Here is a 57,671-nt window from a genome sequence, read left to right as displayed (position 1 = left end):
GGTATTCTCGACGGCCACTTCATCCTCAACCGCGCCCTCGGCGAGCGAAACCAGTGGCCCGCCATGGACGTGCTGGCCAGCCTCAGCCGTGTGATGAGCGGCATCGTCAGCAAGGAGCACAAGAAGGCCGCCGGCCAGCTCCGCGAGCTGCTCTCCACGTACGAGAAGCAGCGCGACCTCATCCTCCTGGGCGCCTACCAGTACGGCACGGACCCGCGCACGGACCGGGCCATCGACAAGTACGACGCCATCATCGACTTCCTCAAGCAGGACACCCACTCCAACTCCAGCTTCGAGGACACGGTGTCGCAGCTCATCGCCCTGTTCGAGGACTGAGGCCCCCGCCCCAGGCCGGGGGTGCGCGGAGGGAAATCCGCCGGTAGGATGGGGGCACCATGCCCCCGTACCGGTTGCAAGCCCTGCAGGACATGCGCGCCCGCGCCAAGGAGGAGGCGGAGCAGGCGTTCTCCGCCGCCGTCAAGGCCGTGGAGAAGGAGAAGGCGGAGCTCCAGCGGCTCGTGAACGAGCTGGAGCGGCGCAAGCGTGAGCGCAAGGAGAAGGTGGCCGCCTACCTCAAGGAGGTCATGGCCAAGGGCGCCGGCATCAACGGCATGAACATGATGAACCGCTTCGAGGAGCGCCTGAAGGACGAGGAGGCGCAGGTGGCGCTGGACGTGGAGCGCCAGAAGGAAGCGGTGAAGGTGGCCGAGCGCCTCGTGGAGCAGCGCCGCCGGGAGATGGCGGAGGCGGCCAAGGAGCTGAAGGCCATCGAGAAGCACAAGGAGAACTGGCTGAAGCAGGTGAAGTACGAGCGCCAGCAGCGCGAGGAGCTGAACCAGGAGGAGATTGGCAACGCCTTGTTCCTGGCTCGGCAGCGCAAGTAACCTGCCGCCACCCCATCCCTCGGGAAAGACGTCATGAGCCGAGTCGACGACGACCGCGAAGCAGCGCGCCTGGCCGAGCGCATCATGCAGGAGAAGAAGCTCGCCGAGGGCCAGGCCAAGAAGCGCCAGGAGGGAGCGAGCGCCTTCCAGAAGCTGATGCAGCAGGCGCAGCCCCAGTCGACGCCCCCGGGCGCGCCACAGACACCGGCCCCTCCGCAGGGCGGGCTGGCCCGCGCGGTGCTGGCCAAGGCGACCCAGCAGGGGAAGACCTTCGGCGAGCGCCTCCAGGAGCCGTCCACCGGTGGCCAGCAGGCCGCCGCCCAGACGAGCCGGCGCGCGGACGCGGGTGCGACCGAGGCCCGGGCCCAGTCCCGCGTGACGGATTCGAAGGAGGACCGCCGCACGTCGGAGACCCGTGACAAGGACCTGAGCAAGGCGGAGTCCTCGCTCGGGCAGGTCAACGCGGACCGGGGCGCCGCCATCCGGGCGGATGCCGACGCGGGCGGCGGCAAGGGCAGCGGCGGTGGGGGAGGGAAGGACAAGAAGGAGGGCGGGGCGGAGATGGCCCCGGGTTTCCGCTTCAACCCCGCGCTGATGGCGCCGGTGCCGGTGGCCAAGCCCAAGGACACCGCGGGCTCCGAGCGGCTGCGCGCCCTGGCCAGCGAGATTGCGCAGAAGATTGTCGACCGCATCCGGGTGGGCACCAACGCCGCCGGCAACGCGGAGTTCCAGATTGATTTGCGCGGCGACGTGCTCAGCGGCCTGTCCATCAAGGTCAGCGCGAGGAACGGGAAGATTTCCGCCACCTTCAGCGGCTCCAACCGCGAGGTGTTGAAGCAGCTCGAGGAGCACAGTGAGGGCCTGCGTACCGCGCTGGGTGGCCGTGGCCTGAGGCTCGAGGACCTGAAGTTCGAGGCCAAGACATGAGCGTCGAGCCCGACGACGAGGGCCCGGCCCCACACGAGCGGACGATGCTCGTGGACCTCCGCGAGCTGCGCATCCGGCCGGAGCGCCCCGAGCGCCAGGAACGGCCGGAGCGTCCCGAGCGCCAGGAGCGTCCCGAGCGCCAGGAGCGTCCCGAGCGCCAGGAGCGTCCCGAGCGCCAGGAGCGTCAGGCGTGGCCCGCGCGGCCGGAGCGCCCCTGGCGTCCCTTCACGTTCAGGAACCTGGAGAAGGTGTCCCGGGCACAGGGGCTGCTGGCGCAGCGCCTGCGCTGGCTGACGCCGGCGGACGGCACGTTGGCGGCGGTGGCCACGCGCCTCAAGGAGCTGTTCGACGCGCCGGTGCACCTGTCGCTGGAGTCGGTGCAGGTGCGGCCCATGGCGGAGTTGCGGCGCTTCCTGGGGGACCCCACGTTCCTGGCGGTGCTGGCCCCGGGCGCGCTCCAGGGCCGGGCGGTGCTGGAGGTGGAGCTGGCGCTGGCGCACGCGGCGGTGGACCTGCTGCTGGGCGGCGCGGGGGAGATGGTGGGCCTGCGGCCGCTGACGGACATCGAGGAGGGCGTGATGGGCTACGTCGTCCTCGAGGCCCTCAAGGTCCTGGTGCCGGGCCTGCAGGACGCGGTGCCCCGCCCGAGGCTGGACGGCGTGGCCCGGGGCGTGGACGAGGTGTCCGCGCGCCTGGGAGACGACGGGCCCATGCTGGCCGTGCACCTCCACGCGACGCTGGGGCCGCATGGCGGCATGGTGCGGCTGGTGGTGCCCTCGGCGGTGCTGGAGGCGGCGGAGCCGGCGGTGGAGAGCGCCCAGCGGCGCGCCCGCCTGAAGGCGGACATGGAGGCGAACGCCGGGCGGCTGTCCACGGTGCGCAGCTGGTTGCGGGCGGAGATTGGCACGGCCGAGATTTCCGCCCAGGACCTGGCCAGCCTCCGGGTGAAGGACGTGCTGCTGTTGGACGCGCTGTCGGCGAGGCCGGACCGGGGCGAGCCCGGGACGGCGCAGCTCCGGGTGGGCTCGGGGCGGGCGGGCCGCGCGGAGGCGGAGGTATTCATCGAGGATGGGCGCTACCGGGCGCGCATCACCGACATCGTCCTGGGGGAGCCGGGCAATCCGCGCTCGGCCTCCGAGGAAGGCTCGGGCCAGGACGAGGAAGAGGACTTCACCAACCCGGAGCTGGATGTGCCTCCGGAACTGGAAGGGGCGGCCTTGGACGACGTGAACAAGGACGGGAGCGACCTGCTCGGCGACGTGCCGTTGCAGATCGCCGTGGAGCTGGCGCGCGTGCCCGTCACCGCGCAGCAGGTGGTGGGGATGCGGGCCGGCCAGGTCCTCGAGCTGAACCGGGGCCCGGGCGAGCCGGTGGAGCTGTCGGTCAACGGCAAGGTGGTGGCCCGCGGCGAACTGGTGGAGGTGGAGGGCCAGCTCGGCGTTCGCATCATCAATCTGGCGGGCTGAGGCCCGTGGCGGGGCTGGAGCAGGCGGCCGAGCGGGGCCCGTGGCGGTCCTCCGTCCAATGAACTAGCCTCGCCCCCCAGCCATGGCAGTCCTCCGCTCCCCCTTCATGCGCCTGTTGCTCGGTGCCGCGCTGGTGCTCACGCCGCCCGCCGCCCTGGCGCAGGCTCCGTCCGCGCCCGGCTCTCCGGGTGGAGCGCCGGCGCAGGCGTCCTCCGCGACGGGAACCCCCGCGGAGGCCGCGCCCACGCCTCCTCGCGCTTCTTCCACCTCCGCCGCTCCGTCCGCGGAGGCCGAATCCGCCGCCACGTCCCCCGCGGTGGCCACCGCGCCCGCGCAGGGCGAGGTCCCGTCCGCGAAGGTGGACGCAACCTCCGCTCCCGGCGTGAAGGACGAGCCGTCCCTCGGGGCCGACAGCAAGTGGGACGACCCCACGCTCGAGGCGGCTCCGGGGGCAGGGGAGGAGCAGGAGAGCCTGGGCTGGACGCTCCTGCGCACGCTGCTGGTGCTGGGCGCGGTGGTGGCGTCCATCTACCTTACGCTGAACGTGGGGCTGCGCCGGCTGATGGGCCTGCAGGCGGTGGCCTCGGGCCGCCAGCCGCTGGTGTCCGTGGTGGAGCGGCTGCCGTTGGATCAGCGCCGCAGCCTCTTCGTGGTGAAGGCCGCGGACGAGTACCTCCTGGTGGGGGGCGGCGAGGCCGGCCTGCAACTGCTGTCGAAGCTGGATTCAGCGGCGGTGGAGCGCATCCGCGCCCAGCGCCCCGAGACGAACGTGGTCCCCCTGAGCCCCTTCCTCCAGAAGCTCCTCTCCCGCCGCTCCGGCGGCTCGCCCTCCCAGCCTCCCGGCGCCTGACGACCTTCCCGTGAACACCCCGCTCTCCGCCCGCCCCTCCCTTCCGCGCATCCCGCCCTGGCTGTTCGCGGCCGCGGTCTCGCTCCACCCGTTCATCGCGCTCGCCCAGAAGAAGAAGGGCGGTGCACCGCCCATTCCGGACGCGGTGGTCAACGAGGCGGTGAGCAGCGACTCGTTCACCTCGCGCCCGCTCATCCTCATCCTCGCGCTCGCCGCCATGGGCCTGGTGCCCTTCGCGCTGATGATGGTGACGAGCTTCGTGAAGATTTCGGTGGTGCTCTCCATCGTCCGCTCGGCGCTGGGCACCCAGCAGATTCCGCCCACCCAGGTCATCACCGGCCTGGCCGTCATCCTCACCGTCTACATCATGGCCCCCGTGGGGCAGGAGATGTACCGGGCGGCGGGCGTGGACATCTGGGCCAAGGGGCCGGGCGTCTTCTCCTCGGAGACGGTGGGCTCGCTGCTCGGCGCGGCCAACAAGTCCAAGGAGCCGCTGCGCGAATGGCTGATGAAGAAGGTCACGAACAAGGACCGTGCCCTCTTCTACAACCTCGCCAAGAAGATGCGGAAGGGCGAGGACCGTGACGCGGTGGAGAACACCGACTTCATGGTCATCATCCCCGCCTTCGTGGTGTCCGAATTGAAGGAGGCCTTCCAGATAGGCTTCCTCCTCTTCGTGCCCTTCATCGTCATCGACATGGTGGTGGCCAACATCCTGCTGGCGCTGGGCATGCACATGCTGTCGCCCACCACCATCTCCATGCCCTTCAAGCTGCTGCTGTTCGTGCTCGTGGACGGCTGGTACCTCATCGCCAAGGGCCTGGTCGTCGGCTACCTGTAGGAAGGCGCCCCATGAATCAGCTCACGTTCATCACCCAGGAGGCGCTGTTCCTGGTGCTCGTGGTGTCGGCGCCGCCGGTCCTCACGAGCCTGCTGGTGGGTTTCCTCATCTCCCTGTTCCAGGCCACCACGCAAATCCAGGAGCAGACGCTCACCTTCGCGCCCAAGGTCGTCATCGTCTTCGGCGTGCTGGCGCTGACAGGCCCGTGGATTGGCAGCCAGCTCGTGCGCTTCACCTTCCACGTCTTCGACAGGTTCCCCGCCCTCATTCGATGAACGTCGCGGACCTCGTCAACGAGCTGGCCTCGAGGGCCAACGTCTCGGCCGTCATCTTCACGGTGGCGCTGCTGATGTGCCGGGTCATGCCGGTGCTCATCTTCAGCCCGTTCCTGGGCGGCGAGGTCGTCCCCACCGAGCTGAAGATGGGCGTGGGGCTGACGCTCTCCATCGTCCTCTTCCCGGTCGTCCAGGACGCCGTGAAGACGATTCCGCTGAGCGCGCTGCCCTACATCGCGCTGATGGCGAAGGAGGTCTTCATCGGCTTCTCGCTGGCCTTCGTGGTCAACGTCGTCTTCGAGGCGGCGCGCGTGGCCGGCACCCTGGTGGACACCATGGCCGGCAGCAACAACGCTCAGCTCTACGTGCCCCAGCTGGGCCAGCAGGTGTCGCTCTTCTCCAACCTGAAGGTCCAGCTCGCGGTGGTGCTGTTCCTCACCCTGGACGGACACCACCTGGTCATCGAGGCGCTGGGTGACAGCCTCGTCGCCATTCCCCTGGACGGCTTTCCCCGCTTCGCCAGCGGCGCGTGGCCCTTCTTCGACCTGGTCATCCGCGTGTTCGCGGACCTGCTGCGGGTGAGCCTGGCGCTGGCCGCGCCCGCCATGCTGGCCACCTTCCTCACGGACGTGGCCCTGGGCGCCATCAACCGCGTGGCGCCGCAGATTCAGGTGTTCTTCATCTCCATGTCCATCAAGCCGCTGGTGAGCGTGCTCATCGCCTTCCTCGTCATCAGCGCGCTGGTGCAGCGCATGCAGGACGAGCTGAAGGGGATGCTGGGCATGCTCCACGCGGCCCTGCGGCTGCTGACCTGACCTGCTTCCCCCCGGACACGCGCGATGTCGGACGAGAGCGGAGAAAAAACAGAAGAGCCGTCGCAGAAGAAGCTCGACGACGCGCGCAGGAAGGGCCAGGTCTGGAAGAGCAAGGACCTGAGTGGCATGGGCGTGCTGCTCGTGGGCCTGGCCGCCGTCAAGGGGACGTGGGACTCGCTGGAGCACGAAATCTCCAGCCTCTTCCAGTTCACCTTCGACCACGTGGCGCATCCGGAGAACCTGGACGTCGTCACCGGGCAGGCGCTCTATCTCGCGGTGCGCACGCTGCTGCTGGTGTCGCTGCCGGTGCTGGCGGGCGGAGCGCTGATGGGCGGGCTGCTGGAATACGTCCAGGTGGGCACGCTCTTCACCATGGACCCGCTGATGCCGAAGCTGGAGAAGCTCAACCCCCTCTCGGGGTTGAAGAACATGTTCTCCAAGAAGGCGTTGGTGGACCTGCTGAAGAACCTCATCAAGATTTCCGTCACCGCCTACGTCGTCTACGGCGTGGTGCGCGACGCGATGCCCCTGGTGGTGGAGACCATCCGCCAGGACACGCGCGGCATCATGACCATCATGGGGGAGCTGGTGACGCGCGTGGCCAGCCGGGTGGCGCTCCTCTTCGTCGTCTTCGCCATCTTCGACGTGTGGTGGCAGCGCAAGTCCTTCATGAAGGACATGATGATGACGAAGGAGGAGGTGAAGAAGGAGTACAAGGAGAGCGAGGGTGACCCGCACCACAAGGCCAAGCGCAAGGAACTCCACCAGGAAATCATGGAGGGCGCGCAGATGGAGGCCGTGCGCGAGGCGGACGTCATCGTCACCAACCCGGACCACGTCGCGGTGGCGCTGAAGTACGACCGCGAGAAGGACGGCGCGCCCCGGGTGCTGGCCCGCGGAATCGACCACAAGGCGGAGCGCATCAAGGCCATTGCCCGCGAGACGGACGTGCCCACGCTGCGCAACGTGCCCCTGGCCCACGCCTTGCTGCGGGTGGAGGTGGGGCACGAGATTCCGGAGGAGCTGTACGACGCCGTCGCCGAGGTCCTCAACTTCGTCTACGGGCTGAAGCAGGCCCCGGCCGCCCCGGGCGGCGCCCGCGCCTGAAGGGCAGGGGAGCGGCTATCATGCGTGCACAGCGGAGCAGCCCATGAGTGACGACGAGGCCGAGATCGCCATCGCGCTGAAGTACGACAAGGACAAGGACGGCGCCCCGCGCGTGGTCGCCAAGGGGATGCGGCTCAAGGCGGAGAAGATTCGCGCCATCGCCCGGGAGCACAACATCCCCTTCATGCGCAACGTCAACCTGGCCAACGCGCTGTACCGCGTGGAGGTGGGGCAGGAGGTGCCGGAGGAGCTGTACGACGCCGTCGCCGAGGTCCTCAATTTCGTCTACGAGCTGCAGCGCGAGCAGGCGGCCGCCAACGGGAAGCGCTAGGGGGGCTGGACGGCCCCCACCCATCTGGAGTGAGGTTCGGAATCACGATGTCCAGAATCAACAATCAGCCCCCCAAGGCGCCGGCCTGGCCGTGGGGGGGACCCCGAAGCGTCCGCGAGCGGCTCGTCGACCCGTCCCAGGTCGACCGCAAGAAGCTCCGCAAGGCGGGCAATCCCAAGAACCCGGCCCTCGCCTCGGCCGCGTTGCTGGACTTCATCGGCCCGGCGCACTCCTCGGAGGAGCTGCGCCTGCCGCTGCCCCCGCACCCCGGCGGGCACGACGCGGACCTGGAGGGCTTCAGCGACCGCCCCCACCTGGCCAGCGTCGCCGGCCGCGGGGAGGAGGACCAGCGCCGCATGCTGGAGCGGGGCCTGTCCCGGGTGAACGCGCCGCCGGAGCGCCTGGAGCGCCTCAAGGCGCTGCTCCAGCGCGAGTCCGCCATGCTCACCCTGGTGGATCAGGTCAACGAGGAGACGAAGGAGATCATCCGCCGCATGTGGGCGGAGCAGAAGGACGAGGGCTACTAGCGCCATGTCCGTGCTGGATCCGGAGGACCCGCAGGACGAGGCGAAGCTCACCGCCCTCCTGCAGCGCTGGGCGGAAGGCAAGGCCACCCTGCGCGACGTGCGCGGCTACTCGGACGAGGAGCTGTACGCCATCGCCAAGACGGCCTACTTCTTCTTCTACCAGGGCCGCGTCAGCGAGGCGCGCACGCTCTTCCAGGGGCTGTACGCGGTGAACCCCACGGACTCGTACTTCGCCAAGGCGCTGGGCGTGGTGGAGATGGCCGCCGGCAATGGGCAGGGCGCGCTCGCCGCCTTCGACGTGGCCGCCAAGCTGTCCCCCCAGGACCCGTCCGTCTACGTCGGCCGCGCCGAGGTGAAGCTCGCGCTCGGCCAGAAGCCCCAGGCCATCGAAGACCTGCGCCGGGCCGCCGCCATGACGCCCGGGGACGACGCCGTGGTCCGCAAGGCCGGCGCCATGCTGAAGGCCCTGGGCTACCGCTGAGGGCGCCGGGCCCCCTCTCCGGGGGCCATGGAGTGGGGGGCGCCCCGGGGGCCGTTGCCGGCCGTACACCCGTGGCCTTCCTGTCACGGCCCACGCACTGTGTGAGTCAAGAACTGTCTGCTAAGCTCGAACCGTTCACCCCAATTCAATGGAGAGGTGGAGAGATATGAGCACCCAGAACCCCAAGAAGGAGCGCCGCCCGCTTCCTCCCGAGCCCCCCGAAGTCATCGCCAAGCGCGACAAGCTGCTGGCGGAGCTCGAGGTCCAGTCCAAGACGGCCACCGGCACCTTCCAGCAGGTGGTGCGGACCATGAAGACGCTGGTGACGTCCACCCAGCCGGGCTCGCCCTTCGACGAGGCCCTCTACGGTGACGTCTCCGGCGCCCTCAACCGCTTCATGAAGGACCCCATCCTCCCGGTGCCCCCCGTGCTGGGCATGGTGGTGGACTACCTGCAGACCCGCCTGAGCACCTACGGCGTGACGGTGCAGAACGCGGTGAAGGAGATGAACCCGGAGCTGCACGCGAAGATGGCGTACACGCCGCCCGCGGCCTCCTCCGCGGCCGCCGCTCCCGCCGCCGCCCCCGCCTCCGCGGGCGCCCCCAAGGTCAAGGACGGCTTCGAGGGTGCCTCCAAGGCGCGCCTGGCCCTCAACCCCGAGGCGAGCGTGCCGGCCCCGGCCGATCCGAAGCAGGAGCAGCAGAACCTCGAGTCCTTCAAGGCGTGGATGAAGAACCCCTCCCTGGGCAAGCTCAAGGGCTAGGTCTCCCTCGGGGGGGCCCTCCGGGGGCCCCGCGAAATGCCGGGAAAATGATCTCGGATAATTCGCAGGAAACTCCGGAGCCCTCCCCCCGATAATCCTTTTGTAGCCGCCGCTGCACACCACTTCGCAGCAACAACCCATCCAAATCACAGGAGAACGCCATGTCGATCTCGAACGTCTTCAACAGCGCCGTCAACAACATCATGAAGGGCTCTTCCTCCTCCGAGGCGATGATCGCCGCGGCCCCCGAGGACCAGAAGGACTTCCTGAAGGCGCAGCAGCAGATGCAGCGTGAAGCTCAGGTGGTCCAGCTGATCACCAACATGATGAAGAAGCTGGACGACATGGCGCAGTCCGTCCTCCAGAACATGAAGTAAGAAGGAGCCGGCCGCTGTTTCCCGCGGCCCTGCTTCTCCCCGGCCTCGCACCTGTCCTTCCCGGACGGATGCGGGGCCGGTTCATTTTCCGGCCTCGCATCCGCCCCCGTCCGGGCGGTGGCGAGGCCGTTTCATTTCCCGCCGCCGGTTGGCAAGCGTCTGGCATCTGTCGGAAACTTTCGCCATTGCCGTGCGAGAATCCGTCTGAACCCACTTTTCGGAGAACACTCATGGCTTCTACCTCTGGTGTTGGCGGCCCGCGCGCGCCGGCTCCCGCCCCGAAGCAGACCGCCGCCGCCGAGACGGCCGTCGACCCCCAGGTGAAGGCGGCGCAGGACCTCATCGCGGAGATCGCCAAGAAGCCCCAGGACAAGGACCTGTCGGCCCAGCAGACGCAGGACTACGCCCAGGCCATCGCCCTGGACCACATCGCCAAGAACAAGACGTTCCTGGGCTTCCTGGGCAACAGCACGGTCCAGAAGCTGGGCAAGAAGCTGGAGGCGGACATCGAGGCGTTCATCGCGAAGAACCCCACCGCGACGCCCAAGGAGATCAAGGAGCACATGGACGCGCGCTTCAAGGCGCAGCTGTCCTCCGCCGTGGTGAGCAAGGGCGTGGTGGACATGGCCCTGAAGCAGATGCAGGAGCGCCTCGAGCAGCTTCGCGAGGGCACCGACTCCTTCGACAAGTAGTTCCGCGGTCACCCGGTCCACCGGCTGGCGGGGCGCCTCCTTCACGGAAGGGTGGCCCCCGGCTGGTGGGCCCGCTGGAGCCGGGCTAGACTCCACGCCGCTTTCGCTCTCGCCCCGGGGATGTGTCCACGATGACGACCCAAGCCAAGGCGCCGGTCTCCAACGACGAAGGGAAGCCGCTGTCAGGCCCGGAGATGCTCGAGCGGGCCACGGACGGCTTCAACCTCTTCCAGAACGGCCAGTTCCAGGAGTCGCTGGCCATCTTCCAGAAGCTGGCGGCCATGGACCCGGCCGAGGCCTACTTCCAGACGGCGCTCGGCGCCTGCCACCTGGCGCTGGAGGACCTGGACCAGGCCGAGGCGTACTTCAACCGCGCCATCGAGCTGGACCCGTCCGACCTCACCCCCTTCGTCAACCGGGGCGAGGTCCACCTGCGCCAGGGCAAGGTGCTGGAGGCCGCCCGGGACTTCAATCATGCCGTGAGCCTGGACCCGGAGGGGAAGGACCCGCTGAGCGCCCGGGCCCGGATGCTGGCCGCCGCGGCGCTGGAGAGCGCCGAGGAGGCGCACGGCGTCTCCGAGCCCGAGTCCGGCGGGCGCTGAGGGCTTTTCCCCACAATCCGCTGGCCGGAGGCGGCCCCCTTGGGCTTGGGGCCGGGCACGGACTAGGATGGCTCCCCGCTGATGTCCGCCTCCAATCCGAACAGCTTCCTGAACAAGTATTCCGACATCGTCCTGGCCATCGTCGTCGTGGCCATCGTCGGAATGATGATCGTCCCGCTGCCGACGCTGCTGCTGGACATCCTGCTGACGCTGAACATCAGTATCTCGGTGGTGCTGCTGCTGGTGTCGCTCTACGTGCCAGCGGCGCTGCATCTGTCGGTGTTCCCGACGTTGCTGCTCATCACCACGATGTTCCGGCTGGCGCTGACCATCTCCACCACGCGCCTCATCCTCCTCACCGGCGACCCGGGCGAGGTGGTGGTGGCGTTCGGCAACTTCGTGGTGCAGGGCAACTTCGTCGTCGGCGCCATCCTCTTCATCATCCTCGTCATCGTGAACTTCATCGTCATCTCCAAGGGCTCGGAGCGTGTCGCGGAAGTGGCCGCGCGCTTCACCCTGGACGCGATGCCGGGCAAGCAGATGTCCATCGACGCGGACCTGCGCGCGGGCTCCATCGACCAGGACCAGGGCAAGAAGAAGCGCCGGGATTTGGAGCGCGAGAGCCAGCTCTTCGGCGCCATGGACGGCGCCATGAAGTTCGTGAAGGGCGACGCCATCGCCAGCATCATCATCACCGTCGTCAACATCGTCGGTGGCCTCATCATCGGCGTGACGCAGAAGGGCATGTCGGCGGGCGACGCGGCGCAGAAGTACACGCTGCTGACCATCGGTGACGGCCTGGTGGGCATGATTCCCGCCATCCTCGTGTCCACCTGCGCGGGCATCATCGTGACGCGCGTGGGCGGCGAGGAGGAGGGCGCCCACCTGGGCATGGACATGGGCAGCCAGCTCACCGCCTACCCGAAGGCCATCGCCATCGCCTCGGGCATGCTCGTGGTGCTCGGCCTCATCCCCGGTCTGCCCAAGATTCCCTTCTTCCTGCTGGGCGCGGGCGCGGGCTTCGCCGCCTGGACGATGCTCAAGAAGCAGAAGCAGGCGGAGCTGGTGGAGGAGGCGGGCCCGGCCCTGGAGACGGACAACGGCACGCCGGTGGCGACCGAGCCTCCGCCCAAGGAGCCGATGAACCCGGACTCCGAGCTGTTCATCCCCGTCGTGACGCCCATCGTCCTGGAGGTGTCCGACGCGCTGGTGCCCTACGTGGACTCGCGCCAGGACAACGGGAAGTTCCTCTTCGAGCTCATCCCCTTCATGCGCGACGGCCTCTTCGTGGAGCTGGGCGTGCGCTTCCCCGGCGTGCGCGCGCGTGGCAACGGCTCCCTGCCGCCGGGCGCATATCAGATTCAAATCAACGAGGTGCCCGTCGTCACCGGCCAGGCCACGCTGGGGCACATCCTCGTCAACGACACGGTGGACCGCCTCAAGCTGATGAACATCCAGGGCTTCGAGGCCGTCAACCCCGCCACCCGCCAGCCGGCCGCGTGGGTGCCCGAGCAGCACCGCGATACGCTCGAGGCCGCGGGCCTGACGACGTGGGACGTGCCCGGCTACATCATCCTGCACATGGCCGCCGTGCTGCGGCGCAACGCCCGTGAGTTCGTCGGCGTGCAGGAGACGCAGACGATGCTGGAGCAGCTCGAGAAGGCCTTCCCCGCCATCGTCAAGGAGGTGGTGCCGAAGGTCGTCAACGTGCTCAAGCTGACGGACATCCTGCAGCGCCTGGTGGAGGAGGAGATCTCCATCCGGGATTTGCGCGGCATCCTCCAGGCCCTGGCCGAGTACGGGCAGGTGGAGGCGGACAACGTCATGCTCACCGAGCACGTGCGCGCCGCGCAGCGCCGCTACATCTCCCACAAGTACGCGCGCGGCACCGGCACCCTGGTGGTGTACCTGCTGGACCCCAACATCGAGGAGGCCATCCGCGGCTCCATCAAGCGCACCTCGGCGGGCGCGCACCTGGCGCTCGAGCCGGAGCTGGCCCAGGAAATCGTCCAGGCCGTGCGCTCCGAGTGTGGCCACCTGCCGCCCAGCGCCCAGCGCCCCGTCATCCTCACCGCCATGGACATCCGCCGCTACGTCCGGAAGCTGCTGGAGTACGAGTTCACCCCCTCGTTCTCCATTCTCAGCTACCAGGAGCTGTCCCCCGAGCTGAACATCCAGCCCGTGGCCCGCATCTCCACCCGGTAGGTTCAGCCCCTACCCGGGGCGATTCTGACTGTGTGCGGAAACCTTCCATGAGACGCAACTCGCGGGTGGGGGCCCCGATAATCCTGATGAAGCAGCAAGCGCTTTCGACGCGCACCTAACGAATTCAGGGAGGCACCATGTCGTCCGGGATCAGCCAGCTGAACATCAACGCCCGCATCAGCATCACCACCGCGCCGGGGTTGAGCGAGACGGAGCTTGCGAAGAACAAGAAGCTCATCGACTCCACGGTGGACCACTGCCTGGCGGAGATCAATTCGGCGGTGGCGAAGCTGAAGTCCCTGGAGCAGTCCAGCGGCACCAGCAGCAGCTCCTTCTGCGGCACCCCGTCGCAGGCGAGCGGCTCGCAGAGCAGCGCCTCCTCCTCCGGCACCAACGGCTGCTTCCCCAGCGAGTGGCCGGACTACTCGGACTACTTCAAGCCCAAGGACAAGCTGAAGGTGGACTCCGGCACCGGCACCATCACCACGCCGGGCGGCTACAAGATCGAGCAGCTGGGCCAGTTCGAGTGGAAGATCTCCGGTCCGGACGGCAAGAGCACCCGCGTGTGGGGTGACCCGCACGTCGACGAGAGCGACGGCGGCAAGTTCGACTTCAAGCGCAACACGACCTTCTCGCTCCCGGACGGCACGGAGATCCACGTGACGACCAAGCCCTGGGGCAACAGCGGGATGACCGTCACCGGCCAGCTGGACATCACCAACGGCCATGACCACGTCACCGTGTCGGACATCGACAAGGGCAAGGGCAAGGTCAGCGCCAAGATCGAGAAGGACGGCTACGAGACGAAGGTCGGCTTCAAGACGAAGAACCAGGACATCCTCCACATGGGCAAGGAGACGGATGACTGGTCCTTCAAGGGCCGTGAGGTCATCGGCGACAACAACGGCGGTGAGACCTTCAAGCTCGGCAACCTGCTGCAGCACGGCAACCACGCCGTGGACGGCACCAAGAACGAGGTGTGGACGTCCGGCAAGCCGAGCCCCGCTCAGCGCGACGACTTCATGGACCGCATCTCCAAGGCGGTGCAGGAGCTGTTCGACACGGCGAAGGAGACGCGCTCGCACGGCTTCAACCCGTTCCGCGGCCGCGACGACATCTTCAACAAGTACGACAAGAAGCAGCACCGCGACGGCATCCAGCACGCGTTCCGGGCCGTGAAGCACATGTTCCGGGCGCTGGATGAGATCAACAAGCTGAATGATATGGTCAGCCGCCGTAACTTCTTCGTCTGACCTGGACCCGATGGGTGGGGGCCCTGAAGGGGCCCCTGCGTGAGGTGGCCGTGAGCAGCAATCCCGAGAGCCAGCAGCCTGAGGTGAACATCCCTGAAGTCGCGGGAGAGCGGCTGATTCGAGGGGAGGTCCCCCTGGGAAGATTCCTGGGGCTGACGCACGCGCAGCTCATGGCCATTGCCCAGACGGGGCACAAGATGCTGGAGGCCGGCAAGGCGCCGCTGGCCCTCGAAATCTTCGAGGGCCTGGTGGCCGCCGCGCCCCAGGACACGGTGTTCCTCACGCAGCTCGGCGCGACGTACATGACGCTGGAGCGCATGGATGACGCGTTCCGCGTGTACGACCAGGCCCTCCTCCTCAACAGCACCAACGTGGACGCGCTGGTGGGGCGTGGGGAAATCCACCTGCGCCGGGGACAGGTTCCCGAGGGCCTGAAGGACCTGAGCCGGGCCATCGAGGCCGACCCCGCGCTGAAGCGCCGCTCCACGCAGCGCGCGCATGGCACCCTGCTCGCGCTCAAGATGCAGGCGGAGCAGGCCAAGGCCGCGCCGGCCCCCGCGAAGAAGTAGCCGTCACTCCCCACCGGGGAGTCAGCCAGGGCCCGCTCCCCATGCGTTGGGGACGCGGGCCCGCTTGCGTTCAGGGCCTGGCGGGGCTCGGGCTCAGGCGCCGGCGAGCACGGCAATCATCAGCACCAGGAAGAGCAGCCCCACCACGCCCATCACCACGAGCGGGACGAGCTTCTTCTTGTCCTTGAAGGCGGAGACCGCGCCGCCGCCTTCCTCGTCGGGGACGGAGACCTCCGCGGACGGGGAGACGGGCTCCTCGGACGGAGAGGCGTCGGCGTCCGGTGAGGGCTCCTCGGCGGCGGAGGCGGCGTCCGCGGGCTCCGAGGGGGCAGGCTCCTCGGCGGCAGGCGCCTCCGGCTCGGGCTCGGCGGGGGGCTCCTCCACCGCCTTCACCTCCCGGCGCGACACCGCGGGGGCGCGCGAGGGGGAGGGCGGCGGCGGGGCCTTTACTTCCGTGGACAGCTGGACGGACTCTTCCGCGGGCTCGGACGGGTCCACATAGAGGAAGCGGATGCCGCCCACCTCCAGCTCGTCGCTGTCCTTGAGGGCCTTGCGGTTCACCCGCTTCTTGTTGACCTTGATGCCGTTGCGGCTGCCCAGGTCCTCCACGTGGGTGCCGGACCAGTCACGGCGAATCTTCGCGTGCTTGCGGGAGACCAGGTCGTCCTTGAGGACGATGTCCGCCTCGTGCTCGTCGCGCCCGAAGACGAGCTCCATGGCGTCGCCAATCTCGATGCGCTCGCCCTCGCGCGGGCCATTCATGAAGCGCAGGTAGCGCTCCTCGCTGGACGCGAGCCCGCGCATGGCGTCCTTCACCATGCCGCGGGCGATGAAGGACGTCTTCTCCGAGTTGACGTCGGCGTTCAGCTCGGTGATGCGGTCGAACTTCACGTCGTACTGGGCAATGGCGATGACGTCGCCGTTGCGGAGCAGCCGCTTCTCGCCCTTGGGCAGCGGCTTGCCGTTGACCTGGGTGCCATAGGCACTGCCCAGGTCCTCCAGGAAGAAGAGGGTGCCTTCCTGGCAGATACGCGCGTGGTTGCGCGACACCGCCTGCTGGGGCAGCACCACCTGGCAGGCCTTGTCCCGGCCCAGGGTGATGACCGCCTCGTCGAGGACGACCTCGGTGCTCGGGGCGGCGCCTGCCTCGCTGCGCTGCGTGACAGTCAGACGGACGCTCATCTCGGAGGGTGCACGGACGGAGGGAGGCGGAGCTTCAGAAGGTGGCGTCGCTGAGGTACTTCTCGCACGTCTGGTACTCGGTAGGGAATTCCTCGGAGGTCCCATACTTCAGGAAGTTCTTGCAGGCCACCTCGGCATGCTCGCGCTTGTGGGCTTCGGAGAAGATCTGGAAGAGGCCGTAGTGACAGGGGGCGAACTTCCCGTCCAGCTTGACGCACTTGCGGTACGTGCCCTCCTCCTCGGCGAGCAGGCCCTTCTCGCGGTACTGGCGGGCGAGCATGTAGAGGGCGGGGGCGGAGTTCTCCGCCTGCTGGGTGTCCTTCAGTTCCTTGAAGGCGGCGTCGGTGAGAGCCGCCTTGCGCTGGGCGAGGGAGAGGTTGTTGATGCAGCTGCTGTTGCTGGGCTCCAGGCGCGTGCAGTTGGCGAAGGCCTCACGGGCCTCGGCGAAGCGGCTGAGCTCCATCAGCGCGGTGCCCAGGTCGTGCCACTTGTGGGGGGCGTCCGGGGTGAGCTGCACCGCCTGGGTGAGGTGCTCCACCGCCTGGTCGAACTCGTTCTCCGAGTAGGCGATGATGCCCAGGGTGTGGTGGGCGTCTGACAGGCCGGGATTCACCGCGAGCAGGGTGCGCAGCTCCTTCTTTGCCTCCGTAGTCCTCTTCATCTTCATCAGGACGAAGGCGAGGCTGTAGCGCGTCTCCATGTTGTCCGGGTTGACCTTCAGGGCGCGGCGGAGGTTGTCGTGCGCCTTTCCGTACGCGCCCTCCTCGGTATAGATGATGCCGAGGTTCTGGTACGCCTGCAGGTGCTCCTGGTTGTAGCGGAGCGCCTTGATGAAGTGCTTCTTGGCGTCGTCCTTGCGGCCGCTGTACATGGCGATGATGCCCTTGTTGGCCCACAGGTCCGCGTACTGGGGGGAGAACTCCAGGCCCAGGTCGCAGTAGGTCTCCGCGCGCACCAGCTCCCCCTTGGAGAGCTCCTGGGCGCAGAGCTCGTTGTTGATGAGGGCGCGCTCATGGGGCGGCGGGGTGGTGACGCAGGCCGCGAGGGGAAGGGTGGAGATCAGGGACAGCGCGGTGGCGAGTGCGAGTCGGCTCGGACGCATGGCCGGCCGAGTGTAGGAGAGCGGGCGCACCCGAGGCAACGCCCCGAGGGGGCGGCTCCGGGGCTGTTTTCCGGGGCCCGCACCGGTAGAGTTGCGGCCCATGCGTACCCTGCTCTGCACCGTTGCATTCACCCTGGCCCTTCTCGGGGCCGCCCCCGCGCACGCCCAGTTCGCCAACCGCAGCCTGGGCCTGTCGCTGGGCTACATGGACTTCCACCGGACCGCCGGCCTGGACCGGGCGTTCTTCCTCGGCATCGACGCCAGCCTCTACATCGAGAACGGCTTCGAGGTGGTGTCGCTGTCGAAGATCGCCCTGCCGCAGGACACCACGGCGGAAAACAACGAGCGGGTGGTGGGCCTCGCGCCGTCCCTCGGCATCCGCTACCTCTTCTCCGAGGAGTCCATCCGCCCGTACGTCGGGACGGACATCAGCTACCTGGCCATCTTCAAGGAGAGCGTGAACAACCTCGTGGGCGTGGGCCCCAACGTGGGCGTGGACTTCTTCACGTCGGACTCGGTGAGCCTGGGCCTCCGCGCCCAGTACAACTTCTACCTGGCGCTCAACGAGAAGGTGCAGACGTCCCTGGCGCTGTCGGCCGGCGCGGCGGCGTACTTCTAGGCCTCACCCCAGGACCCGGGCGCGAGGCGCGGGAGCGCGCGCGTCCGGGCGCGGCACCAGGGCGGCGGCCACCAGCAGCGTCCACTTCTCGTCCGAGAGGTGGGCGGGCTTCTCCATGGCCAGCGCGTCCTGGAGCCGCGCGCCCAGCGCGGAGAACAGCCGCAGCCGGGCCTCCATGCGCAGCTCCTCGCGGCGCATGGCCGCGGACAGCACCAGCTCCCGCTCCTCGGTGGACAGCCGCTTCACCCGCGACACGAAGAGCGGATCCGCCAACAGTCCCTCCTCGCCGCTGGCGCCCAGGGCGGACGGCACGCGGAGGCGGCGCTCGCGCACGACGATGGTGCCCGCGAGCATGTCTCCCAGCCGCTGGTGGGAGCCGGAGACGAGCGCGGAGAGCCCACCCACCAGGTAGAAGAGGGGCAGCCGGTCCACGGGCCGCGCCAGGTTGCGCAGCGCCGCGTGGTAGAAGCCGATGCGCACGCCGCTCTCCTGGATGACACGCAGGGAGAGCGCGCGCTTGCCCACCGTCTGCCCGCTCCACGCCGTCTCCAGGGCGATGGAGTAGCCCCACTCCACCAGGAAGAAGACGACGATGCCCAGCGCGCTGCCGAAGCCCTCGAAGGCCAGCGAGACGACGCCGAGCCCCATCATGATGGCCATGGAGATGCCGCCGACGATGAGGCCGTCCAGGAGCCACGCCAGGAAACGCGAGTAGATGCCCGCGAGGGTGAAGCGGAACTCCACGTACTCCGGGGTGAGCACCGTGTGGGTGCCGTCCAGCAGCGTGTCGGTGGCGGTCGTCACGCCGGCAGTCTAGCCCCACCGGGGGCGGCCGGGCGGCCCTCGACGGGACTTCCTCGCGGCTCCAACGATTTCAGTGGCGTGGCGGAATTCGGGTGGCAGCGTTCCGGGAGTGTCCGGGGGAGGGCGGAGGGCAGGCGGGCATGCCGGAGTGCGTCAGGGTTATTCGTGGCTGTCCGGGGGGTAGGGTAGTCTCCGACGCCTTCCACCGTGGCCGCCACCGACTCCTCATCCTGGAACCGCCGACTCTGGCCGGCGGCCGCCTTCCAGTTCGCCCTCATCGCGGGGGTGACGCAGCTCAAGACGACGGCGAACGCGCTGGTGCTGTCGCGCTTCGAGTCGCAGGCGTTGCCCTACCTGTACCTGATGGGCGCGCTGATGACGGCGGCGCTGACGGTGCTGCCTCGCTCGAGGCCCGGCTCGCCGCTGGAGTCGCCGGGGGTGCTGACGGGACTGGGCGGGGTGGTGACGCTGGGGCTGGCGGCGGCGCTGTCCGCGGGGCAGCGGATGCCGGCGCTGGCGCTGTACCTCTTCGCGGACACCTTCTCCACGTACGTGTCCTTCCGCTTCTGGGGGCGGATGGCGTCCGCGTTCGACGCGCGCGAGGCGCGAAGGGCCTTCACCGCGCTCAACGGCTTCGCCATGGGCGGCGGCATCGTCGGCGGGCTCCTGGTGCAGGGGCTCGCCGAGAAGCTGGGCACACCGGCCATGGTGGTGAGCGGGGCGCTGGGCCTGCTGGCCGCGGGCGCCATCTTCCACCACCTCTACAAGGGCGCGCCGCCACCGCCGCCGCGCCCGCGCGCCTCGGCGTCCTTCATGGGGTGGAGCTACCTGGCGGAGAGCCCCTACGCGCAGGTGCTGGCGGCGCTGGGCATCGCCTTCGCGGTGCTGTCCTCCTTCGTGGACTACCTCTTCCGGCTGCGGCTGGAGGGCACCATGAGCGAGGACGCGCTGGCGGCGCTCTTCGGCTCGCTGCAGCTGTGGATTGGCCTGTTCTGCGTGGCCTTCCAGCTGCTGCTGGCGCAGCGGCTGCTGAAGCGGCTGGGGCTTCTGCGCTACGTGGCGCTGGTGCCGCTGGTGCTGGCGCCGCTGGCGGGCGCGACGCTCGTCACGCCCTCGCTGTGGCCGGTGCACCTGCTGCGGCTGGTGGAGACGGCGGTGAGCTACTCCATCCTCCCGGTGGGCATCCAGCTGCTGTACGCGGCGGTGCCGGACGACCAGCGCGAGGGGCTGCGCGCGTCGGTGGACGGGCTGTTGCGCAAGGGCGGCGTGGTGGTGGCGGGCCTCCTGCTCATCGGCGCGGGGCGCGGGGCCAACGGCGTCACCATGGCGGTGGCGGTGGTGGGCATGTGCGCCGCGCTGGGGGTGCTGCTGGTGCGGCTCAAGCCGGCCTACCTGGCGGCGCTGGGCGAGCAGGTGGGGGCGCCGGAAGAGGAGGAGGTGGAGCTGGAGGGTGAGGAGGAGCAGCGGCTCCTGGCGGAGGCGCTGGCCGCGCCCGCGCCGGAGCGGGTGCTGCGCGCGGTGGACATGATGCAGCAGGCGGACGTGCCGCTGCGGCCGTACCTGCCGGCGCTGCTGCGCCACCCGCATGAGCGCGTGCTGGAGCGCGGCGTGTCCCTGGCCCTGGCGCTGGAGGCGCACGAGCTGGCGCCGGTGCTGGAGCGGCTGGTGGAGGAGGGCCCCCGGAGGCCCCGGGACCAGGCCGTGTGGGCGCTGGCGCGGCTGTCGCCGGAGCGGGCCGAGCGGCTGCTGCCGGCGCTGCTCGGCCACCCGGACGTGGGGCTGCGGTGCGCGGCCATTGGCGCGCTCCTGAAGTCGACGGGGAGCGCCGCGGCGCTGGCGGCCCTGCAGGCCCTGCTGGCCCGGGGCGAGGGGGCGCCGGAGGCGGAGCGGCGCGAGGTGGCGCGGCTGTTGGGGCGGCTCCAGGACACGCGCTTCGCGGGGCCGCTGGCGCGGTACCTGGAGGACACGGACCCCACCGTGCGGCGCGTGGCGCTGGCCGCGGTGGGCGAGGGCGGCTACGTGGAGCTGGCGCCGCGCCTGCTGCCCTTCCTTACCTGGCGCGAGGAGCGCAAGACGGCGCGCGAGGCGCTGGTGGCGCTCGGGGACGCGGTGACGCCGCTGGTGGAGGAGCAGCTCAACAACAAGGGCGCGCCGCTGGCCATGCGCCTGCAGCTTCCCCGCGTGCTGCGCGGCATCGGCACGCCGGCGGCGCTGGACGCGCTGCTCTTCTCCAACGTGCGAGACGACGCCTCGCTGCACTTCCGCATCGGCGCGCAGCTGTCGCGCCTGCGCGACGAGCACCCCGAGCACCCGGTGGACGTGGAGCGCGTGCGCGAGGCGGTGGGGCGCAGGCGCGAGGTGTACCGCTCGCTGGTGGGCGCCTTCCGCGACGTGCGCGCGGCGCTGGGGGACGACTCGCTGCTCACCCGCGCGGTGGGAGACCGGCTGGACCAGGCGCTGGAGCTGTCCTTCTTCCTGCTGGGCCTGCTGCACCCGTCCCAGGTGATGCGCGGCATCCACTACAACCTGGTGGGCAAGGACGCGCGGCGGCGGGCGCTGGCGCTGGAGCTGCTGGAGAACCTGGCCTCGGAAGAGGAGCGGGAGCTGGTGATGGAGCAGGTGGAGGCCCACCACCGCGAGCTGCCTCCCGGAGCGCCGGGCCGCCTGTGGCGGCGGCTGGCGGCGCTGGTGCAGAGCGAGGACGTGGTGCTGCGCGCGTGCGCCCGCCACGTGGCGCGGGTGAACGGGCTGAACGTGCTCCCGCAGGAGGGTGACTTGAGCGACAGGACTGTCCAACGGATGTTCGCGCTGGAGGGCGTGAGCGTCTTCTCCCAGAGCGACGTGGACGACCTGGCGGCCATCGCCGCCGTGGCGCGCGAGGCCTCCTACAAGGCCGGCGAGCGCATCTACGCGCAGGGCGACCCGGGCGACGCGCTCTACGTCATCGTCGAGGGCGCGGTGGACGCCTTCTACGACGGCGAGCACGTGCTGCGCTTCCAGGGCAAGCAGGCCTTCGGAGAAATCAGCCTCCTGGACGGCGCGCCCCGTCCCACGGACATGGTGGCCGCGGTGGACACGCGCGTGCTCATCATCGACCGGCGCGACTTCCTCGACCTGCTCGCGGACCGCCCGGAACTGCTCACCGGCTTCTTCCGCGCGGTGGGCCTCCAGCTCCAGAAGCTCATCGCCCTGCCCGACTCGCGCGAGACGGGGGAGCGCCTGGAGATGACCGCCCCGCAGCCCATCGAGGCGCCGATGCTGCCCTCGGGCCCGGTCCCCGAGCCCAGCGAGACGAATGAGGTCATCGAGGCGGCCCGGGAGCGCTCTCGCGGCGAGTGAGGCGCTTCAGGCTCCCGTCTCACCCGCCGGAATCATGGGCTTCTCCGGGGGAGGGTTGAGGGCGGCCCTGGCGGCGGCCTCCTCCGCGAGCAGGTGCGCGGAGGCGACGGGGATGAGCGGCCGGATGAAGAACTTCATCGGCGGGAAGGTGCCGATGAAGCGGACCACCGCCAGCCCCGCGAAGGCCCAGGGATGGCGCTCCACCGTGGCCACCGGTGCGAGGACCTCCTGGGTGCGGCGCGCCCAGAACGCGCCGTAACGCTGCAGTACGCCCCAGCGCAGTCCGGGCACCCGCGTGGTGAGCCAGGTCCAGGTGCGCAGGAACCACGGGGGATGCGGCGAGGCGGGAGCTTCCCAGGCACGCGCGCTCTTGGCGGCCGTGAAGACCACCAGCCAGTACGCGCCCCAGGCCGTGCTCAGCGCGGAGAGCACGGCGCTGTTGCACAGGACGGGCGCCGAGAGGACGAGCAGGGCCGGGAAGCCCACCGCGAACAGCAGCATCGCCCGCCAGCGCCGCTTCACCTTCTTGCGGAGCCACGCGAGGTCGACGTGCACGCGCGGCACGATGGGCTCGTCCTCCGGCTCCACCCCGGTGAGCAGGCTGGCCTCGCGGGCGATGACGTCGTGGTACTCCCGCGACAGCGCGATGACCACCCATTGCGAGAACTGGAGCGCCGCGAACAGCGCCGCCCAGAAGGCGAGGCCCTCCAGGGAGATGTCCTGCCCCGTCAAGGTGGCGTCTCCCACCTGGAGCTTCACCCTGGGCGCTCTCCGGGGAGCATCGCCCTCCTCGGTCACGGCCGTGCCGCCGTCGCCGTCTTCCAGGTGGACCGCCTCGAACATCAGCGCGGCGATGGCCTGCGCGAGGGAGGAGCCCGCGTCGAGCCCCTGCGCCGCCGCCTCCACCTCGCGAACCCGCTGGTCGAGCCGCGCCTCGGCCTCGGCCAGCGTCCGTTTCCGGGGGCGGCCCATCGTGGTGCCGCCATCCGCCGCGTGCGCGGCCGTCGTCCGCTGGCGTCCTCCGCTCGCGTCTGCCGTGCCCTCCGTCGCGGTGCCGCCATCCGCCGCGTGCGCGGCCGTCATCCGCGGGGGCGCTCCACCCGCGTCCGCCGCCATCGAGGGCGCGGCCCCGTCATCCTGCCGCCCCGCGCCTGGCTGCCGGAGGGCGACGCCCGCCTCCTTCGTGCGTCGAGCCGCCCGGGCCTCGGCCTCGCGCAGGTGCCGGGCCGCCGCGGCCGCCGCTTCCCGGAGCTCCTCCGCCCGCCGCACGTCCTCCGTGCGTGTCTGCCGCCGGTCCGCCTCCTCCACGGCCTCGTGGCCGCAGCTCATCCAGCCCAGGGCCAGGGCGAGGGCCGCCACCGTCTGGTACAGGCCCACGCGAATGTAGAGCTTCCGCGCCACCGTGTCCGCCAGCAGCGCCCGCGCCAGGTGGAACGGAAGGCTCAGCCCGTGGAAGAACTGCCGGACCCGCCCCGGAGGCCGCTGCCGGCCCCGAAGGTGGAAGTGTTCCGCACCCCCTCTCACCTCTTTCCAGAGTTCCCCGGCCAGGCTCTCGCCACGGTCAGCGAATCCCCGCTTCGCGGGCCTGCCACCCCGGTCCTCCGGTGAGGACGGGCCTTGCTCACCGTCGCGGTCCGACACGGGGTCACCGTAGCACGAGCCGAGTTGTGCTAAAGGCGCGGCTGTGCGAACGAACCTTCCCCGCTTCTTCCCGCGTCCCCTCCGCCAGCCGCGGCTGTCCGGCGTGCTGGTCCTCGCTCTCGGCGCCCTCACCGGCTGTGAGAAGAGCAACCCCACGCCTCCGCCCGCTCCGGTGGAGCAGCCCGCGGCCGCCAAGGCGCCCGTGGCTCCGGCCGTCCCCAGCGAGGTGACGTTGCTCGTCACCGGCGGCGCCTTCGGCCAGCTCCTGCCCACCGAGGGCAAGGGCGGCGCGGCGGAGCTGCTCGGCCACTGGGCTTCGGAGGAGAAGCACTGTCCCGGCCCGGTGAAGGACGGCCAGGCCACCTGCGCCGACTCCGGCACGCTGGCGCTCGCCACCGGTGACCACTGGAACGGCCCGGCCATCTCCTCCTTCTTCCTGGGCACGCCCACCGCCGAGGTCATGGGCCGCATGGGCTTCGCGGCCTCCGCCATGGGCAACCACGAGCTGGCCTTCGGCAAGGAGGCCTTCCTCAAGAACCGCGCCGCGGGCGGCTTCCCGTTCCTCGCCGCCAACCTCAAGGTGAAGGACCCGGCGCTGGCGGGCGACCTGTCCCTTCCCCCGTTCCAGGTGTTCGAGCGCCGCGGGCTCAAGGTGGGCGTGGTGGGCCTGGCCTCGGAGAAGACGGTGCGCACGGCCATGGCCGGCCGCGCCGAGGGCCTGGAGGTGACGGGCTACGAGGAGGCCCTCGACCTCGCCGTTCCCGAGGCCCGCAAGGCCGGTGCGGACGTGGTGGTGGTGCTGGCCGACACGTGCGTCACCGAGCTGCAGCCGGTGGTGGCGAAGCACGCCGACTGGAAGCTGGCGCTGGTGGCCGGTGGCCGCTGCCCGCAGCCGGTGGACGTGAAGGAGGGCGGCACCGCCTTCGTGTCGCTGGACCGCGGCTTCGGCAAGTACCTGCGCGCGCACCTCAAGTTCGACCCGGCGAAGCCGGCGGGCGAGAAGGTGACGGAGCTGGACACGAAGCTCGTCGAGGTGTCGGGCGGCACGCCGGACGCGGAGACGGCGCAGCTCGTGGCCAAGTGGAAGGCGCAGCTCGACGAGGTGCTGGGCCAGCAGATCGGCTTCACCAAGGCGGGCATTCCCCAGGCCTCCCCGCAGATGGCGAAGTGGGTGGCGGGCGCGGTGCGCGAGGTGCTCGGCACGGACGGGGCCATCCTCAACAAGGGCGGCATCCGTGGAGACCTGCCGGCCGGCGCCGTCACGCGCGGCAGCATCTACTCGGTGATGCCCTTCGAGAACACGCTCCTGGTGGTGAACGTCAAGGGCGAGGACCTGGCCAAGCAGCTCGCCAACCCCAACGCGCTCGTCGCCGGCTTCACCGCCGCCGGGAAGGACAAGTTCAAGGACGCCAAGGGCAAGGCCCTGGACCCGAAGAAGGAGTACACCGTGGCCACGGTGGAGTACCTCTACTTCGGCGGTGACGGCTTCGAGTTCGAGAAGCTGGACCCCGAGCCCACCGAGACGGGCATGGCCTGGCAGACGCCGGTGGTGGAGTGGACGAAGGGCAAGGAGTCCAGCGAGAAGAAGCCGCTGGAGAAGCAGCTGAAGTAGGCCGCTCCCTCGCGCTTCACGCAAGGCGCCGGATGGACTCCCTCGTGAGTCCACCGGCGCTTCGCCGTTTCAGGGCACCCGCTCAGGGGGCCGTGGGGGGCGGAGTGGAGGCCGTGCCGCAGACGGCCTCGTAGCGGGCCAGCGCGTCGTGGACGGTGCGCCGCAGCCGCTCGGGCGTGCTCTCGTGGAGCATGTCCGCCGCGAGCTGCTGCGCGGAGAGCGCCTCCTGGCAGCGGCCGAGCTGGAAGAGGATGGTGGACCAGGTGTCGAGCACCGCCGGGTTGCCCGGGGCCAGCGCCAGGGCACGCCGGGCCGCGTCCAGCCCCTTCTCCGGCTGCGAGGTGCGCGCGTAGAACCCGGCCAGGCCGTTCTGCGCGCTCACGCTGTCCGGCTGCAGCTCCACCGCGCGCAGCCGCGCGGCCTCCTGCTCCTCGGAGGTGTTGCCCGCGGCGTCCAGCGCCTGGGCCAGCGCGTCCCAGGCCTGCCCGCTGTCCGGGTGCCGCTCCACCAGCTGCCGTGCGAGCTCCAGCCGGCGGTACGGGTCCACCGTGGAGCGGATGCGGAGCAGGTTGGCGGTGACGTTGCCCGGGTTCTCCCTCAGCGCCTGGGCCATCTCCCGCTCGGCCTTCTCGAGCCGCTCCTCGGGCGGCGTGGCCCCGGGGGTAATCAGGAAGAGCTGGGCGCGGATGACGTGCACCTCCGAGGCCTCCATGGGCCGTGTGTGCACGGGGCTGGTGATGGGGGGCAGCGGGGCGATGATGGTGGGGTAGGTGACGTGGGGCCCGCCGTGGACGTAGCCGTGGAGCTGCCCGGCCAGGTCCTCCACGCCGCGGAAGGACTCCTCCCAGGCCTGGCGGGGCTCCTCGCCGCGCATGAGCCGCGTCTGGAAGTCCTCGAAGCGCTCGCCGTGCCGGCTGATGAAGAAGTGCACCCACAGCCAGGAGGACGCGTAGTACTGCCGCGACTCGGCGGTGCTGAGCAGTCCCTTGCCGTCCCACTCCCACAGCTCGTCCAGGGTGCGCCAGCCGCTGCGGCGCACGTGGCTGTAGAAGGGGACGTGCAGCCCTCCGAGGATGACCTGCTGCTGCTCCGGCCGGAGGCGGATGGACTCCAGCCAGGCCGCCAGCCCCTCGGACAGCCAGCGTGGCTGGCGCACCAGCGCGAACTCCGACAGGTAGTGCGTCAGCTCGTGCGCCTGGGTGCCCGGGTCCGCCGGGTCCTCGCTGAGCGCGTAGGCGTTGCCGGCCAGCACCAGCACCGGGCCGTCGGAGGTGGAGGCGGAGAAGCCCGCCAGGCGGACGCTGGTGAACTCCTCCAGCGCGTGCTGGTTGCGCAGGACGATGACCTCCACCGTGCCCGGCGGGTCGAAGCTTCCGCTCCAGGCCTGGAGCAGGCCCTGCCGCAGCAGCTCCAGCTCCCGCGTCGCCTCCTCGGCGGTCTCCGTGTCCAGGTTCGTGCGGACGCTGAAGTGCGGGCTGCGCACCTCCACCCAGGGGTGGCCTCCCTCCAGGGGACACAGGGCGCGCATGCCGCTGCACCCCGACAGCACGGCCAGCACCCACCCCAGGACCACCGTCCGACACGTCATGCGCCCTGTTTTCCCACAACGCCGCTTCCGAGGGCAGGGAGGGGGGCTCGCGCCTGGGCTAGAATGTCTGGCCATGGAGATGGCGGAGTTCATCGAGTCGCGCCGGCCGCGCTGGGAGCAACTGGAGTCGCTGCTGGACCGGTCCGAGTCCCACGGCCTGCGGGGCTTGAGCCTGGAGGAGGCGCGGACGCTGGGCAAGCTGTACCGGGCCGTCTCCAGCGACCTGCTGTGGGTGCGCGCGCGCAGCGGCTCGGCGGACGTGAGCGCCTACCTCAACGATTTGGTGGGCCGGGCCTATGCGCTGACCTACCCGGGGCGCCGGCCGCGGCTGGCGGACGTGTGGGGCTTCGTCGCCCGGGGCTTCCCCGCCCTGATGCGCCGCGAGTGGCGCATGTACGTGGCCTCCCTGCTGATGCTGCTGGCGGGCGTGGGCTTCGGCTACCTGGGGATGCTGGTGGACCCGGACGCCGCGCACTACCTGGTGCCCGCCGAGCACCTGGAGCTGGACCCCGTGAAGCGCGCCGCGGACGAGGCGGCGGGAGATGGGATGACGGCGGGGCAGCAGGCCGAGTTCTCCTCGTTCCTCTTCACCCACAACATCCAGGTGGCCTTCCTGGCGTTCGCGCTGGGAATCACGATGGGGCTGGGCACGGCGGTGATGCTGTTCGTCAACGGCCTGTTCCTGGGCGCGCTGGCGCAGGTGTACGCGGCGAAGGGCCTGGCGGGCTGGTTCTGGGCGTGGATTCTTCCGCATGGCATTCCGGAGATAACGGCCATCTGCATCGCGGGCGCCGCGGGGCTGGTGATTGCGCGTGGAATGGTGGCTCCCCGGGGGCTGCCCCGTGGACAGGCCCTGCGGAAGGAGGCTGTGACGGCGGTGAAGCTGCTGTTCGGCACGCTCGCCCTGTTCGTGCTGGCGGGCTTCATCGAGGGCACCGTGTCGCAAATCCACCCGCCGAAGCTGTCGGTGCTGTTCAAGGTGACGTTCGCGCTCACCGTGGGCGCGGGCGTGTACGCGTACCTGCTGTCGGACTGGCTGCGCGGTGGCGGTGTGGCCGCGGATGACGACGGGAGCGGGCGTGTCCCGACGGCTTGACCTTCCTCCGCTGCCCTCCGAGCCGGAGGTCCTCATCGAGTGCCCCCGCTTCTCCTTCGTGAAGCGGCGCGCGGATGGGACGGTGGACTTCGTGTCGCCGCTGCCGTGCCCGTATAACTACGGCAGCATCCCGGGCCTGGTGTCGGATGACGGCGACCCGCTCGACGCGGTGGTGCTGGGGGCCCGGCTGCCACGCGGGCAGCGGGTGCGCGTGCCCGTGGTGGGCGTGCTCGGCTTCATCGACGAGGGCAGGGGAGACCCGAAGGTGGTGTGCAGCGCCGGGCCCATGAGCGCCGCAGAGCGCGCCGGGCTGGAGCGCTTCTTCCGCGTCTACGCCTTCTTCAAACGCGGCCTGCACCGCGTGCGCGGCAACGTGCCGGAGACGCGCTTCGTCGGGTGGCTCACGCCAGGGGCTTCGACATCCGCAGCACGCGGTACTCGAGCACGCCCTGCTTGATGGGCCCCACCCACAGTTCCTCGCGGAAGCCCATGCGCGTCCAAAAGCGCAGCGCATCCGGGTTCTGCTCCGCCACACCGAGCCGCAGCAGCAGCGCGCCCTGTCCGCGCAGCCACGCCTCATACGCCCGGATGACGGCCTCGCCGCGCCCGTGCCCTCGCACCTCGGGCGCCAGCAGCATCAGCCCCAGGTACCACTCCGCCGGGGCGGGGAAGTCGAACACGGACTCCAGGATGCCCACCAGCTTCCCGCCCGAGTCCCTCAGCGCCGTCAGGTGGCCGCCTCCCGCCGTCGGCGGACGCTCCGAGGGCATCACCTTCGCCTCGTCGGGCAGCGCCGGCCTGCCATAGCAGCGCTGGAAGAAGTCCTCGCAGCGCTCCAGCAGGGGCTGGAACAGCTCCACGTCAGCGTCGGGCACGTGCTCGGCGGTGAGGTCCGCAGCCTGGAAGAGGTGGCTCATGGACGTGCAGCTACAGCACGCCGCGCGCCTTGATGTCCAGATAGCGGTTGACGGCCGCGAGGCTCAATTCATCCGGCTGCACGTCCATCATCTGCACGCCGCCCTGGCTCACCCGGGCCTTGAGCACCTCGCGGTCCATGAGCAGCTCGGAGGCCACCGCCTGCTGGAACGCCTCCTCAGGGCCGGGCGGTTGCGTGCGCAGCAGCTTCTGCAACGCGGTGTCCTTCACCGACAGACACAGGGGCACATGCCGCCGCGCCAGCCGGTGCAGGGGGGCCACCATGGTGGAGGCCTGCTCCTCGTCGAGGAAGTCGGTGAAGACGCACAGCAGGCTGCGCCGCGTGAGGCGGACGTTCAGCTCCTTGAAGAGCGCCAGGTAGTCCACGTACGTGAGGCTGGGCGTGGTGGAGTAGAGCGCGTCCACCATCTTCCGGTACTGCCCGCGCCCGGCCGCCGGAGGCAGGTACGTCTTCACGCCGTCCGCGAAGACGGCCAGCCCCACCCTGTCGCCATTGCGCACCGCCACGAAGGCCAGGAACAGGGCCGCGTTCACCGCGTGGTCCAGCTTGGTGAGGCCGTCCACCTGCGCGGCCATGGAGCGGCCCGCGTCCACGCAGATGAGGATGGACTGCGAGCGCTCGGACTCCATCACCCGCGTCACCGGCCGGTTGCGCCGCGCGGTGGCCTTCCAGTCCACGTCGCGCACGCTGTCGCCCTGGGCGTAGTCGCGCAGCCGGGCGAACTCGCTGCCGCGCCCATCGCGCCGGAGCTGGCGCAGGCCCAGGTTGACCAAATCGAGCGCCGCGCCCGACAGCAGCAGCCGGCTGGCCCCTCGCAGGTCCGGGTACACGGAGATGGACGTGGCGGCGGGGAACACGCGCTCGTGGAAGACGAGCCCCAGCGGCCCGCGCACCCGCACGTGCACGTCCCCGAAGTCGAAGCGGCCCCGCTTCGCGGGCGTCACCCGGTACACCCAGCGCGCCTCGCTGTCCGGCGGCAGCTCCAGGGGGGCCTCGTCCGGAGTCGCGGTGAAGGACTCCGGCACGTCGTCCTTCACCCGCACGTCCACCGTGCCCGCGCCCCGGTGCACCAGCCGCACCTCCACCTTGTTGGGCACACCGACGTTGAGCCGCTGCGGCAGCACCCGGCGCACCTCCAGCCGCACCCTCCGGGCGGAGATGACGTCCAGCGCCGCCAGCGCCAGCGCCAGCGCGTCCAGCGCCAGCACGGCGCCGCCGATGGACGGGACGAAGCCCGCGGCCATCATCGGCAGCGCCAGCAGCGCCAGCAGCACCCAGAGGCGCGCGGTGGGAATCAACGCGGGACCTCCACCCCCTGCACCACCTCGCGCAGCACGTCCGAGGGCGTGGCCCCGTCCAGCTCCGCGTCCGGCGACAGCAGCAGGCGGTGCTTCAGCACCGGTCCGGCCAGGAAGCGCACGTCGTCCGGCGTGACGAAGCCGCGCCCGCGCAGCGCCGCCAGCGCCTTGGCCGCCAGGAGCAGGTGCACGCCCGCGCGAGGGCCCGCGCCCAGGCGGATGCGGCTGGACGTGCGCGTGGCCGCCACCAGCTTGCGGACGTAGCCCAGCACCGGCGGCTCCACCGTCACCTCGTTGAGCGCCGTCCGCGCCGCCAGCAGGCCGTCCTTCGTCACCGCCGCGTTGACACCCGCGCGCGCCAGGTCACCCGAGTCGAAGCCGCGGTGCACCGAGGCCAGAATCGCGTCCTCCTCCTCCGGCGCCGGGTAGCCCACCTCAATCTTCAGCAGGAAGCGGTCGAGCTGCGCCTCGGGGAGCGGGTAGGTGCCCTCGGACTCCACGGGGTTCTGCGTGGCGAACACCGTGAAGAGCGGGGACAGCGCCAGGTTGCGTCCCTCCAGCGACACGCCGCGCTCCTGCATGGCCTCCAGCAGCGCGGACTGCGTCTTGGCGGGGGCTCGGTTGATTTCGTCCGCCAGCAGCAGGTCCGTGAAGATGGGGCCGCGCACCAGCACGAAGGCCTGCGACTTCAGGTCGAAGACGCTGGTGCCGAGGATGTCCGCGGGCATCAGGTCCGGGGTGAACTGGATGCGCTTGAAGTCCGCGCCGATGCTGCGCGACAGGGCCTTGGCCATCAGCGTCTTGGCCACGCCGGGCACGCCCTCCAGCAGCACGTGGCCGCCGGCGATGAGGCCGCAGAGCATCAGCTCCAGGGCCTCGTCCTGGCCGACCACGGCCTTGCGCACCTCGTACAGCACGCCCTCGCGGATGGCGTGGGCGGCCTGCACGGCGGTGCCGTTCGAGGCGAAGGTAGGGGCGGTATCGGTGACGCTCATGTCGTTCCGGGAGGGTTGCGCCGGCCGGTGCCGGCGGAGTGGAGGCGTTGCCGCAGCCCGGCCGCGCTGGCGGCGAGCTGCTGGAGGTCCTTGTCGCTGCCCACCGTGTCCGCCTGGGCGGCCACGGCCTTGAGTCCCCGGGCGAGGTCCGCGCGGCCACGCTCCCGCAGCCCATCCGCCACGGTGTTGGCGGGGGAGTGCGGAGGCAGGCCGGCATGCAGGGCCAGCTCCTGGGTGACGCCCCGGGCGATGAGGTTGGCGGCGAAGGCGTGGTGCCGGCCCTCGCGGTACAGGCGGCCCATGGCGAAGAGGGCGTCGGTGGCGCCCACGCGGGCGGACTCGGGCGGCGGGCGCGGGCGGCCGAAGCGCCGGAGCGACACGGACCACAGCACCACGCCGAGCAGCAACTGCGCCACCGCGAAGTGCAGGCCGTAGCGCCGCGCGAAGTCCACCACCGAGCGCTCGTCGGTGAAGCCGTGGTGGAACTCGTCGAACTCGTAGGGGCCCGGACCCAGCGCGGCCAGCGCGCTCAGCCAGAACTGGGCGTTGTCCGCGCGGGCCAGCGCACGGTTCATGGCCAGCTCCGGCGCGCCCACCACCAGCACCCGGCCCAGGCCGTGGGGCACCACCGCCGCCACCACCTGGCCCAGCCGGTCATCCTCCAGCACCGGCACCGCGCCCGCGGGCAGCGTCAGGTACGCCTGCACCCTGGCCTCCACCCGCTCCACGCCCAGCGTGTACGGGGTGGGCAGCGGGGGCACCAGCGTGCGCATGGGCAGGGTGGTGTCCGCCTTGACGAGCTTCACCGCCAGGGCATCCAGCAGCGGGTTCTCCCGCGAGCCCCACGGCACGTACACCAGCGTGCCGCCGCCGCGCACGTGCTCCAGCAGCTTCTCGTGCTCATCGTCGTCCAGCGCGGCGGCGCGGAAGGCGTTGAAGCCGGTGCGCGGCACGTTCTCGTCTTCCAGCCCGGCATCGGGCTCGGCGGCCAGGCGGGTCTGGTCCGGGTCCTCCTCGTACGCGCCCTCCACCTCCACCGCGAGCAGCACCGGCGTCCCGGGGCCGGAGAGGACGCGCAGGTCCGCCATGCGGCGGCTCACGGGCAGGCCGCTCTCCTGGGCCAGCAGGAAGAGGGCGCGCGCGCCGTCCTCCTGGGCGCGATACGTGGACAGCGTGTCGGCGAACTCTCCGCGCCTGGCGCCTTGCACCAGGAAGGTGCCGAGCACGACGGTGAGCACCAGTCCGCCGACCACCAGCAGCGGGAAACGGTCACGCACCGGCGGCCTCCGGTCGCGCGGGCGCGGCCAGCAGCGGCTCGGTGAGGGCGCGGAACTCCCGGTAGCCCTCCGCGCCCACCGGCACGTTGCCGTACCACGCGAAGTCGAAGCGCCGCGTCAGCTCACGGAAAGGGGACTTCCATTCCGCGCGGCCGCGGAACTGGCGCAGGTAGTCCCAGTTGCTCAGCGTCACGTCGTAGAGGATGGCGCCGTCGCGGTGCAGCCGCGACAGCAGCGCGAGGTACAGGCTGCGCACCGCCTCGCGGTACTCGCCCCGGGCGGCCAGCTCGTCGGCCAGGTGGGCCCAGCCCTCGGGCGGACGGGACAGCGCATGCGCCGGGTCGCCCGCCAGCGTCGCGGCGTGCACCGTGGACACCTCCAGCCCCGCGCCGGCCGCGCCCTTCGCGTCCTTCCGGAAGTACCTCAGGAGCAGCGCGCCCAGCACCCCCAGCGTCAGGGTGACGAGCAGCACCACCAGCACGTTGGCCACGTCACCTCCGCTGACGAGCGGGGGCTTCAGGTCCCGCGGAGGCGGTGCCGGGTCTCGCTGGAAGAGCTTCTTGAGCAGCTCGCCCAGCCAGTCGATGAAGCGCCGCCACCAGCCCGGAGGCTCCGCGGGAGGCTTGGGCTCGTCGGTGGTCTCCGCCCTGGGCGGCGCCACCGCGAACTCCGGCCGCGCCAGGATGTCCGTCGCGCGCGCCGAGGCGGCCCGGGCATCCGCCCGAGCCTGGGCGCTGACAGTCTCGGTGGTCTGCGTGAGGCCCTGCTCCAGCGTCGCCAGCGCCGAGTCACAGTCCTCGTCGTCCCACGCCTGCCGCTCCACGGTGCGCACCCAGCGGTCCAGCTTGCCCGCCTCCGTGGGGCCCAGCGCGCTCACCGACTCGAAGCGGTTGTCCTCGCCGGGGCCGGTGCCCTCGCATGCCTCCGCCACCGCGCCCAGCCGCTTCACGGCGTCACGGCCCGAGGCGACCGGCGCGTTCGCGTCCTTCGGAGGAAGTCCGCGAGGGGCCGCCACAGTGGGGGCCGGCGCGTCCTCGGGGACTGCCAGGTTCCCGGTCTCCTCGTCCTCCGCCAGCACCGTGTCGTGCGGCACGTCTCCGGCCTCGATGGCCTCCAGGTCCTCGGCCGCCTCGTCCTGCGGCGGCGCCGAGTCGTCCTGCGCATCTCCGGCCTCGGGAGTCTCCGCCGAGTCTCCCAGCGTATCTTCGAAGTCGCTCTGCGCCACGAGGACGCGGGCCCGCGTCTCCTCCCGCGCCTGCGCCGGGCTCGCCGCCAGCAGGCCCAGGCCGAGCACCAGCGCCAGCCCCGCGGCGCTCCGGGAGCCCGGCGCACCCAGCGGCCGGCCCGTGCTCCTCGCGGGGAGCTGCTGCACGGCGGCCAGCAAGTCCAGCCCCTCCTGCCGCACGCGTCCGTCCACCAGCAGCAGCGTGGCCACGGCGGCGCGCACCGGCTCGAAGAGGGCGAACGTCGTCACCGCCAGGAACAGCACCCAGGGCGGGGTGTCCAGCGACGCGAAGCGCTCGGCGAACGTCAAGTCGATGCCCACCAGCTTCCGCCCGAGGAACAGCGCGAAGTTGATGGCGATGTGCAGGTTGAAGAAGCCCAGCAGTTGCACGCCCATGAGGAAGCGCACCGCCGTGGCGGTTCCGCGCGCCGGGCCCAGCAGCCGTGAGCACATTCCATACAGCCGCAGGGGGCTGCCCTTGCCCTGCATCACCGCCGCGTAGCCCACGCCCTGCGCGGACAGCACGAAGAAGCCGATGCCCAGCGTCAGCGTCAGCATCAGCACGTTGAACGTGAAGAGGTACGCCACGGCGATGAAGAGGCCGGGCGCTCGGCCCAGCGCGGCCTTCAGCGAGCCCCACGCGGAGGGCTCGCCCCGCGTGCCCAGCAGTACTTCCTGCACGTGGTGGCAGGCCGCGCCCTGGCACAGCCCCCGGAGGAACCACGCCAGGGTCAGCGCCAGCGAGGGCAGCGCCAGCGGCCGGCCCATGCGCACGGCTTCCGCCAGGTACAGCGCCGCGGCGACGACGGCCGTGCCGCCGGGCAGGGTGAGGGCCCACACGCCGGCATTGCGCGAGCACAGCCGCAACGCCGCGTCCATCAAGGCCACCGCGCCCCGGGGGCGCAGCTCGAGCGCGGAGACGGCCATGCGCTAGCTCGCCGCCACCTGGGCCACCAGCAGGATGGCACCCCAGACGAGCGCCATCCCCACCAACGCCAGCATCACGTTCCCCACCGTCCACTCCCGCCGCTCACCCGGGCCCTCCAGCGCCTTGAGGCGCTTGTCCAGGCAGCTCGCGCAGCGGTTGATGCCCTCGAACTGCGTGGTGCACTCCCGGCAGATGACGCGCCGGCACTCCACGCAGACGCCGAGGCCGGCGCGCTCCGGGTGGTAGTGGCAGCGGCCCGAGCCCTGAATCATGACGCCACCTTACGCAAACCCGGGCCCGCCGCACCACCCCCCGTGGGGAGGACTACAGCTCGTCGAGGAACTCGTCGTTGTACGTGTAGCGCGACAGCCGCTTGACGAGCGCCTCCATCGCCTCCACCGGCTTCACGGCGAAGAGCATCTGCCGCAGCTTCTTCACCTTCTCGTACTCGCGCAGCGTGAAGAGCTTCTCCTCCTTGCGCGTGCCGGACTGGGCGATGTTGATGGCGGGGAAGACACGCTTTTCCGCGAGCAGCCGGTCCAGCGTGACTTCCGAGTTACCGGTGCCCTTGAACTCCTCGAAGATGACCTCGTCCATGCGGCTGCCGGTGTCGATGAGCGCCGTGCCGATGATGGTCAGCGAGCCGGCCTCCTCCGTGGCGCGCGCGGCGCCGAAGATGCGCTTGGGGCGCTCCAGGGCGCGGCTGTCCACGCCGCCCGACAGCGTGCGGCCGGAGTTGTCGACCTCCTTGTTGAAGGCGCGGGCGAGGCGGGTAATCGAGTCGAGCAGAATCACCACGTCCTTGCCGGACTCCACCAGCCGGCGGGCGCGCTCCAGGGCGAGCTCCGCCACCTTGAGGTGGTCCCCCGTGGGCCGGTCCGAGCTGGACGCCAGCACCTCCGCCTTGATGCTGCGGCGCATGTCCGTCACTTCCTCGGGGCGCTCGTCGATGAGCACCACCATGACGTGACACTCGGGGTGGTTGGTGAGGATGGCCTGCGCGATGCGCTGGAGCATGATGGTCTTCCCCGTCTTGGGCGGGGCGACGATGAGCGCGCGCTGGCCCTTGCCGATGGGGGCAATCAGGTCCAGCACCCGCGTCACCATCTCCTTGTGGCCGTGCTCCAGCTTGAGCCGCTCGGTGGGGTCCACCGACGTCAGGTCCGCGAAGTGGGGCAGCCGGGGCGCGCCGTCCAGCGGGCGGCCGTCCACGGTGTCCACCTTCTGGATGATGCCCTTGTTGCCGCGCATCTGCGCGAAGGCGGTGAGGTACTGGCCCTGCCGCAGGCGCAGCTTCTGCACCAGGTTCTTCGGCAGCTCCGGGTCATCCGGCGCCGCCAGCAGGTTGCGCTTGAGCTGCCGGAGGAAGGCGTTGGGGCCCTTGGCCTCCGTGTCCAGCACGCCCTCCACGGGCGCCAGGTTGGCCTGCGCCGCGACGTCCCGCTGCTGCTGGCCGCCGTGCTGCTGGCGGTGCTGATGGTGGTGTTGCTGCTGCGGCGGCTGGCCGCCCTGCTGCTGCTGTTGCTGCTGCTGGGCCTGGCGCTGCCGGTACTGCTCCAGCTCCTGCGGCGTCAGGAACACCTGCACCTGCTGGCCATCCGGCCCCGCCTGCATCCGGTAGGCCTGACCCTCCGGGGTGAAGAGGACCTGTGCGCCACGACGACGGCGGCGGCGGCGGCGGCGGCGCCCGCCCGCCTGCCCGGGCTGCCCGGGGGCGCCGCCCTGGACGGCGCCTCCCGCGCCCGCCTCGCCTTCGTCGGGGCCCTCGTCGTCGCCCTCGTCGCCGCCGTCGTCATCCGCTTCGGGCGGAGGCGCCGGGCGGGCGGCCATGGGCATCGGGGGGGCATCACGAGGGTCGCGGTTCTCGGAATTTTCGCTCATGAGGTTTCCAGACTGCGCGCGTCCCATTCAGGCCGTCCCGAAGGGAGGGCGGGGACGCGGGGTGACTCAGGCTGTGGGACAGGGTGCCGGACGCGGGGCCTTGAAACGAGCAGGCCGAACCGCCGGTCCCTGGAGCACCCTGGCGGCCCGGTGGCCGTCCGGGGTGCATGGGTAACACTAACAGAGGCCGGGGGCGGCGCCGCCGGTTTTTTCACCCCCTGTTGGGCGGTGGACCTCACTCCACGGTGAGGGTGAAGGGCATCATCGCCTTCATCCCCGGGCGCAGCCGCTCCAGGTCCAGTCCGGCGCCACGCGCCAGCGCCCGGAGGGGCTCGGGGATGGCCGGCGGGGGCTCCGGCAGCAGGGCGAGCGCCGCCCGCACGCCCGGCTCCCCGCCCAGCCCGGAGAAGAAGCCCCGCGCCTCGCCCATCACCACCACGTCCAGGTCCTCGTCGGCGGGCACGCCGGCCCGCGTCCGCGCGGCCTCCACCGCGTCCTGCAGGCCGCCCAGCCGGTCCACCAGCCCCCGCGCCAGCGCGTCCTGGCCGCTCCACACCCGGCCCCGCGCCACCGCGTCCACCTTCGCCTTGTCCAGCTTCCGCCGGGCGGCCACCTCGGTGATGAAGAGGTCGTACGAGGCATCCGCCCATGCCTGCGCCGCGGCCTGCTCCTCGGGCGTCCACGGGCGCCACGTGTCGAACATGTCCGCCAGCGGCGCCCGGGTGAGGCTCTCCTGGTAGACGCCCAGCTTCTCCCCCAGCAGCCCCTGGAGGGCGGGCTTGATGTAGTAGACGCCGATGCTGCCGGTAATCGTGGGGGCCAGGGCGAGCACCTCGTGCGCGCCCATGGCGGCGTAGTAGCCGCCGGACGCCGCGAAGTCCCCCATGGAGGCGATGACGGGCTTGTGCTGCGCCGCCTCCAGCACCGCCTGGTACATCAGGTGCGAGGCCAGCACGTCACCACCGCCCGAGTCCACGCGCACGACGATGGCCACCACGGACGCGTCATCCCGGGCCCGCTCCAGCGCGCGGATGACCGTCTCGGCGCCGGCAATCTGGCTGAAGCCCAGCGGGTCCTCCCGGCTGCGGCCTCCGGAGATGGTGCCAATCACCGGCACCACGGCGATGCGGCGCCGGCTGCCCCAGCGTCCCTCGCGCTCGTCCCGGGGCGCGTAGGTGGTGCTGAAGCGGCCCCCCGGCACCAGCTCCCGCACCTTCGCGTCCAGCTCCGTGGGGAGGATGACGCCGTCCAGGAAGCCCAGCGCGTGGGCCTGCTTCGCGTTGGCCAGGCCCGTGGCCCACAGCTCCCGCAGCCGCTCCGGTGGCTGCTTGCGCGACGCCGCCACGCCCTTCTCGTACCAGGCCACCTGCGCGTCCAGGTACGCATTCACGGACTCCCGCCACGGCTCGCTGGGCTCGGTGGAGGCCACCTGCTCGGTGGCCGCCTTGTACTGGCCCACGCGCGCCACGTCCCAGTGCACGCCCAGCTTCTGCATCGTCCCGCCCAGCGTCTGCAGGTGGGCGGTGAGCCCGTTGATGGGCAGCATCGCCTCCGGCACCGCGTAGACCCGGTCCGCCGCCGAGGCCACGAAGTAGCCCCGGTCATCCGCTGACAGCAGCACCGCCATCACCCGCTTGCCGGAGGCGCGCAGCTTCAGCACCGCCTGGCGCAGCTCCTCCGCCTTGCCCCAGTCCACCCCGGGCAGGCCCTCCATCTTCAGCAGCACGCCGGACAGCCGCTCGTCCTTCGCGGCCAGGTCCAGCCAGCGCGACAGCCGCAGGTACGGGTCCGTATCCCTCGCTCCCAGCAGCGTCAGCAGCGGGCTGGTGCCGCCGGCCAGCATGTCGTTGAGGTCCAGCATCGTCACCACGCCGCCGGGCGGGCGCAGGGCGCGGTAGCTCTCGCTGGACAGGCGCAGCGCCACCACGTGGTCCGTGCCATCCTCCGCGCCGCCCGCCGCGTAGGTGAGGCCCACGTTCGACGTGTCCACCGTCAGCCCCAGCTGGAGCGCCAGCGGCACCCCTTCGGTGAAGCCGTGGGACACGCCCGCGCCCAGCCGCAGGCCCGGAATCACCTCCGCGTTCAGCGTGTACGTGGCCTGCCCGCGCCGGAAGTCCCCTTCCGAGAAGAGCCAGTCCACGCCCAGCGTGTAGCGCTCATCCAGCGGCCGCACGCCCAGGCCCAGGTTGTACTTCCGCTTCAGCTCCACGTCCCCCTCGTCGGGCGCGTTGATGTCGCGCACCACCGCCGCCAGCGACAGCGCGCGCGCCGGCCGCGCGGTGAGGCCCAGGTCGAAGCTGGACAAATCATCGATGTCGCCGTCGTCCGAGCTGAAGTCGTGCCATGCGCCGCCGAGCTGCAGCGTGCGCGAGCCCAGCGACAGGCCCAGCGACGTCCTGCGGTAGTCCGGCTCCGCGCGGCCGCGAATCCACTCCATGGACGCGCCGGCGCCCAGGCCCAGGAAACGCGTGGCCAGGAAGACGCCGTCACCCACCCCGTCGCGCGCGAGGTTGCGCTCGTGCAGGTAGAAGAGCTGGCTGCCGCCCAGGTAGCCCAGGCCCGCGGGGTTGAGGGAGAGGGCGGTGGCCTCGTCCACCAGGGCCGCGCCGGTGGGCGGCAGCGTCACCCCTCGCGAGGGCACGGGGGGCTGGACGATGGCGCCCGTCTGGGCGAGCGCGAGGGACGGCAGGAGCAGGAGGGCGAAGAGGCGCATACGCCCCGGGACTCTAGGCGCCGCGCGCCCCGGGACAAGCGCCTCGCGTCACCAATCCTCGGTTCCGGACACCGCGTCCAGCGGGTCGTCCACGTCCTTCTTCTTCTCCGCCGCCTTGGTGCGGCCGCCCCGGTCCTCCGCGCTCCAGTCCTCGGTGCCGCCGCGGTTGTCCAGCGGGTCCGAGCTGCGCGACACCTTCTCGCCGCTCGTGTTCACCAGCTGGTTCACCATCCGCTCCATCTCCTGCTTGAGCTGGCCAAACTCGTCGCCCTGGAGCACCACGCGGCGGCCTCCCAGCTTCTTGCCGCTCTTGATGTCGTAGTAACCCAGGTGCAGCTCCGAGCCGTTCTCCAGTGTCTTCACGGTGCCCACCATGGCCCGCTCCAGCCCCAGCGACTGGCCCATGGCCGTCACCCCGGAGGACTTCGACCCGCCGCGAATCACCTCGCCGGCCACCCTGTCGAGCTGCGCGTCATAGGCCTTGTACGCGGCGGTGGGCACCAGGTCCGTGCTCGACTCCACGTCGTCCGGCGTCACCTCCAGCAGCAGCCCGTGCTGGCGGAAGCCGGGGCGCTCCAGCCGCACCAGGTGCTTGCCAATGGGCAGCGCCGGCAGTGTCACCGGCGTGTAGCCCACCATCTCCCCGTCCACGTAGACGCGCGCGCCCGCCGGCCGCGACTTCACCGTGGCGCCGCCGCGAAGCTGCGAGGTGCGGCCGGTGGCCACCTGCACGCGCAGGGCGAGGAAGTCCCGGCTGAAGCGCTTGGGGTCCAGCTCGAAGGTGGGGTTGAGCGCGATGAGGTCCATCAGCGCCAGCTTCGCCTCCTCCACGTCCCCGCGCAGGTGCAGCAGCGCGGAGTAGAGGGCCAGCGACTCGCACAAGGGCGAGCACCCGCGCATGGCGCCCGCCGAGGACTCCAGTTCCTTGAGGGCGGCGCGCACCTTGCGCTCCGCCTCCTCGTACTCCTTCTTGTCGAAGGCGGCGACGCTCTCCGAGTAGCCCTTGCGCCCCCGGTCCAGCGACGCCTTGGCCGCCGTGTCCTCCGGCATCCCGAACAGCTCCTCGGGCTTGCGCACGCTGAAGCCGTCGAAGTGCCCCAGGGCCGCGTTCATGTAGCCCTCCATCTGCACGCTCCCGGTCTCCGCGGCCGGGTCCATGGGCACCACGAGGCTGGAGATGCGCCGCGCCGGAGGCGGGGCCGCCAGGGCCAGCGCGGGGAGGAGGGCGAGGACGAGCGCTTTCATGGAGTGACCTCGACGGGGAGGGGGGGCGGGACGCCTCAGAACCCGATGCCGCCGGACACCGGGTTGAAGGGGCGGGCGCCGCTGTCCGACGTGGCCACGTAGATGGCGCCGGCCGTCACCGCCGCCGCGCCGCCCACCACCGCCCAGAACCAGGGCCGCTTGATGAGCGAGTCGCCCGAGCGGCCACTCTCCGCGACGCGGGGCGCCGTGGCGCCGTTGACGAAGCCGCGCACCTGGTCCGCCGCGGCGGCCGGGCCGTGCTTGCTGTTCGGCGTCAGCTCGATTTCCACGCCGCGCAGCCGCGCCTTGGAGCGCAGGTCCCACGCCTGCAGCTCCGCCTCGGCGCGGCCCTTCTTGTCGCGCCACACCGCGGCCAGCACCACGTAGCGGGCGCCCAGCCGCTCGCCGATGGCGCGCGCCTCGGCCGGGGGCTCGTCCTGGTCGAAGGCCCGCTCCGTGGACGCCGTGGTGGCGGCACCGCGGATGGCGGCCAGGCCCGGGGTGGGCTCCAGCTCCGCCTTCACCTCGGCGCTCGCGGAGGACTTCACCTCCGTGTACTTCGCGAAGGGCGCATAACCGGGCATCGACACCACCACGGGGTGGTGGCCGGCGGGCACCTCCACGCCCTTGAGCGGGGTGACGCCCAGCTCGCGGCCGTTCACCGTCACCTGGGCGCCGGCCGGCTGGGACGTCACCACCAGCGTGCCCACGGGGCGGGCGGCCACGGCGGCGCGCGCCTCGTCGTACAGCTTGGCCACGTCCTGGCTGAACAGCGTCGCGTCCGGCCGACTGGAGCGGTCGGCCTCCGCGGCGAGCACGAAGGCCTCCTTCGCGCCGTCCACGTTGCCGTTGAGGTGCCGCGAGGCGCCCAGGAAGATGTACGCCTGCGCCAGCCGCTCCGGGCTCAGCTCCGCCGGAGACTGCGTGTAGGCCTCCGCCGCCGCGCGGAACTTCGCCTCGGCGGCCTCGGGGTCCAGGTTGTCATAGGCGGTGCGGCCCTCCTCGAAGAGGGCGTCCGCGCGGGCCAGCGAGCCGGGCGCCGGCGGCGGGAAGGCCGCGCCCAGGTCCACCAGCTCCACGTCGCCGCGAGCGCGCAGGTGGCCCAGCAGCTCGCCCTCCAGCTTCACCGCCGCGTTGTCCGCGTTGGGCACGCGCGCCACCGCGAACAGGGCCACCGTTCCGGACGCCGTCACCGCGGGCGCCGGGGTCTGCTTCACCAGGGCGGGAGTGGGAGTGGGGGCGGGCGTCTCCGGCGCGGGCGTCGTGGGGGCGGGCGTCGTCGCGGGCGTCGCCACGGCGGGGGCGGCGGGCTTCTCCAGCGGCGCCACCGGCGTGTCGGCGGGCTGGGGCTTGGAGTCGGGCTCTCCGAAGACCATGGGCTCGGGGGACGAGACGTCTCCCGTGCCCGCCGTCTCCGTGTCCTCCACGGGCGGCGCCTTCTTCTTGGTCTTGGGCGCCTTCTTCTTCTTCACCACCTTGGTGACGGCCGCCTTCTTGCGGGTGGCCTTCTTCCGGGTGGTCTGGGCGTGCGCGGGAAGGACGGCCAGCAGCAGCGCGAGGAGCAGGGCGATTCGGCGGAGCGAGTTCACGGCGCCGGATGCTATCCGAGCAGGGGGGCTCTCTCACAAGTCCCGCCCGTCCCGGGGGACCCCGCCGGGGTGGAAGGGACCCGCGCCCAGGGTGCGCGGGCCCGTTTCCGGTGGGGCAGGGGGGGGCTAGACGTCCAGGTCCTGGACCTCGCCCGCGCGCTCCATGATGAACTTGAAGCGGGCGCTCACGTCCTTGCCCATCAAGTCATTGATGAGCCGGTCCGTCTCGATGGGGTTGTCGATGGTGACGCGCAGGCTGAGCCGGTTTTTCGGGTCCAGCGTCGTCTCCTTCAGCTCGTCCGCCGTCATCTCGCCGAGGCCCTTGAAGCGCATGATGTTGGGCTTGGCGTTGCCCTTGGCCTTCTCCCGGATGATGCGGTCCCGGTCCGCCTCGTCCAGCGCCCAGTACGTCTCCTTGCCGATGTCGACACGGTAGAGGGGCGGCTGGGCGATGTGGATGGCGCCCTTCTCGATGAGGGGGCGCAGGTGCCGGTAGAAGAACGTCAGGAGCAGCGTGGCGATGTGGTGGCCGTCGCTGTCCGCGTCCATCAGCAGGAAGACGCGGCCGTAGCGGAGCTTGGAGATGTCGAAGTCCGAGCCGATGCCGCAGCCCAGCGCGGAGACGATGTCCTGCAGCTCCTTGTTCGTCGTCACCTTGTCCGTGGACGCCTGCTCCGCGTTGAGCACCTTGCCGCGCAGCGGGAGGATGGCCTGGGTGCGCCTGTCGCGGCCCTGCTTCGCGGAGCCGCCTGCGGAGTCACCCTCGACGATGAACAGCTCGCTCAGCCCCGGGTCGGTGGAGGCGCAGTCCGCCAGCTTGCCCGGCAGGTTGAGCCGGTGGCTGACGGCCGTCTTGCGGCTGACCGCCTGGGAGGCGGCCCGGCTGGCCTCGCGCGCCCGCGCGGCCAGGATGATGCGGGCCACCACCGCCTCGGCGATGGACTTGTTGTCGTTGAGCCACTTCTCCAGCGCCGGACGCAGCACGCCGTCCACCTGGGCCGTCACCTCGGGGTTGTTGAGGCGCCCCTTCGTCTGGCCCTGGAACTGCGGCTCCACCACGTACGTGGAGAGGATGGCGACCATGCCCTCGCGGATGTCCTCCGCGGTGAGCGTCACGCCCTTGGGCGTCAGGTCGTGCGTCTCGATGTAGTTGCGCACCGCCTTGACGACGGCGCCGCGCAGGCCCGCCTCGTGCGTGCCGCCCAGGTTGGTGGGGATGCCGTTGACGTACGAGCGGATGTGCTCGTCCGTGGCCTCCGTCCACGCCAGCGCGGCCTCCAGGCGCACCCCGTTGTCACGCGAGTGGTAGAACGTGGTGGCGCTGCCCGCCGGCACCAGCGGCTTGTTCCGCTCGGACACCACCTTGGTGAGGTACTCGGCGATGCCGCCGTCGTGCTTGTACGTCACCGAGGTGTGCGGAGTGGCCGTCTCGTCCTTCCAGATGACGGTCATCCCCTTGTGCAGGTAGCTCTTGGCCTCCAGCCGCTCGCGCACCAGCTCCGCGTCGAACTTCAGCTTCTCGCCGAAAATCTCCGGGTCCGGCTCGAAGGTGACGGACGTGCCCGTGCCGCGCGCGGGGCCGTCCACCTTCAGCGTGCTGGTGGCCTTGCCGCGCCCGTACGTCTGCACGTGCTTCTTGCCGTCGCGCTTGATTTCCACGACGAGCTTGCGGGCCAGCGCGTTCACCACCGAGCTGCCCACGCCGTGCAGACCGCCCGAGTGGATGTAGTTGCCCTGCTCGAACTTGCCGCCCGCGTGCAGCGTGGTGAGGATGACCTCCACGGCCGGCTTCTTGTGCTTGGGCATGATGTCCACGGGGATGCCGCGCCCGTTGTCCACCACGGTGATGCTGCGCCCATCCTTGTGGAGCGTCACCTCGACGGTGGTCGCGAAGCCGTTGATGACCTCGTCCACCGAGTTGTCGAGGATTTCCCACAGCAGGTGGTGATAGCCCGTGCTGTCGGTGCCGCCGATGTACATCGCCGGGCGCTTGCGCACCGGCTCCAGGCCCTCGAGGACCTGGATGTCCGCGCCTGTGTAGCTTTCCTTCTTCGTCGCCATGGCGTCCTCTGGCTACTCCTTCTTCTCCGGCAGCGGGATGAAGACGATGGGCCGAACCACATCCTCCACCGCGTCCTTCTTGGACATCTCGTGGCCCTTGCCGCCGCGGCCCGTCACCTCGTACTTCGCCGGGGACAGGTGCAGCTTGCGGCCCTTCTGCGTCTCGAACTCCAGCTTCGCGTCCTTGTTGCTCGGCGGGACGGCGAGGAAGTCCACCACCTGGTCACCCTCGTCCAGCTTGAGGACGGTGACACCCTTGCCCGGGCCGGCCAGCTCGTTGACCTCCGCCACCTTGCACACCAGGGCGTTGGTCTTCTTGGACAGCACCGCCAGCAGGTCCTTCTCGCCCACCGGCTGCACGCCGATGATTTCGTCGCCCTCGCCCGTCTTGGCGTAGCGGCGGCCGGCGCGCGTGGAGACCTCCAGGTGCGGCTCCAGCAGGAAGCGCATGCCCAGGCCGTGCTTCGTCACGCCCAGCAGCTTCTCCGGGCGGTGCAGCCGCGCGTCCAGCGACAGGGCGGCCACCACGCGCTCGCCGTCGTCGAACTTGAAGAACTTCTGCACCGGCTCGCCGTAGCCCGTGGAGGCGGGCACGTCGTTGAAGCGGGTGACGTACGCGGTGCCGAAGTTGCTGAACAGCACCAGGTTGGCCTTCAGGCTGCCGGCCAGCACCGCCATGACGGCGTCGCCCTCGCGCAGGCGCGTGGAGGCCGGGTCCTTCACCTCGCGCACGCGCTTCACCCAGCCGTCGCGGGTGATGACGACGTGGGCGTCCTCGTCCGCGATGAAGGCCTCGGCGCTGAACTCCACCTCCTCGGAGCCGACGCCACCGATGCGGGTGCGGCGCTTGTCGCTGTACGCAGCCTTGACCTGCCCCAGCTCGTCCTTGACGGTGGCCCAGACCTTCTTCTTGTCCTTGAGGATGCCCTCGATGCGCTTGATTTCCGCGCGCTTCTCCTTGAGCTCCTTCTCGACGACCAGGATTTCCAGGCGGGCCAGCTTGTACAGCTTCATCTCCAGGATGGCGTCCACCTGGATTTCGTCCATCTTGAAGCGCGCCATCAGCTTCTTGGCGGCGTCCTGCTTGCCCTCGGACTGGCGGATGATGCGGATGATTTCATCCAGCGCGTCGTAGGCCTTCTCGAAGCCCTCGAGGATGTGGACGCGCTTCTGCAGCTCGCCCAGTTCGTGCTGGAAGCGGCGGGTGACGACCTCGAAGCGGAAGTCGAGGAAGTACTGGAGGATGCTCTTGAGGTCCAGCCGGCGCGGGGTGCCCACCTCGGGGTTGTCCTCGCTGGGGACGAGGCAGGTGAGGTTGACGCCGAAGTTCGTCTGCAGCGGGGTGTGCTTGTAGAGGTACGCCATCACCAGCTCGGGGTTGGCGTCCTTCTTCAGCTCCAGCACGATGCGCACGTCCTTGGTGGACTCGTCGCGCACGTCGACGATGAGCGGCAGCTTCCGCTCGCGCACCAGGTCGCCAATCTTGGCCACCAGGGTGGACTTGTTCACCGTGTAGGGGATGGACTTGACGATGATCTGCTGGCCGCCGCGCTTCAGGTCCTCCGTGTCCCACTCGCCACGGATGCGGATGCTGCCCTGGCCCGTCTCGTAGATTTCGCGCAGCTCCTTCTTGTCGTTCAGAATCTGCCCGCCGGTGGGGAAGTCCGGCCCCTTGACGTACTTGAGCAGGTCCTTGGTGACGAGCTGCGGGTTCTCGATGAGCGCCACCAGCGCGTCCACCAGCTCGCCCAGGTGGTGCGGGGGGATGTTGGTGGCCATGCCCACCGCGATGCCCGTGGTGCCGTTCATCAGGAGCTGCGGCACGCGCGAGGGGATGACGATGGGCTCGTTGCGGGTGCCGTCGTAGGTGGGCCGGAAGTCCACCGTCTTCCGCTCGAGCTCGGACAAGAGCTCGGTGGCGAGCTTCTCCAGGCGGCACTCGGTGTAGCGGTAGGCCGCCGCGGCGTCGCCGTCCAGCGAGCCGAAGTTGCCGTGGCCGTCCACCAGCGGGTAGCGCAGCGAGAAGTCCTGCGCCATGCGCACGAGGGCGTCGTAGATGGACGCGTCGCCGTGCGGGTGGTAGCGGCCCATGATGGCGCCGACGACCTGGGCGCACTTCTGGTACTTGGAGTCGAACGACAGGTTCAGGTCGTTCCACATGCCGTAGAGGATGCGGCGCTGAACCGGCTTGAGGCCGTCCCGCACGTCCGGCAGGGCGCGCGAGGTGATGACGGACAGGGCGTAGTTGATGTACCGGCGACGCGCCTCGTCAGCCAGGGACGCCGGGACGCCGTTCTCTCCCCCTCCACCGCCGGCCGCGGCGCTACCGCCGCCGCCACCGCCCGAGCCTCCCTGCTTCTTTCGCGTCTTCGTTTCGGCTTCTGCGAGCATGGTCATCAATCCAGGTGAGAACGCCTCGTACCCGAACGCGGCGCGCGGCCCGCGCACTCCTCACTTCCGGGTCCGGGGGATGTAACAGGGCGGCGGGACTACCATGGCCCCCTGACATTGGGAACGAATTCGGGGGGTTGCGCACTCTCAGCGGACTCTCACCTATACGTCCGTCCAGTTCTGCGCCCCAGATGAACACCCTGCCAACCCCGCGAAATTCCGAGGTTGTGGGCCTGGGTGGCCGCCGTGGAGACGGGACGGTGGGTGTGGGTGGGAGCGGACTACCCGTTGTCGCCGGCGGGGCGGGCCTTGCCGGGGTCGGCATCACGGGCGCGGCCCCAGTTGCCGCCCTTGAAGAGGCGGACGCCCCTGCCGCCGGTGCCGCCAATCATCCCGGGGATGGTGGCCTCGACGGCCTTGGCGCCCGGCGGGTGATAGATGACACGCACCTTGCGTGCGGAGGGGAGGGTGGCGCTGGTGGCGTCCACGAGGAGGTACACGGTCTTCTCGTCCACCTGGAGCCGCTCGGTGTCCTGCCGGTGGTTGAGCTCGGCGAGCAGCTCGCCTTCGTCCACGGAGCGCGCGTCGCCGCCGAGCTGGCGCACCTTCACGCGCAGCGAGGCCTTCGAGGGCGCGCCCTCCTCCTCGGCGTACTCGCGGACGCCCTGGATGATGATGGCCAGGTCGGCCCCGTTGGCCGCCGCGTCATGGGGCAGGCGAAGGCCCGTCTGCTTGCTGGCGTCGGTGTCGAGCAGGAGGGTGGCGTTGGCGCAGCGGCTCTTGCAGGCCTCTCCCCAGGGCTCCCGGTCGAAGCGCAGGCGCATGGCGAAGTCGCTCCCCTGGGGGCCGATGGTGGCGTCGACGATGACGGGACGCTCTCCGTCCGGCGGGGCGGTGTAGCGGAAGGTGGGCTTCTCCTTCGCGGCGAAGCTGGTGCCGGCGAGCAGGGTGCAGACGAGCAGCGGCAGCGGGCGCTTCACGGTGCGGACCTCCTCGGGGCCGGGGCGGGCGTATTCAAGTGGGAAGGGGCCCGCGGCTTCAAGTCCCGCCGTTAGAGTGGGTGGGACAGACAGTCACAGGAGGAGTCGGCGGATGCTCAATCCGTACGTGCGGCAGCTCAAGCTCGGGCCCATGGACAACTTCGTCTACCTGGTGGGCCCGGCGTACTCGGACGAGGTGCTGGTGGTGGACCCGGCGTGGGACGTGGACGCCATCGAGCGGACGGTGAAGGCGGAGGGGAAGCGGCTGGTGGGGGCCTTCGTGTCGCACTGCCACTTCGACCACATCAACGGGCTGCCGGAGTTGCTGTCGCGCCACGACATCCCCGTGTACGCGCAGCGCGAGGAGGTCCAGTTCTCCGCGGAGCTGCGCGACCTGGGTGGCGCGCTGCGCCCGGTGGGGCCGGGGGACGCGGTGAAGGTGGGGCAGGCGTCGTTCCAGGCGCTGCACACGCCGGGGCACACGCCGGGCTCCCACTGCCTGCTGGCGGGCGACGCGCTGGTGTCCGGGGACACGGTGTTCATCAACGGCTGCGGCCGGTGCGACATGAACGGCGGCAACCCGGAGGACATGTACCGCTCGCTGTCCCAGGTGCTGCTGAAGGTGCCGGACACCGCGAAGCTGTGGCCGGGGCATGACTACGCGGACGTGCCGGTGACGTCCATGGCCGAGGTCCGGAAGAAGAATCCGTACTTCGCCTTCAACGACGTGGCCTCGTTCGTGGCGTTCCGGATGCGGCCGCGGAAGTAGAAGAGGGCCGGGCGGCTCCCATTGACGCCACCCGGCCCTCCCATGTCGTCTCGGCGCCGGGGCGCCGTCAGGCTACTGGCGGGGCTCGGCGTCGCCGGTGAGGGCCACGCAGGAGGCCGGCACCGCGAAGCCGTTGGTCGGCGTGGTGCTGGCGGAGCCGCCGGAGACGGCGTTGGTGCCGAGGCCGAAGGCGGCGAACGCGGTCCACAGGCGGCAGACGTCCACACCGCCGTTGATGGAGGTGGCGGCCGCGATGATGCCGTCACGCACCTGGGTGAAGGTGGGGCTGCACGGCGTGTTCTTCATGCCCTGGATGAAGTACTGCATGAAGCGCTGGTTGCCCGCGCCGCCCGTCGCCGCGTAGAGGTTGCTGCTGAAGCCGTGCGCGTTGACGAGCGCCCAGTAGGCCTCCCACATCGCCTGGGCGAACACCGAGCCCACGCCGTGCGGCACGGCCATGCCGTTGATGCTGGCGTAGGTCCACGTGTTGACGGCCGGGTCCGTGCTGTAGCGCTGGGTGCGGATGCCCACGCCGGTGGTGGGCTGGTTCAGCGCGTACGTGCCCACGCCGCGGCCCATGGGGCCGGTGTCCGTCGGCCGCGCGGTGAACCAGAGCGAGAAGAAGTCGCTGATGCCCTCGCCCGGCTGCTGCCGGTTGGCGAGGCAGGACACGTTGCTGGGGCCGCCCACCAGGCGGTTGGAGATGCCGTGGCCGTACTCGTGGGTGATGATGCCCGAGTCCAGGTCTCCGTCCTTGTCCGGGGTGGGCGCCGTCCAGATGTACATCTGCATGCGCGGGCGCGAGCCGTCCGCCGGGGTGGAGAAGTTGGCGTTGTTGGTGCCGCCGCCGTCCTGCGCCTCGGCGCGCACGTCGTCGTTGCCCACGCCGCCACGGCCGTAGTTGTTCACCTGGAAGTTGCCGGCCGCCTCGGTGAACCCGTACTGGTACGTGACGTCGTGGATGATGTTGTTCCAGTAGAACAGGTTGGTGACGGCCGCGGAGATGTACGTGGACGGCGCGCCGGAGAGGTTGAGGGTGAAGACGCAGTTGAGCGTGGCGCCGCAGGCCGGCTGCGTCGCGGGCGGCAGGCCGTCGGCGTTGGTGTCCTCGTACGCGTGGACGTTGTTGCCGCGGGGGATGGTGTACTCGGCCCCGGCCACGCCGTTGGTGTCATGCCAGCCGTAGGGCGAGGCCAGCGAGTTGGCGGGGTTGAGCACCGTCACGCGCCCGTCCGAGGGCGGCAGCGGGGAGGTGTGGTTGGGGCTCTCCACGGGGACGGGGTAGACCTTGTAGGAGTCGGAGGCCACCCAGTCGAAGCGCGTCCACACCTCGCCGGTGTGCGCGTCCACCGTCACGTCATAGTCGTGCTGCTGGTCCGGGGTGTGGACCTGGAAGCGCCACACCAGGCGCGCCTCGCCGCGGCGCACCGGCAGCACCGCCAGCTCCGCGTCGATGGGCTCGCTCGACAGGCCCTCCACGTCCACGCGCGTGCGCTGCCGCGCGCCCGCCTCGGCGTTCAGCGCCCGGGGTGTCTGCCGCAGCGACACGCCCAGGTGCTTCGCCAGGCTCGCCACCGCCTCGCCCGCGCCCAGCCGCGGCTCCACGCTCGCGAGGGCCGTGTCCACCGAGGGCAGGAAGTCGCTGTGCACGCCGAGCACGCGGCCTTCCCCGTCTACGTTGATCTGGAGTTGCGCGTTGTAGAGCGGCAGGCCCTTGTGCGTCTGGCGCAGGTACAGGTTGGTGAATCCGGTCTCCCTCGAGTAGACGCGGTCCGTCACCTCCAGGTTGGCCAGGTCGCTCAGCTCCAGCCCGAACGCCTCGCGGTGCTTCTGGACGAAGTCCAGGCCGATGGCCAGCGCATCGCCGCTGCTCGGCCCGGTGAGCGCGCCCACGGGGTTGGTGAGCGAGCGCACCACGCCGCGCGACTCGTCGGTCTCCACCAGCAGCTCCGGGACGCTCTGGCGCAGCGCCGCGATGGAGGACTGCTGCGCCAGGGAGAAGCCAAAGCGGGCCTGCGCGTTGTACGCGTCACGGGCGTCGAAGTTGCGCGCCTCGCCGGCCTCCTCCGCCGCGGCCAGTGCCGCCGGACCCGTGAGGGCCCCCATCACGAACACCGCCTGAAACAGACGCCTTCCGTAGAAACCTGAGGACATGTCGTGCTCCTGCGCTGCGGGGTGGGCCGCCCCCCACGACGGGGAGCGACTGGCGGCGAAGGAAGACATACCTCTAGTGAAAAGCCAATATGTCCTGTTTGTCTCGAATTTCCGTCTGAGGGTAATTGTTTCGCCCCGTGGCTGCCGCGCCCGGGAGGTGCCCCCGGGCACGCAGGGCGTCAATGTCAGCTGTCAGACGAACAGCGCTTCGATGGAGAGGTAGCGCTCGCCGGTGTCGTAGTTGAACGTCAGCACGCGGCTGCCGTCCGGAATCTCCGCCAGCTTGCGCTGCACGGCCGCGAGCGACGCGCCCGAGGAGATGCCGAGGAAGATGCCCTCCTCCTTCGCGGCCCGGCGCGCGAAGTCGAAGGCCTCCTCCTCGGGAATCGGGATGATGCCGTCGAGCAATTCGGTGCGAAGCACCTTCGGGATGAAGCCCGCGCCGATGCCCTGGATGGGGTGCGGGCCCGGCTGGCCGCCGCTGAGCACGGGGGACTTCACCGGCTCCACCGCGAACACCTTCAGGCGGGGGAAGCGGTCCTTGAGCACCTCGGCCACGCCGGTGATGTGGCCTCCGGTGCCCACGCCGGTAATCAGGTAGTCGATGCCCTCGGGGAAGTCCTGGAGGATTTCCTTCGCGGTGGTGCGCTTGTGGACCTCCACGTTGGCGGCGTTCTCGAACTGCTGCGGCATCCACGCGTGGGGCGTCTGCGCCACCAGTTCCTGCGCCCGGGCGATGGCGCCCTTCATGCCCTGCGCGCGCGGGGTGAGCTCCAGCTTCGCGCCGTAGGCGGCCATGAGGCGGCGGCGCTCGATGCTCATCGACTCGGGCATGACGAGGGTGAGCGGGTAGCCCTTCACCGCCGCCACCATGGCCAGGCCGATGCCCGTGTTGCCCGAGGTCGGCTCGATGATGACGCTGTCCTTGGTGAGCACGCCGCGGGCCTCGGCGTCCTCAATCATCGACAGGGCGATGCGGTCCTTGATGCTGCCGCCCGGGTTGGCGCGCTCCAGCTTCGCCCAGACCTCCACGCGCGAGGGGAACAGGCGGTTGAGCCGCACATGCGGGGTGTTGCCGATGGTCTGCAGGATGTTGGCTGCCTTCATGGGGTCTGCCTCCGGGTGGTTGGGAACGACGGCACGTGAAAATGGAAGCGGCCCGGCACCTCGTTGGAGGGCGGGCCGCGCGAGCGACACGGGAGAGATTTCAGGGACGCTCTACGCGCTCTCCCAGTGCTCGGGGCCCGCCAGACAGCAGGCACACGCCACGCGGCAGCAGCAGCAGCACTGAGCGCCAGTCGTGGTGAGCGGGAGAGACATTCACCCGGGACTATGGCCGCCAGGGCCGGCGGCCGTCAATCCGGGGGCCTCCCCACGGCGTCCGCGCGCGCCGCGGCTCGCGCGCCGGGAGTGGGCGGACACAGCCAGGAATCGAAAGCGGCCCCGTATGCAGAGCAGGCCGGAAACCCACCACTGCTCGAGACTCATCCATGACTTCTGTGGCCTTCCCCCCGCCGGAACATGGGCGGGACGTGATGCTGCATCCCGTTTCGCCCGGTCAGCGCGCGCTGTGGTTCGACCAGGTGACCCACCCGGGCATCAGCTCGTACCACCTCTCGTTCGCCCTGCGCCTCCGCGAGGCGCCAGACCTCGAAGCCCTGGCGCGTGCGCTCCAGGCGATGGTGGACCGCCATCCCATGCTGCGCACCACGTACGTGCTCACGCCGGAGGGCCTGCGGCAGCGCGAGGCCGCGACGCTCCCGTGTCCGCTGGTCCGCACGGAGGTGGGCCTCGCGTCCGATGACGCGCTGCTGGCGGAGGTCCGCGGCGCGCATGAGCGGCCATTCGATTTGGAGCGTGGCCCGCTCTGCCGGGGTGCGCTGTTCAGCCGCTCCGAGCGGGAGCATGTCCTGCTGCTCACCTTCCACCACGTGGCGGTGGATGGTGCCTCGCTCATCTTCCTCTACGATGAACTGCCCCGGCTCTACTCCGCCATCCGTGAGGGGAGGGCGCTGCCCCCGGCCAATGCTCCTTCGTACGTGGAGGCCCTCCGCCAGCAGGAGGCGCTGCTGTCCGGGCCGGAGCAGGAGCGGCTCTGGCGGTACTGGTCCCAGCAGCTTGACGGCGCGCCACCCGCGCTGGAACTGCCGCTGGACCGGCCGCGGCCCGCCGCGCGGGACTTCGAGGGTGCGGCGCACGCCTTCTTCCTTCCGCCGGAGTTGGTGTCGCGGCTGAAGGTGCTGGCCCGGGGCGAGCGCACCGTGCTGCAGACGGTGGTGCTGGCGGCCTTCCAGGCCCTGCTGTTCCGCTACACCGGCCAGGAGGACTTCGTGGTGGGAACGCCCACGGCGGGCCGGGCTCCCGGCTTCGCACGGACGGTGGGGCACTTCGTCAACCTGGTCCCCCTGCGCGCGCGCCTCCGGGCGGACCTGCCTTTCCGCGAGCTGCTGGCCCAGGCGCGGAGGACGATGTCCGAGGCGCTCGCTCACCAGCACCAGCCCTTTCCGTGGCTCGTGGAGCGGCTGAGTCCCCGAAGGGACCCGTCGCGCGCGCCGCTCTTCCAGGTGTCGTTCGTTCCGCAGCAGCCGGGGGCGCTGCGCCTCTGCTTCCCCTTCGCGCCGGACGGGCCGCTCGACTTCGGCGGCCTGCCTGCGGAGCCCTACAGCATCCCGCAGCAGTCCGGCGTGGACGACTTGTCGCTCATGGTGTGCCAGATGTCCGGAGGCCTGGCCTGCGTGCTCCGGTACCGCACGAGCCTCTTCGAGGCGGAGACGGTGGCGCGGATGGCCGGGCACCTCGAGGCGCTGCTGGAGGGCGTGCTCGCGCACCCGGACGCCCCGCTGGAGGCGCTGCCCCTGGTGTCCGAGTCCGAGCGCCGCGCGCTGCTGGCGCTGGGAACGGGGGCGGAGGTGGCTGCGCCCTTCACCCCCGTGTTCCGTCTCATCGACGCGTGGGCGGAGCGCGAGCCCGACGCCGTGGCCGCATGCCGCGGGACGGACGTCCTCACGTATGGAGCGCTGCGCCGCCGCTCGTCCGCGCTGGCCACCCGCCTGCGCGCGCTGGGCGTGGGGCGCGAGGCGCGGGTGGCGCTGTGGATGGAGCGGGGCCCCGACATGCTGGTGGCGCAGCTCGCGGTGCTGAAAGCGGGGGGCGCCTTCGTTCCCCTGGAGCCCGCGCACCCGAGGCAGCGGTTGGAGCGCGTGCTGGCCCTGTCCCGGACGGGGCTGCTGCTCACGGATGACGGCCTGTTGGATTCAGCCCCCGGAGCCCCATTGCCGGCCTTCGCCCTCGATGAGCTGGAAGAGGCGGCCTCGCGGGAGCCTGGAGGTGCGTCGCCGCCGTGGGACGCGCACCCGGAGGGACTGGCCTACGTCCTCTTCACCTCCGGCTCCACCGGGGAGCCCAAGGGGGTGCTGGGGCTGCACAAGGGCCTGTCCAACATGGCGCGCGCCGCGTCCACGCTGCTGGGCATGGCGCCCGGACAGCGCGTGCTGCAGTTCGCCTCGGCCGCGTTCGACGGCGCGCTCTGGGAGGTGTTCTCCACGCTGGTGGGCGGTGGCACGCTGTGCTTCGCCTCGCGCGAGGAGCTGGCCCCGGGACTGCCGCTGCTGGCGGTGCTGCGGGAGCAGCGCATCACGACGACCTGGCTGCCACCGGCGGTGCTCTCGCACCTGCCAGCCGACGGGCTGCCGGAGTTGCGGACGCTCACCTCCGCGGGCGAGGCGTGTACGCCCGCCATCGTCTCGCGGTGGGCGCCGGGGCGCACGCTCCTCAACTCGTATGGCCCCACCGAGGGCACCGTCTGCGCCACCGTCGGTGCCTGCCGGGTCGGCTCGCGTCCACCCGCCCTGGGCCCACCCATTCCCGGTGCCCGGGTCCACGTGCTGGACGCGCGGCTCCAGCCCGTGCCCCGGGGCGTGCCCGGCGAGGTCTACGCCGGGGGCGAGGGCGTGGTGCGTGGCTACCTGGAGCGGCCGGACCTCACCGCCGAGCGCTTCGTGCCGGACCCGTTCTCCCTGGAGCCGGGGCGGCGCCTGTACCGCACGGGGGACCGTGCCCGGTACACGCATGACGGGGAGCTGGAGTTCCTCGGCCGCGTGGACCGGCAGGTGAAGATTCGCGGCGTCCGGGTGGAGCCCGGGGAAGTGGAGGACTGCCTGGGACGGCACCCCGCCGTGGCCGGGCAGGTGGTGGTGGCCCGTGAGGACGTTCCCGGCGAGCGGAGCCTGGTCGCGTACGTGGCCGTGCGAGAAGGCGCGGAGGTGTCGGGCGCGGGGCTTCGGGCCTTCGTCGCGGAGCGCTTCCCCGAGGCCTTCGTCCCATCCGCCTTCGTGGTGCTGCCCCGGCTGCCGCTGACGGCCAACGGCAAGGTGGACGTGGCCGCGCTGCCCGCGCCGGAGGCGGAGCGGGTGGAGGACACCGCCACCTTCACGGCGCCCCGGACCGCGCTGGAGGGGACGCTGGCCACGCTCTGGGCCCAGATGCTCCACCGGACGCGCGTGGGCGTGGACGACAACTTCTTCGAGCTGGGTGGCCACTCGCTGCTGCTGATGCAGGTGCACCAGCGGCTGACCGAGGAACACGGGCTGTCGGTACGGGTGGTGGACCTGTTCCACTTCCCGACGGTGGCCTCGCTGGCCCGTCACCTGGAGCAGACGGACACGGTCGGCGGCGGTGTGCGCCAGGGCAGCGAGCGGGGGCAGCGGCAGCGGCTCGCCATGCAGGCCCGGCCTCCGGCGGTGAAGCGCGCGGCCATCAGGAGCAATCCCCATGAGTGACGACGGCGCGATGGAGCATGGCCCCGGCATCGCCATCGTCGGCATGTCCGGGTGCTTCCCTGGCGCGCCGGACGTGCGCGCCTTCTGGCGCAACCTGCGCGATGGCGTCGAGGGCATCACCCGCTTCACCGAAGCGCAGCTGCGCGAGGCGGGAGTGCCCGAGCCCCTCCTGAAGGACCCGGCCTACGTGAAGGCGGGCGGAGTGGTGGAGGGCATCGACCGGTTCGACGCGGGCTTCTTCGGCTACAGCCCGAGCGAGGCGCGGCGGATGGATCCGCAGCACCGCCGCTTCCTCGAGTGTGCGTGGGAGGCGCTGGAGCGCGCGGGCCATCCGCCGGAGCGCTTTCCCGGCGCCATTGGCGTGTACGCCGGCGCGAGCGCGAACACGTACCTCCTCAACAACCTGCTCTCGCGGCCGGGTGGGCTGGGGCGCCAGGACAGCGCGGCGGACTACATCCAGTCGATGCTGGGCAACGCCGCCGACTTCCTGCCCACGCGGGTGTCCTACAAGCTGGACCTGCGCGGGCCGAGCCTCAACGTGCAGACGGCGTGCTCCACGTCGCTCACGGCCATCGTGCTCGCGTGCCAGTCGCTCATGGCATACCAGTGCGACCTGGCGCTGGCGGGAGGCGTCTCCATCCGGGTGCCGAACACGACGGGCTATCTCTACCAGGAGGGAGGCATCCTCTCGCCGGACGGCCACTGCCGCGCCTTCGATGCGGAGGCCCGGGGCACCGTGCCCGGCAATGGCTGGGGTGTGGTGGTGTTGCGGCGCCTGGAGGATGCGCTCGCGGATGGCGACCACATCCACGCCGTCCTCCGGGGCTGGGCGCTCAACAACGACGGGGCGGCGAAGGTGGGCTTCACCGCGCCGAGCGTGGAAGGTCAGGCCGAGGCCATCGCCACCGCGCACGCCGTCGCGGGCGTCGGGCCGGAGGACATCGACTACGTCGAGGCGCACGGCACGGGCACGGCGTTGGGAGACCCCATCGAGGTGGAGGCGCTCACCCAGGTCTTCCGCGCCGCCACGGAGCGGCGGGGATTCTGCGGCCTGGGGAGCGTGAAGTCCGGCATCGGCCACCTGGACTCAGCGGCGGGGGTGGCGGGCCTCATCAAGACGGTGCTCGCACTGGAGCACCGGCAGCTCCCGCCCACGCTGCACGTGCGGCAGCCCCATCCGCGCATCGGCTTCGAGCAGACGCCGTTCCACGTCAACACCACGCTGCGTCCCTGGGAGCGCGGGGCCGGTCCCCGCCGCGCGGGTGTCAGTGCCTTCGGCATCGGAGGCACCAACGCCCACGTCGTGCTGGAGGAGGCGCCCGAGGTGTCTGAGCCGCGGAGCTCGCGGCGTCACCAGTTGCTGGTCCTGTCGGCGCGCGCCCCCGAGGCGCTGGAGACGGCGCGGGGCAACCTCCAGGCTCACCTGTCCATGGAGCCCGGTGCGGACCCGCGGGTGCCGGAGATGGCACGAGGCGACGTCCAGGAGCACTCGGCTCGGGAGCCAGGGGTGGACCTGGGGCGCGTGGCCTGGACGCTCCAGGTGGGACGCCGCGCCTTCGCGCACCGTGGCGTCGTGGTGGCCCGTGATGCCGAGGAGGCCCGGGGCGCGCTCGGGGAGTCGTCGCGATTCATCACCGGGCAGGCCGGGCCCGAGCGCCCGCTGGTGTTCCTGTTCCCGGGAGGCGGCGCGCAGCATGTCGCCATGGGGCGCGGCCTGTACGAAGCGGAGCCGGCCTTCCGGGCAGCGATGGACCGCTGCGCGAAGGTGCTGGCCTCGGGGCCCGTGGGAGACCTCCGGGCGCGGTTGTACGCGGACGGTGATGACGCCGCCGTGGCGCTGCGGCGCCCGTCCGTGGCGCTGCCGGCGCTGTTCGCCACCGAGTACTCGCTGGCCACGCTGCTGGGCACGTGGGGACTGCGGCCCTCGGCGATGCTGGGGCACAGCCTCGGTGAGTACGTCGCGGCGTGTCTGTCCGGCGTGCTCACGCTGGAGGATGCGCTGGCCCTGGTGGCGCTGCGGGGGCGGCTCTTCGAGCGGCTCGCCCCGGGGGCGATGCTCAGCGCGGCGCTGCCCGAGGCCCAGGTGCGGGAGTTGCTGGGGGAGGGGCTCTCCCTGGCGGCCATCAACGGCCCGGCGCTGTGCACGTTGTCGGGCACGCCCGAAGCCATCGACGCGGTGGAGCGCACGCTGCGGGCGCGCGAGGTGGAGTGCCGCAGGCTGCACCTCGACGTGGCGGCGCACTCGTCCCTGCTCGAGCCCATCCTGCCGGACTTCGGGGCCTTCGTCCGGACGCTTCGGTTGTCACCGCCCGGCACGCCCTTCATCTCCAACGTCACCGGCACCTGGGCCCGGGCGGAGGAGGTGACGGACCCGCGCTATTGGGTGCGTCACCTGCGAGAGCCGGTCCGCTTCGCGCAAGGCGTGGCGGAGCTGGCGCGCTCCGGCCCGCGCGTCTTCCTGGAGGTGGGGCCGGGCCACGGACTGGCCAACCTCGCGCGCCT

47 protein-coding genes (2 of these 47 cut by a window edge) are annotated in these 57,671 nt (G+C 70.9%); 27 read left to right on the top strand and 20 right to left on the bottom strand.

Annotated features, from left to right (window positions below; translation table 11 throughout):
* The 19 genes from sctN to K8638_RS45170 form a co-directional block, all read left to right on the top strand.
* On the top strand, nt 1-336 hold the final stretch of the coding sequence (sctN, locus tag K8638_RS11890) for a type III secretion system ATPase SctN (protein WP_223754595.1). 981 nt of this gene lie to the left of the window's left edge; the window shows 336 of its 1,317 coding nt (coding positions 982-1,317); its start codon lies off the left edge, out of view; the stop codon is at nt 334-336.
* 59 nt (nt 337-395) lie between these two features.
* A complete protein-coding gene (locus K8638_RS11885; RefSeq protein WP_223754594.1) occupies nt 396-884 on the top strand; it encodes a flagellar assembly protein FliH in 489 nt (162 codons plus the stop codon).
* Between the two features lie 33 nt (nt 885-917).
* Complete coding sequence (locus K8638_RS11880; RefSeq protein ID WP_223754593.1) at nt 918-1,811, top strand: flagellar hook-length control protein FliK; 894 nt, start codon at nt 918-920, stop codon at nt 1,809-1,811.
* Nucleotides 1,808-3,277 (top strand): type III secretion system cytoplasmic ring protein SctQ, encoded by a 1,470-nt coding sequence (gene sctQ, locus K8638_RS11875; RefSeq protein ID WP_223754592.1) that lies wholly within the window; start codon nt 1,808-1,810, stop codon nt 3,275-3,277. The genes K8638_RS11880 and sctQ overlap by 4 nt, the downstream gene beginning before the upstream one ends.
* An 82-nt stretch (nt 3,278-3,359) precedes the next feature.
* Entirely contained in the window at nt 3,360-4,127 is a 768-nt protein-coding gene (locus K8638_RS11870) for a flagellar biosynthetic protein FliO (protein WP_223754591.1), read from the top strand.
* A 10-nt stretch (nt 4,128-4,137) separates the two neighbouring features.
* A complete protein-coding gene (gene sctR / locus K8638_RS11865) occupies nt 4,138-4,968 on the top strand; it encodes a type III secretion system export apparatus subunit SctR (RefSeq protein ID WP_223754590.1) in 831 nt (276 codons plus the stop codon).
* 11 nt (nt 4,969-4,979) lie between these two features.
* The gene (gene fliQ / locus K8638_RS11860) at nt 4,980-5,243 is read left to right on the top strand and encodes a flagellar biosynthesis protein FliQ (RefSeq protein ID WP_223754589.1); all 264 of its coding nucleotides are present in this window, start codon (nt 4,980-4,982) and stop codon (nt 5,241-5,243) included.
* Nucleotides 5,240-6,058 carry a flagellar biosynthetic protein FliR gene (locus K8638_RS11855; protein WP_223754588.1) on the top strand — a complete coding sequence of 273 codons (819 nt, stop codon included), beginning with the start codon at nt 5,240-5,242 and terminating at the stop codon, nt 6,056-6,058. Before fliQ ends, K8638_RS11855 begins: the two co-directional genes overlap by 4 nt.
* Before the next feature lie 24 nt (nt 6,059-6,082).
* Nucleotides 6,083-7,165 (top strand): type III secretion system export apparatus subunit SctU, encoded by a 1,083-nt coding sequence (gene sctU / locus K8638_RS11850; protein WP_223754587.1) that lies wholly within the window; start codon nt 6,083-6,085, stop codon nt 7,163-7,165.
* A gap of 43 nt (nt 7,166-7,208) precedes the next feature.
* Entirely contained in the window at nt 7,209-7,496 is a 288-nt protein-coding gene (locus K8638_RS11845) for an EscU/YscU/HrcU family type III secretion system export apparatus switch protein (protein WP_223754586.1), read from the top strand.
* A gap of 47 nt (nt 7,497-7,543) precedes the next feature.
* A complete protein-coding gene (locus K8638_RS11840; protein ID WP_223754585.1) occupies nt 7,544-8,023 on the top strand; it encodes a hypothetical protein in 480 nt (159 codons plus the stop codon).
* 4 nt (nt 8,024-8,027) lie between these two features.
* Entirely contained in the window at nt 8,028-8,504 is a 477-nt protein-coding gene (locus K8638_RS11835; protein ID WP_223754584.1) for a SycD/LcrH family type III secretion system chaperone, read from the top strand.
* A gap of 166 nt (nt 8,505-8,670) precedes the next feature.
* Nucleotides 8,671-9,267, top strand: a complete 597-nt coding sequence (locus tag K8638_RS11830) for a hypothetical protein (protein WP_223754583.1) — start codon at nt 8,671-8,673, stop codon at nt 9,265-9,267.
* 161 nt (nt 9,268-9,428) lie between these two features.
* Nucleotides 9,429-9,644: a hypothetical protein gene (locus tag K8638_RS11825; protein WP_223754582.1), complete on the top strand. Its 216-nt coding sequence runs from the start codon at nt 9,429-9,431 to the stop codon at nt 9,642-9,644.
* Between the two features lie 230 nt (nt 9,645-9,874).
* Nucleotides 9,875-10,336 carry a hypothetical protein gene (locus tag K8638_RS11820; RefSeq protein WP_223754581.1) on the top strand — a complete coding sequence of 154 codons (462 nt, stop codon included), beginning with the start codon at nt 9,875-9,877 and terminating at the stop codon, nt 10,334-10,336.
* 131 nt (nt 10,337-10,467) lie between these two features.
* Nucleotides 10,468-10,938, top strand: a complete 471-nt coding sequence (locus K8638_RS11815; protein WP_223754580.1) for a tetratricopeptide repeat protein — start codon at nt 10,468-10,470, stop codon at nt 10,936-10,938.
* Nucleotides 10,939-11,019: 81 nt separating this feature from the next.
* Nucleotides 11,020-13,143 (top strand): type III secretion system export apparatus subunit SctV, encoded by a 2,124-nt coding sequence (gene sctV, locus K8638_RS11810; protein ID WP_223754579.1) that lies wholly within the window; start codon nt 11,020-11,022, stop codon nt 13,141-13,143.
* 137 nt (nt 13,144-13,280) lie between these two features.
* Nucleotides 13,281-14,396 carry a DUF1521 domain-containing protein gene (locus K8638_RS11805; RefSeq protein WP_223754578.1) on the top strand — a complete coding sequence of 372 codons (1,116 nt, stop codon included), beginning with the start codon at nt 13,281-13,283 and terminating at the stop codon, nt 14,394-14,396.
* 50 nt (nt 14,397-14,446) lie between these two features.
* Complete coding sequence (locus K8638_RS45170) at nt 14,447-14,965, top strand: tetratricopeptide repeat protein (protein ID WP_223754577.1); 519 nt, start codon at nt 14,447-14,449, stop codon at nt 14,963-14,965.
* Nucleotides 14,966-15,058: 93 nt separating this feature from the next.
* Here K8638_RS45170 and K8638_RS11795 read toward each other — a convergent pair whose 3' ends face one another.
* A complete protein-coding gene (locus K8638_RS11795; protein ID WP_223754576.1) occupies nt 15,059-16,147 on the bottom strand; it encodes an FHA domain-containing protein in 1,089 nt (362 codons plus the stop codon).
* Between the two features lie 34 nt (nt 16,148-16,181).
* A complete protein-coding gene (locus tag K8638_RS11790) occupies nt 16,182-17,249 on the bottom strand; it encodes a tetratricopeptide repeat protein (RefSeq protein WP_223754575.1) in 1,068 nt (355 codons plus the stop codon).
* Nucleotides 17,250-17,349: 100 nt separating this feature from the next.
* Between K8638_RS11790 and K8638_RS11785 the strand changes: the two genes are divergently transcribed.
* On the top strand, nt 17,350-17,868 hold the full coding sequence (locus K8638_RS11785; RefSeq protein WP_223754574.1) for an outer membrane beta-barrel protein: 519 nt from the start codon (nt 17,350-17,352) through the stop codon (nt 17,866-17,868).
* Nucleotides 17,869-17,871: 3 nt separating this feature from the next.
* Here K8638_RS11785 and K8638_RS11780 read toward each other — a convergent pair whose 3' ends face one another.
* On the bottom strand, nt 17,872-18,672 hold the full coding sequence (locus K8638_RS11780) for an RDD family protein (protein ID WP_223754573.1): 801 nt from the start codon (nt 18,670-18,672) through the stop codon (nt 17,872-17,874).
* A 207-nt stretch (nt 18,673-18,879) separates the two neighbouring features.
* Between K8638_RS11780 and K8638_RS11775 the strand changes: the two genes are divergently transcribed.
* A complete protein-coding gene (locus K8638_RS11775; protein WP_223754572.1) occupies nt 18,880-22,011 on the top strand; it encodes a cyclic nucleotide-binding domain-containing protein in 3,132 nt (1,043 codons plus the stop codon).
* A gap of 6 nt (nt 22,012-22,017) precedes the next feature.
* Here the strand turns inward: K8638_RS11775 and K8638_RS11770 are convergent, their stop codons facing one another.
* Complete coding sequence (locus tag K8638_RS11770) at nt 22,018-23,535, bottom strand: hypothetical protein (RefSeq protein ID WP_223754571.1); 1,518 nt, start codon at nt 23,533-23,535, stop codon at nt 22,018-22,020.
* 160 nt (nt 23,536-23,695) lie between these two features.
* On the opposite strand from K8638_RS11770, the gene K8638_RS11765 reads away from it, so the two are divergent.
* Nucleotides 23,696-25,264 carry a bifunctional UDP-sugar hydrolase/5'-nucleotidase gene (locus tag K8638_RS11765; protein WP_223754570.1) on the top strand — a complete coding sequence of 523 codons (1,569 nt, stop codon included), beginning with the start codon at nt 23,696-23,698 and terminating at the stop codon, nt 25,262-25,264.
* 82 nt (nt 25,265-25,346) lie between these two features.
* On the opposite strand, the gene K8638_RS11760 is transcribed toward K8638_RS11765, so the two are convergent.
* Nucleotides 25,347-26,852, bottom strand: a complete 1,506-nt coding sequence (locus K8638_RS11760) for a lipopolysaccharide assembly protein LapB (protein WP_223754569.1) — start codon at nt 26,850-26,852, stop codon at nt 25,347-25,349.
* Nucleotides 26,853-26,925: 73 nt separating this feature from the next.
* Between K8638_RS11760 and K8638_RS11755 the strand changes: the two genes are divergently transcribed.
* Entirely contained in the window at nt 26,926-27,948 is a 1,023-nt protein-coding gene (locus tag K8638_RS11755) for a stage II sporulation protein M (RefSeq protein ID WP_223754568.1), read from the top strand.
* Nucleotides 27,914-28,405, top strand: a complete 492-nt coding sequence (locus K8638_RS11750; protein ID WP_370643957.1) for an inorganic diphosphatase — start codon at nt 27,914-27,916, stop codon at nt 28,403-28,405. The genes K8638_RS11755 and K8638_RS11750 overlap by 35 nt, the downstream gene beginning before the upstream one ends.
* On the opposite strand, the gene K8638_RS11745 is transcribed toward K8638_RS11750, so the two are convergent.
* The 13 genes from K8638_RS11745 to K8638_RS11685 all read right to left on the bottom strand — a co-directional run bounded on the left by K8638_RS11745 (nt 28,350) and on the right by K8638_RS11685 (nt 47,468).
* Nucleotides 28,350-28,865, bottom strand: a complete 516-nt coding sequence (locus tag K8638_RS11745; protein ID WP_223754566.1) for a GNAT family N-acetyltransferase — start codon at nt 28,863-28,865, stop codon at nt 28,350-28,352. The genes K8638_RS11750 and K8638_RS11745 overlap by 56 nt on opposite strands.
* Nucleotides 28,866-28,875: 10 nt before the next feature.
* Nucleotides 28,876-30,183 carry a DUF58 domain-containing protein gene (locus K8638_RS11740; protein WP_223754565.1) on the bottom strand — a complete coding sequence of 436 codons (1,308 nt, stop codon included), beginning with the start codon at nt 30,181-30,183 and terminating at the stop codon, nt 28,876-28,878.
* On the bottom strand, nt 30,180-31,178 hold the full coding sequence (locus K8638_RS11735) for a MoxR family ATPase (RefSeq protein ID WP_223754564.1): 999 nt from the start codon (nt 31,176-31,178) through the stop codon (nt 30,180-30,182). The genes K8638_RS11740 and K8638_RS11735 overlap by 4 nt, the downstream gene beginning before the upstream one ends.
* Nucleotides 31,175-32,455 carry a DUF4350 domain-containing protein gene (locus K8638_RS11730; RefSeq protein WP_223754563.1) on the bottom strand — a complete coding sequence of 427 codons (1,281 nt, stop codon included), beginning with the start codon at nt 32,453-32,455 and terminating at the stop codon, nt 31,175-31,177. Before K8638_RS11730 ends, K8638_RS11735 begins: the two co-directional genes overlap by 4 nt.
* Nucleotides 32,448-34,607, bottom strand: coding sequence for a DUF4129 domain-containing protein (locus tag K8638_RS11725; protein ID WP_223754562.1), 2,160 nt, complete (start codon nt 34,605-34,607; stop codon nt 32,448-32,450). Before K8638_RS11725 ends, K8638_RS11730 begins: the two co-directional genes overlap by 8 nt.
* Before the next feature lie 3 nt (nt 34,608-34,610).
* A complete protein-coding gene (locus tag K8638_RS11720; RefSeq protein ID WP_223754561.1) occupies nt 34,611-34,880 on the bottom strand; it encodes a hypothetical protein in 270 nt (89 codons plus the stop codon).
* A 52-nt stretch (nt 34,881-34,932) separates the two neighbouring features.
* On the bottom strand, nt 34,933-36,489 hold the full coding sequence (rho, locus tag K8638_RS11715) for a transcription termination factor Rho (RefSeq protein WP_223754560.1): 1,557 nt from the start codon (nt 36,487-36,489) through the stop codon (nt 34,933-34,935).
* Between the two features lie 235 nt (nt 36,490-36,724).
* Nucleotides 36,725-39,202: a signal peptide peptidase SppA gene (gene sppA / locus K8638_RS11710; RefSeq protein WP_223754559.1), complete on the bottom strand. Its 2,478-nt coding sequence runs from the start codon at nt 39,200-39,202 to the stop codon at nt 36,725-36,727.
* A gap of 48 nt (nt 39,203-39,250) precedes the next feature.
* Nucleotides 39,251-40,447: a PEGA domain-containing protein gene (locus K8638_RS11705; RefSeq protein WP_223754558.1), complete on the bottom strand. Its 1,197-nt coding sequence runs from the start codon at nt 40,445-40,447 to the stop codon at nt 39,251-39,253.
* Nucleotides 40,448-40,482: 35 nt separating this feature from the next.
* Entirely contained in the window at nt 40,483-42,036 is a 1,554-nt protein-coding gene (locus tag K8638_RS11700; RefSeq protein WP_223754557.1) for a PEGA domain-containing protein, read from the bottom strand.
* A gap of 126 nt (nt 42,037-42,162) precedes the next feature.
* A complete protein-coding gene (locus K8638_RS11695; protein ID WP_223754556.1) occupies nt 42,163-44,097 on the bottom strand; it encodes a type IIA DNA topoisomerase subunit B in 1,935 nt (644 codons plus the stop codon).
* A gap of 12 nt (nt 44,098-44,109) precedes the next feature.
* The gene (locus K8638_RS11690; RefSeq protein WP_223754555.1) at nt 44,110-46,488 is read right to left on the bottom strand and encodes a DNA topoisomerase (ATP-hydrolyzing) subunit A; all 2,379 of its coding nucleotides are present in this window, start codon (nt 46,486-46,488) and stop codon (nt 44,110-44,112) included.
* Nucleotides 46,489-46,769: 281 nt separating this feature from the next.
* Nucleotides 46,770-47,468, bottom strand: coding sequence for a hypothetical protein (locus tag K8638_RS11685; RefSeq protein WP_223754554.1), 699 nt, complete (start codon nt 47,466-47,468; stop codon nt 46,770-46,772).
* Between the two features lie 112 nt (nt 47,469-47,580).
* Here K8638_RS11685 and K8638_RS11680 point away from each other — a divergent pair, with 112 nt between their 5' ends.
* The gene (locus tag K8638_RS11680) at nt 47,581-48,237 is read left to right on the top strand and encodes an MBL fold metallo-hydrolase (RefSeq protein ID WP_223754553.1); all 657 of its coding nucleotides are present in this window, start codon (nt 47,581-47,583) and stop codon (nt 48,235-48,237) included.
* 72 nt (nt 48,238-48,309) lie between these two features.
* Here the strand turns inward: K8638_RS11680 and K8638_RS11675 are convergent, their stop codons facing one another.
* Both K8638_RS11675 and cysK read right to left on the bottom strand, forming a co-directional pair.
* A complete protein-coding gene (locus tag K8638_RS11675; RefSeq protein WP_223754552.1) occupies nt 48,310-50,391 on the bottom strand; it encodes a M36 family metallopeptidase in 2,082 nt (693 codons plus the stop codon).
* A 192-nt stretch (nt 50,392-50,583) separates the two neighbouring features.
* Nucleotides 50,584-51,498: a cysteine synthase A gene (cysK, locus tag K8638_RS11670; protein WP_223754551.1), complete on the bottom strand. Its 915-nt coding sequence runs from the start codon at nt 51,496-51,498 to the stop codon at nt 50,584-50,586.
* Between the two features lie 428 nt (nt 51,499-51,926).
* Here cysK and K8638_RS11665 point away from each other — a divergent pair, with 428 nt between their 5' ends.
* Both K8638_RS11665 and K8638_RS11660 read left to right on the top strand, forming a co-directional pair.
* The gene (locus K8638_RS11665; protein ID WP_223754550.1) at nt 51,927-55,169 is read left to right on the top strand and encodes a non-ribosomal peptide synthetase; all 3,243 of its coding nucleotides are present in this window, start codon (nt 51,927-51,929) and stop codon (nt 55,167-55,169) included.
* Nucleotides 55,162-57,671, top strand: partial view of a type I polyketide synthase gene (locus K8638_RS11660; RefSeq protein WP_223754549.1) — the 5' portion only. The gene runs 1,387 nt beyond the window's last position; only the first 2,510 of its 3,897 coding nucleotides appear in the window; its start codon is at nt 55,162-55,164; the stop codon falls past the right edge of the window. Before K8638_RS11665 ends, K8638_RS11660 begins: the two co-directional genes overlap by 8 nt.

The organism is Myxococcus sp. RHSTA-1-4 (genome assembly GCF_020037125.1).
Taxonomy (GTDB): domain Bacteria; phylum Myxococcota; class Myxococcia; order Myxococcales; family Myxococcaceae; genus Myxococcus.
This window is presented reverse-complemented; position numbering and strand designations above follow the sequence as displayed.

Bases quoted from the DNA above. Each gene is read 5' to 3' on its own strand.
- K8638_RS11735 (WP_223754564.1), bottom strand. From the start codon at position 31,178: ATGAGCGTCACCGATACCGCCCCTACCTTCGCCTCGAACGGCACCGCC.
- K8638_RS11745 (WP_223754566.1), bottom strand. From the start codon at position 28,865: ATGAGCCACCTCTTCCAGGCTGCGGACCTCACCGCCGAGCACGTGCCC.
- K8638_RS11790 (WP_223754575.1), bottom strand. From the start codon at position 17,249: ATGCGTCCGAGCCGACTCGCACTCGCCACCGCGCTGTCCCTGATCTCC.
- K8638_RS11690 (WP_223754555.1), bottom strand. From the start codon at position 46,488: ATGCTCGCAGAAGCCGAAACGAAGACGCGAAAGAAGCAGGGAGGCTCG.
- K8638_RS11880 (WP_223754593.1), top strand. From the start codon at position 918: ATGAGCCGAGTCGACGACGACCGCGAAGCAGCGCGCCTGGCCGAGCGC.
- K8638_RS11840 (WP_223754585.1), top strand. From the start codon at position 7,544: ATGTCCAGAATCAACAATCAGCCCCCCAAGGCGCCGGCCTGGCCGTGG.
- K8638_RS11760 (WP_223754569.1), bottom strand. From the start codon at position 26,852: ATGACGTGTCGGACGGTGGTCCTGGGGTGGGTGCTGGCCGTGCTGTCG.
- sppA (WP_223754559.1), bottom strand. From the start codon at position 39,202: ATGCGCCTCTTCGCCCTCCTGCTCCTGCCGTCCCTCGCGCTCGCCCAG.
- sctU (WP_223754587.1), top strand. From the start codon at position 6,083: ATGTCGGACGAGAGCGGAGAAAAAACAGAAGAGCCGTCGCAGAAGAAG.
- cysK (WP_223754551.1), bottom strand. From the start codon at position 51,498: ATGAAGGCAGCCAACATCCTGCAGACCATCGGCAACACCCCGCATGTG.
- K8638_RS11680 (WP_223754553.1), top strand. From the start codon at position 47,581: ATGCTCAATCCGTACGTGCGGCAGCTCAAGCTCGGGCCCATGGACAAC.
- K8638_RS11870 (WP_223754591.1), top strand. From the start codon at position 3,360: ATGGCAGTCCTCCGCTCCCCCTTCATGCGCCTGTTGCTCGGTGCCGCG.
- K8638_RS11815 (WP_223754580.1), top strand. From the start codon at position 10,468: ATGACGACCCAAGCCAAGGCGCCGGTCTCCAACGACGAAGGGAAGCCG.
- K8638_RS11725 (WP_223754562.1), bottom strand. From the start codon at position 34,607: ATGGCCGTCTCCGCGCTCGAGCTGCGCCCCCGGGGCGCGGTGGCCTTG.
- rho (WP_223754560.1), bottom strand. From the start codon at position 36,489: ATGAGCGAAAATTCCGAGAACCGCGACCCTCGTGATGCCCCCCCGATG.
- K8638_RS11695 (WP_223754556.1), bottom strand. From the start codon at position 44,097: ATGGCGACGAAGAAGGAAAGCTACACAGGCGCGGACATCCAGGTCCTC.
- K8638_RS11795 (WP_223754576.1), bottom strand. From the start codon at position 16,147: ATGAGCGTCCGTCTGACTGTCACGCAGCGCAGCGAGGCAGGCGCCGCC.
- fliQ (WP_223754589.1), top strand. From the start codon at position 4,980: ATGAATCAGCTCACGTTCATCACCCAGGAGGCGCTGTTCCTGGTGCTC.
- K8638_RS11785 (WP_223754574.1), top strand. From the start codon at position 17,350: ATGCGTACCCTGCTCTGCACCGTTGCATTCACCCTGGCCCTTCTCGGG.
- K8638_RS11855 (WP_223754588.1), top strand. From the start codon at position 5,240: ATGAACGTCGCGGACCTCGTCAACGAGCTGGCCTCGAGGGCCAACGTC.
- K8638_RS11830 (WP_223754583.1), top strand. From the start codon at position 8,671: ATGAGCACCCAGAACCCCAAGAAGGAGCGCCGCCCGCTTCCTCCCGAG.
- K8638_RS11665 (WP_223754550.1), top strand. From the start codon at position 51,927: ATGCTGCATCCCGTTTCGCCCGGTCAGCGCGCGCTGTGGTTCGACCAG.
- K8638_RS11805 (WP_223754578.1), top strand. From the start codon at position 13,281: ATGTCGTCCGGGATCAGCCAGCTGAACATCAACGCCCGCATCAGCATC.
- K8638_RS11885 (WP_223754594.1), top strand. From the start codon at position 396: ATGCCCCCGTACCGGTTGCAAGCCCTGCAGGACATGCGCGCCCGCGCC.
- K8638_RS11705 (WP_223754558.1), bottom strand. From the start codon at position 40,447: ATGAAAGCGCTCGTCCTCGCCCTCCTCCCCGCGCTGGCCCTGGCGGCC.
- K8638_RS11675 (WP_223754552.1), bottom strand. From the start codon at position 50,391: ATGTCCTCAGGTTTCTACGGAAGGCGTCTGTTTCAGGCGGTGTTCGTG.
- K8638_RS11755 (WP_223754568.1), top strand. From the start codon at position 26,926: ATGGAGATGGCGGAGTTCATCGAGTCGCGCCGGCCGCGCTGGGAGCAA.
- K8638_RS11835 (WP_223754584.1), top strand. From the start codon at position 8,028: ATGTCCGTGCTGGATCCGGAGGACCCGCAGGACGAGGCGAAGCTCACC.
- K8638_RS11845 (WP_223754586.1), top strand. From the start codon at position 7,209: ATGAGTGACGACGAGGCCGAGATCGCCATCGCGCTGAAGTACGACAAG.
- K8638_RS11750 (WP_370643957.1), top strand. From the start codon at position 27,914: ATGACGACGGGAGCGGGCGTGTCCCGACGGCTTGACCTTCCTCCGCTG.
- sctV (WP_223754579.1), top strand. From the start codon at position 11,020: ATGTCCGCCTCCAATCCGAACAGCTTCCTGAACAAGTATTCCGACATC.
- K8638_RS11825 (WP_223754582.1), top strand. From the start codon at position 9,429: ATGTCGATCTCGAACGTCTTCAACAGCGCCGTCAACAACATCATGAAG.
- sctQ (WP_223754592.1), top strand. From the start codon at position 1,808: ATGAGCGTCGAGCCCGACGACGAGGGCCCGGCCCCACACGAGCGGACG.
- K8638_RS11720 (WP_223754561.1), bottom strand. From the start codon at position 34,880: ATGATTCAGGGCTCGGGCCGCTGCCACTACCACCCGGAGCGCGCCGGC.
- K8638_RS11820 (WP_223754581.1), top strand. From the start codon at position 9,875: ATGGCTTCTACCTCTGGTGTTGGCGGCCCGCGCGCGCCGGCTCCCGCC.